General features: G+C 47.5%; 54 protein-coding genes (1 of these 54 running past the window's edge). 20 read left to right on the forward strand and 34 right to left on the reverse strand.

Features of this window, described 5'->3' with window-relative positions; genetic code table 11:
• The first annotated feature begins 425 nt into the window (after window positions 1-425).
• Window positions 426-689, forward strand: a complete 264-nt coding sequence (locus ABIE50_RS24260) for a hypothetical protein (protein WP_209858791.1) — start codon at window positions 426-428, stop codon at window positions 687-689.
• A 192-nt stretch (window positions 690-881) separates the two neighbouring features.
• On the opposite strand, the gene ABIE50_RS24265 is transcribed toward ABIE50_RS24260, so the two are convergent.
• The 3 genes from ABIE50_RS24265 to lgt are packed head-to-tail and all read right to left on the reverse strand — an operon-like array spanning window position 882 to window position 3104.
• Window positions 882-1316: a DUF4846 domain-containing protein gene (locus ABIE50_RS24265; protein ID WP_209858790.1), complete on the reverse strand. Its 435-nt coding sequence runs from the start codon at window positions 1314-1316 to the stop codon at window positions 882-884.
• Between the two features lie 47 nt (window positions 1317-1363).
• Complete coding sequence (locus tag ABIE50_RS24270) at window positions 1364-2305, reverse strand: CobW family GTP-binding protein (protein WP_209858788.1); 942 nt, start codon at window positions 2303-2305, stop codon at window positions 1364-1366.
• Window positions 2292-3104 carry a prolipoprotein diacylglyceryl transferase gene (gene lgt / locus ABIE50_RS24275; protein ID WP_209858786.1) on the reverse strand — a complete coding sequence of 271 codons (813 nt, stop codon included), beginning with the start codon at window positions 3102-3104 and terminating at the stop codon, window positions 2292-2294. Before lgt ends, ABIE50_RS24270 begins: the two co-directional genes overlap by 14 nt.
• Window positions 3105-3214: 110 nt before the next feature.
• On the opposite strand from lgt, the gene ABIE50_RS24280 reads away from it, so the two are divergent.
• The 4 genes from ABIE50_RS24280 to ABIE50_RS24295 all read left to right on the forward strand — a co-directional run bounded on the left by ABIE50_RS24280 (window position 3215) and on the right by ABIE50_RS24295 (window position 6071).
• Window positions 3215-4015, forward strand: a complete 801-nt coding sequence (locus tag ABIE50_RS24280; protein WP_209859962.1) for an MBL fold metallo-hydrolase — start codon at window positions 3215-3217, stop codon at window positions 4013-4015.
• Between the two features lie 121 nt (window positions 4016-4136).
• Window positions 4137-4598, forward strand: coding sequence for a PA2169 family four-helix-bundle protein (locus tag ABIE50_RS24285; RefSeq protein ID WP_209858784.1), 462 nt, complete (start codon window positions 4137-4139; stop codon window positions 4596-4598).
• Window positions 4599-4711: 113 nt separating this feature from the next.
• A complete protein-coding gene (locus ABIE50_RS24290; RefSeq protein ID WP_209858782.1) occupies window positions 4712-5320 on the forward strand; it encodes a Crp/Fnr family transcriptional regulator in 609 nt (202 codons plus the stop codon).
• Window positions 5321-5381: 61 nt separating this feature from the next.
• Window positions 5382-6071: an alpha/beta fold hydrolase gene (locus tag ABIE50_RS24295; RefSeq protein WP_354028160.1), complete on the forward strand. Its 690-nt coding sequence runs from the start codon at window positions 5382-5384 to the stop codon at window positions 6069-6071.
• Here the strand turns inward: ABIE50_RS24295 and ABIE50_RS24300 are convergent.
• Window positions 6068-6934 carry a DUF4349 domain-containing protein gene (locus ABIE50_RS24300; RefSeq protein WP_209858778.1) on the reverse strand — a complete coding sequence of 289 codons (867 nt, stop codon included), beginning with the start codon at window positions 6932-6934 and terminating at the stop codon, window positions 6068-6070. The genes ABIE50_RS24295 and ABIE50_RS24300 overlap by 4 nt on opposite strands.
• A gap of 123 nt (window positions 6935-7057) precedes the next feature.
• Here ABIE50_RS24300 and ABIE50_RS24305 point away from each other — a divergent pair, with 123 nt between their 5' ends.
• Window positions 7058-7468 carry a helix-turn-helix domain-containing protein gene (locus ABIE50_RS24305; protein ID WP_209858775.1) on the forward strand — a complete coding sequence of 137 codons (411 nt, stop codon included), beginning with the start codon at window positions 7058-7060 and terminating at the stop codon, window positions 7466-7468.
• Here ABIE50_RS24305 and ABIE50_RS24310 read toward each other — a convergent pair.
• From ABIE50_RS24310 to ABIE50_RS24325, 4 genes are all read right to left on the reverse strand, one after another.
• Window positions 7436-7924: a hypothetical protein gene (locus ABIE50_RS24310; protein WP_209858773.1), complete on the reverse strand. Its 489-nt coding sequence runs from the start codon at window positions 7922-7924 to the stop codon at window positions 7436-7438. The genes ABIE50_RS24305 and ABIE50_RS24310 overlap by 33 nt on opposite strands.
• 319 nt (window positions 7925-8243) lie before the next feature.
• Window positions 8244-9299: a Gfo/Idh/MocA family protein gene (locus ABIE50_RS24315; protein WP_354028161.1), complete on the reverse strand. Its 1056-nt coding sequence runs from the start codon at window positions 9297-9299 to the stop codon at window positions 8244-8246.
• A 95-nt stretch (window positions 9300-9394) separates the two neighbouring features.
• A complete protein-coding gene (locus tag ABIE50_RS24320) occupies window positions 9395-9853 on the reverse strand; it encodes a NanQ anomerase/TabA/YiaL family protein (RefSeq protein ID WP_209858770.1) in 459 nt (152 codons plus the stop codon).
• A gap of 60 nt (window positions 9854-9913) precedes the next feature.
• Entirely contained in the window at window positions 9914-10591 is a 678-nt protein-coding gene (locus ABIE50_RS24325) for a GDSL-type esterase/lipase family protein (RefSeq protein WP_209858768.1), read from the reverse strand.
• A gap of 61 nt (window positions 10592-10652) precedes the next feature.
• On the opposite strand from ABIE50_RS24325, the gene ABIE50_RS24330 reads away from it, so the two are divergent.
• Window positions 10653-11060, forward strand: coding sequence for a YrdB family protein (locus ABIE50_RS24330; protein WP_209858766.1), 408 nt, complete (start codon window positions 10653-10655; stop codon window positions 11058-11060).
• Here ABIE50_RS24330 and ABIE50_RS24335 read toward each other — a convergent pair.
• From ABIE50_RS24335 to ABIE50_RS24355, 5 genes are all read right to left on the reverse strand, one after another.
• Entirely contained in the window at window positions 11057-12040 is a 984-nt protein-coding gene (locus tag ABIE50_RS24335; protein WP_209858764.1) for an ABC transporter ATP-binding protein, read from the reverse strand. The two genes, ABIE50_RS24330 and ABIE50_RS24335, sit on opposite strands and share 4 nt — an antisense overlap.
• A gap of 163 nt (window positions 12041-12203) precedes the next feature.
• Window positions 12204-13277, reverse strand: a complete 1074-nt coding sequence (locus ABIE50_RS24340) for a dipeptidase (protein ID WP_209858762.1) — start codon at window positions 13275-13277, stop codon at window positions 12204-12206.
• 23 nt (window positions 13278-13300) lie between these two features.
• Window positions 13301-13771 carry a RidA family protein gene (locus tag ABIE50_RS24345; RefSeq protein WP_209858760.1) on the reverse strand — a complete coding sequence of 157 codons (471 nt, stop codon included), beginning with the start codon at window positions 13769-13771 and terminating at the stop codon, window positions 13301-13303.
• A 157-nt stretch (window positions 13772-13928) separates the two neighbouring features.
• Window positions 13929-14141: a hypothetical protein gene (locus tag ABIE50_RS24350; RefSeq protein ID WP_209858758.1), complete on the reverse strand. Its 213-nt coding sequence runs from the start codon at window positions 14139-14141 to the stop codon at window positions 13929-13931.
• A gap of 14 nt (window positions 14142-14155) precedes the next feature.
• Window positions 14156-14644, reverse strand: coding sequence for a DinB family protein (locus tag ABIE50_RS24355; protein WP_209858756.1), 489 nt, complete (start codon window positions 14642-14644; stop codon window positions 14156-14158).
• Between the two features lie 143 nt (window positions 14645-14787).
• Between ABIE50_RS24355 and ABIE50_RS24360 the strand changes: the two genes are divergently transcribed.
• Window positions 14788-15762 carry a GlxA family transcriptional regulator gene (locus tag ABIE50_RS24360; RefSeq protein WP_209858754.1) on the forward strand — a complete coding sequence of 325 codons (975 nt, stop codon included), beginning with the start codon at window positions 14788-14790 and terminating at the stop codon, window positions 15760-15762.
• On the opposite strand, the gene ABIE50_RS24365 is transcribed toward ABIE50_RS24360, so the two are convergent.
• From ABIE50_RS24365 to ABIE50_RS24400, 8 genes are all read right to left on the reverse strand, one after another.
• Window positions 15763-16290: a DinB family protein gene (locus tag ABIE50_RS24365; RefSeq protein WP_209858752.1), complete on the reverse strand. Its 528-nt coding sequence runs from the start codon at window positions 16288-16290 to the stop codon at window positions 15763-15765.
• Between the two features lie 126 nt (window positions 16291-16416).
• Window positions 16417-17820: a glucuronate isomerase gene (gene uxaC, locus ABIE50_RS24370; protein ID WP_209858750.1), complete on the reverse strand. Its 1404-nt coding sequence runs from the start codon at window positions 17818-17820 to the stop codon at window positions 16417-16419.
• 17 nt (window positions 17821-17837) lie between these two features.
• Window positions 17838-19493, reverse strand: a complete 1656-nt coding sequence (locus ABIE50_RS24375) for a UxaA family hydrolase (protein ID WP_209858740.1) — start codon at window positions 19491-19493, stop codon at window positions 17838-17840.
• A gap of 17 nt (window positions 19494-19510) precedes the next feature.
• The gene (locus ABIE50_RS24380) at window positions 19511-20974 is read right to left on the reverse strand and encodes a tagaturonate reductase (protein ID WP_209858738.1); all 1464 of its coding nucleotides are present in this window, start codon (window positions 20972-20974) and stop codon (window positions 19511-19513) included.
• Between the two features lie 7 nt (window positions 20975-20981).
• Entirely contained in the window at window positions 20982-22154 is a 1173-nt protein-coding gene (locus ABIE50_RS24385; RefSeq protein ID WP_209858736.1) for a glycoside hydrolase family 88/105 protein, read from the reverse strand.
• A complete protein-coding gene (locus ABIE50_RS24390) occupies window positions 22144-24375 on the reverse strand; it encodes a glycosyl hydrolase family 28 protein (RefSeq protein WP_209858734.1) in 2232 nt (743 codons plus the stop codon). The genes ABIE50_RS24385 and ABIE50_RS24390 overlap by 11 nt, the downstream gene beginning before the upstream one ends.
• Complete coding sequence (locus ABIE50_RS24395; protein ID WP_209858732.1) at window positions 24375-26015, reverse strand: RagB/SusD family nutrient uptake outer membrane protein; 1641 nt, start codon at window positions 26013-26015, stop codon at window positions 24375-24377. The genes ABIE50_RS24390 and ABIE50_RS24395 overlap by 1 nt, the downstream gene beginning before the upstream one ends.
• Window positions 26016-26032: 17 nt before the next feature.
• Window positions 26033-28990, reverse strand: a complete 2958-nt coding sequence (locus ABIE50_RS24400) for a SusC/RagA family TonB-linked outer membrane protein (protein WP_209858730.1) — start codon at window positions 28988-28990, stop codon at window positions 26033-26035.
• Window positions 28991-29207: 217 nt separating this feature from the next.
• Here ABIE50_RS24400 and ABIE50_RS24405 point away from each other — a divergent pair, with 217 nt between their 5' ends.
• Window positions 29208-30242, forward strand: coding sequence for a LacI family DNA-binding transcriptional regulator (locus tag ABIE50_RS24405; RefSeq protein ID WP_209858728.1), 1035 nt, complete (start codon window positions 29208-29210; stop codon window positions 30240-30242).
• Between the two features lie 6 nt (window positions 30243-30248).
• Here the strand turns inward: ABIE50_RS24405 and ABIE50_RS24410 are convergent, their stop codons facing one another.
• Entirely contained in the window at window positions 30249-31859 is a 1611-nt protein-coding gene (locus ABIE50_RS24410) for a glycoside hydrolase family 43 protein (RefSeq protein ID WP_209858726.1), read from the reverse strand.
• Window positions 31860-32100: 241 nt separating this feature from the next.
• Between ABIE50_RS24410 and ABIE50_RS24415 the strand changes: the two genes are divergently transcribed.
• Together ABIE50_RS24415 and ABIE50_RS24420 are read left to right on the forward strand one after the other, a co-directional pair.
• On the forward strand, window positions 32101-32562 hold the full coding sequence (locus ABIE50_RS24415; RefSeq protein ID WP_209858724.1) for a GNAT family N-acetyltransferase: 462 nt from the start codon (window positions 32101-32103) through the stop codon (window positions 32560-32562).
• A gap of 64 nt (window positions 32563-32626) precedes the next feature.
• Window positions 32627-33091, forward strand: coding sequence for a YMGG-like glycine zipper-containing protein (locus ABIE50_RS24420; RefSeq protein WP_209858722.1), 465 nt, complete (start codon window positions 32627-32629; stop codon window positions 33089-33091).
• A 179-nt stretch (window positions 33092-33270) separates the two neighbouring features.
• Here ABIE50_RS24420 and ABIE50_RS24425 read toward each other — a convergent pair whose 3' ends face one another.
• Window positions 33271-33636 carry a winged helix-turn-helix transcriptional regulator gene (locus tag ABIE50_RS24425; RefSeq protein ID WP_209858720.1) on the reverse strand — a complete coding sequence of 122 codons (366 nt, stop codon included), beginning with the start codon at window positions 33634-33636 and terminating at the stop codon, window positions 33271-33273.
• A 96-nt stretch (window positions 33637-33732) separates the two neighbouring features.
• Between ABIE50_RS24425 and ABIE50_RS24430 the strand changes: the two genes are divergently transcribed.
• The 3 genes from ABIE50_RS24430 to ABIE50_RS24440 all read left to right on the forward strand — a co-directional run bounded on the left by ABIE50_RS24430 (window position 33733) and on the right by ABIE50_RS24440 (window position 35918).
• Window positions 33733-34401 (forward strand): NAD(P)H-dependent oxidoreductase, encoded by a 669-nt coding sequence (locus tag ABIE50_RS24430; protein WP_209858718.1) that lies wholly within the window; start codon window positions 33733-33735, stop codon window positions 34399-34401.
• A 1-nt stretch (window position 34402) separates the two neighbouring features.
• Complete coding sequence (locus ABIE50_RS24435; protein ID WP_209858716.1) at window positions 34403-34738, forward strand: Rossmann-fold NAD(P)-binding domain-containing protein; 336 nt, start codon at window positions 34403-34405, stop codon at window positions 34736-34738.
• Window positions 34739-34829: 91 nt separating this feature from the next.
• Complete coding sequence (locus ABIE50_RS24440; protein ID WP_209858714.1) at window positions 34830-35918, forward strand: mechanosensitive ion channel family protein; 1089 nt, start codon at window positions 34830-34832, stop codon at window positions 35916-35918.
• Here the strand turns inward: ABIE50_RS24440 and ABIE50_RS24445 are convergent.
• From ABIE50_RS24445 to ABIE50_RS24460, 4 genes are all read right to left on the reverse strand, one after another.
• Window positions 35910-36383, reverse strand: a complete 474-nt coding sequence (locus ABIE50_RS24445) for a GNAT family N-acetyltransferase (protein ID WP_209858706.1) — start codon at window positions 36381-36383, stop codon at window positions 35910-35912. The two genes, ABIE50_RS24440 and ABIE50_RS24445, sit on opposite strands and share 9 nt — an antisense overlap.
• A 159-nt stretch (window positions 36384-36542) precedes the next feature.
• Window positions 36543-39167, reverse strand: coding sequence for a glycoside hydrolase family 2 protein (locus tag ABIE50_RS24450; protein ID WP_209858704.1), 2625 nt, complete (start codon window positions 39165-39167; stop codon window positions 36543-36545).
• Between the two features lie 114 nt (window positions 39168-39281).
• Window positions 39282-39722 (reverse strand): SRPBCC family protein, encoded by a 441-nt coding sequence (locus ABIE50_RS24455; protein ID WP_209858702.1) that lies wholly within the window; start codon window positions 39720-39722, stop codon window positions 39282-39284.
• Window positions 39723-39727: 5 nt separating this feature from the next.
• A complete protein-coding gene (locus ABIE50_RS24460; RefSeq protein WP_209858693.1) occupies window positions 39728-40717 on the reverse strand; it encodes a GlxA family transcriptional regulator in 990 nt (329 codons plus the stop codon).
• Between the two features lie 124 nt (window positions 40718-40841).
• Here ABIE50_RS24460 and ABIE50_RS24465 point away from each other — a divergent pair, with 124 nt between their 5' ends.
• Window positions 40842-41261, forward strand: a complete 420-nt coding sequence (locus tag ABIE50_RS24465) for a VOC family protein (protein ID WP_142688007.1) — start codon at window positions 40842-40844, stop codon at window positions 41259-41261.
• A gap of 5 nt (window positions 41262-41266) precedes the next feature.
• On the opposite strand, the gene ABIE50_RS24470 is transcribed toward ABIE50_RS24465, so the two are convergent.
• Window positions 41267-41743: a VOC family protein gene (locus ABIE50_RS24470; protein ID WP_209858691.1), complete on the reverse strand. Its 477-nt coding sequence runs from the start codon at window positions 41741-41743 to the stop codon at window positions 41267-41269.
• A 353-nt stretch (window positions 41744-42096) separates the two neighbouring features.
• Between ABIE50_RS24470 and ABIE50_RS24475 the strand changes: the two genes are divergently transcribed.
• Entirely contained in the window at window positions 42097-42933 is an 837-nt protein-coding gene (locus tag ABIE50_RS24475; protein ID WP_209858689.1) for a ThuA domain-containing protein, read from the forward strand.
• A gap of 45 nt (window positions 42934-42978) precedes the next feature.
• On the opposite strand, the gene ABIE50_RS24480 is transcribed toward ABIE50_RS24475, so the two are convergent.
• Window positions 42979-44145, reverse strand: coding sequence for a hypothetical protein (locus tag ABIE50_RS24480; protein ID WP_209858687.1), 1167 nt, complete (start codon window positions 44143-44145; stop codon window positions 42979-42981).
• Window positions 44146-44524: 379 nt separating this feature from the next.
• Window positions 44525-46909 (reverse strand): glycoside hydrolase family 2 protein, encoded by a 2385-nt coding sequence (locus ABIE50_RS24485; protein ID WP_209858685.1) that lies wholly within the window; start codon window positions 46907-46909, stop codon window positions 44525-44527.
• A 307-nt stretch (window positions 46910-47216) separates the two neighbouring features.
• Here ABIE50_RS24485 and ABIE50_RS24490 point away from each other — a divergent pair, with 307 nt between their 5' ends.
• The 4 genes from ABIE50_RS24490 to ABIE50_RS24505 all read left to right on the forward strand — a co-directional run bounded on the left by ABIE50_RS24490 (window position 47217) and on the right by ABIE50_RS24505 (window position 52025).
• Window positions 47217-48665, forward strand: coding sequence for a circularly permuted type 2 ATP-grasp protein (locus ABIE50_RS24490; protein WP_142688003.1), 1449 nt, complete (start codon window positions 47217-47219; stop codon window positions 48663-48665).
• Between the two features lie 16 nt (window positions 48666-48681).
• A complete protein-coding gene (locus ABIE50_RS24495; RefSeq protein WP_209858684.1) occupies window positions 48682-49617 on the forward strand; it encodes an alpha-E domain-containing protein in 936 nt (311 codons plus the stop codon).
• 12 nt (window positions 49618-49629) lie between these two features.
• Window positions 49630-50607, forward strand: coding sequence for a transglutaminase family protein (locus ABIE50_RS24500; protein WP_209858682.1), 978 nt, complete (start codon window positions 49630-49632; stop codon window positions 50605-50607).
• A gap of 197 nt (window positions 50608-50804) precedes the next feature.
• A complete protein-coding gene (locus tag ABIE50_RS24505; protein WP_209858680.1) occupies window positions 50805-52025 on the forward strand; it encodes a glycosyltransferase family 87 protein in 1221 nt (406 codons plus the stop codon).
• A gap of 50 nt (window positions 52026-52075) precedes the next feature.
• Here the strand turns inward: ABIE50_RS24505 and ABIE50_RS24510 are convergent, their stop codons facing one another.
• From ABIE50_RS24510 to ABIE50_RS24525, 4 genes are all read right to left on the reverse strand, one after another.
• Window positions 52076-52660, reverse strand: coding sequence for a PhnA domain-containing protein (locus ABIE50_RS24510; protein WP_209858678.1), 585 nt, complete (start codon window positions 52658-52660; stop codon window positions 52076-52078).
• A gap of 113 nt (window positions 52661-52773) precedes the next feature.
• Complete coding sequence (locus ABIE50_RS24515; RefSeq protein ID WP_209858671.1) at window positions 52774-53883, reverse strand: calcium:cation antiporter; 1110 nt, start codon at window positions 53881-53883, stop codon at window positions 52774-52776.
• A 152-nt stretch (window positions 53884-54035) separates the two neighbouring features.
• A complete protein-coding gene (locus ABIE50_RS24520; RefSeq protein WP_209858665.1) occupies window positions 54036-54398 on the reverse strand; it encodes a response regulator in 363 nt (120 codons plus the stop codon).
• Between the two features lie 126 nt (window positions 54399-54524).
• Window positions 54525-57671, reverse strand: partial view of a CheR family methyltransferase gene (locus tag ABIE50_RS24525; protein ID WP_209858662.1) — the 3' portion only. 1365 nt of this gene lie beyond the right edge of the window; only the last 3147 of its 4512 coding nucleotides appear in the window; its start codon lies off the right edge, out of view — the gene reads right to left on this strand; the stop codon is at window positions 54525-54527.

Here is a 57671-nt window from a genome sequence, read left to right on the forward strand (position 1 = left end):
TCAGAACACACGTAAAGTTAGGCATTTAATCAGCATTTTCATTAAACTAGTTTAATAAATCAGAATGTTATTAAATGAATTTTTGAGCACTGATAAAACGGTATTTACAGTAACCGGTCATTTTTGTACAAGGTATATGCATAATGAGAAAATATTATAATTCGATTGCGCCAGATAGATTTAGAGCACGAGCATAACTATGCTATCATTTATATGATTGGTTCTGCAACAAACAGAGGTCACTATAAATTAGGCTCGTATTTCTGTTTGCTTTCAATGAACTATTTGTTCAGCCCCTGCAATATAGTTTCGAGGGTTCAACCAAGTCAACGAGATATGTTTTTGATAGAGAAATGATAGATCTTCAAATGTTAGTGCTTTGGTAAATTTTTCTGCGGCATGATCAATTATAATTTTCCGAGAAAATGAAGTTAGCGCGTTGGGCCAGTTTGCCCGGCAAGGAGAATATTCCTTTCTCCATGCGCAGTATCAAAACCTGGTTCTATAACAAGCATCTGACCGAAACTATTTTTTCAAACTTAGAACTGGAGCTGAACATTCTTTCACCGGCGGCATTCTCTGCCACATTCATTACAATCACCGCATGCCCCGGAGCGCCGCCTTCCGGACTTTCTTTATGTATGGATACTTCCGGTTTCCGCCGTATTTCCCCCATATATACGCCATAGTTCCGCCGTATATACCCTATACTTATATAGATACGGCATAATCACAGGTTAATTTTGTTCTACTTTCCGGTGAAATATAGATATAACAGGAAGACTCCTACAGTATGCCTTACACCTGTGTTAGTTGTAGCTTATTCCTCAAACGGTTTTGTTTCAGTACAAACCGGTCTCCTTTCATCCAGCCGGTATAATCTATTGGGGTGCCATGGCATGAAAAGCGATCTTATCAAACTGTTTACTGTTATACAGGTATGCTGCATACAGGCGGATCACTGCATCCGCGCATTGCCGGAAATCCTTGTTGCCCGTGGAAATATCCAGTACGGCATATTGCGCCTCCTGGTTGTTTTTTAACTGCCCGTTATAAAGATATACCCTGTTATCCCTTTTCAGCGGCATAGCCCGCAGCCAGGCGCCAAAACTGCCCGCGGGCTGGGGAACGCGTGTAAATCCCCCTGGCAGAGGAAGGGCGCCTACTACTGCAGGCGGATACGTCCCGATAAAAAACGGCCGCTCATTTTCCGGGGCAGCCATGGCTGATGCTCCATACTGCCATACATATACGAAATAACCTGAAAAAGTAAGGACAGCTACCAATAGTATAGTTAATTTCCGGGCGTTGATCATAGCAACAGGTTTTCGGGTAGATGCTTTTCCCGGAATTTTCCATAAAATTATTTTTTCAGCGCCGGTGCAAGTATCCGCTGGATAGTGGCTGTTTTTAATTCCCTCCCGATAAATACCAGTGCAGAAGCCGGTGTGACGCTCCCCCACTCTCCCGCCGGTTGTATGTGCAGGTATTTCCCGGTTGACTGTACCAGCATTCTTTCCTGGCTGTCTTTCACGCGGATATATCCCTTGATGCGGTACAGCTGGTCGGGGTACACATTGAAATGAAAGTCCAGCACAAACACCAGCATGTTCAGGTCAAACGCCTCAGGCGATTCAAATAACACCGTATTCACTTTATGCGGATGCTTCACCGGGGCTACTGCTGCAACAGCGGCGGCTATTGGTTTTTCAGGGAATTGTATTGTTTTCAGTGATACAGTGCCGTCCTCCGAGGTGGTAATGAAGGCCAGCGGGTTCATCTGCTCCAGCTGTTGGGAAAGATAGATCAGTTGCGGTATATCCAGGTGTTTTATTTTATTGATGATGATCACATCGGCACAGGAAAGCTGTTTACCTGCCTCAGGCACCTGTTGCAATCTCTCAAAAATATTTTCCGCATCTACAATGCAAATGGTGCTCACCAGGGTATAATGCCGCTGCACCTCCGGCATCAGCAGCATACCGATAATATTGCCCACATCCGCTATCCCGGTGGTTTCGATAAACACATGTTCCGGGTGATCCTCCTTTTGCAGGATAGTGCCCAATACCTCCAGCAGGTCGTTATCCAGCGAACAACAGATACAGCCGCTGGTAAGTTCATATAACCGGTCTATTTTTTCTGTGATCAGGCTGGCGTCGATATTCACTTTCCCAAACTCATTTTCAATAACGATATTATTGTGCCCTGCAAACTGCTGCAGCAGGCTGTTTAGCACAGTGGTTTTACCTGCGCCCAGGAATCCCGTTAAAATATATACTTTAACCCGTTCATCTCTCTCCATACTTTCTCTTATTAAAATTTAAAAAATAAATACCCAGTATGATCATCGGGATACTGAGCACCTGTCCCATGTTCAGCAGGTGCCCGTTTTCAAAAGCCACCTGGTTTTCCTTTACAAATTCAAGCAGGAAGCGGGCGCTGAATACGCCCGTGAGCAGCCAGCCAAGTAATTTGCCCGGCGCCGGATGCTTTTTGTACAGGCGCCACAGCAATATGAATATGATAAGGTAGCACAACGCCTCGTACAACTGCGCCGGGTGGCGTGGCAGCATATCCACCCGTGTAAATAGCACGGCCCAGGGCAGGCTGGTTGGCAGGCCAATGATTTCAGAATTAAAGAAGTTACCCGTCCGAATCAGTGCACCTGCCAGCGGTACCACCAGCGCCAGGCGATCCAGCAACCACATTAGCGGTACGCGGTAACGGTAACTGAAAAGTGCGGCAGCCAGCACAATGCCTATGGCCCCGCCATGACTTGCCAGTCCCTGGTAGCCCGTGAAAATGATCCGGCCATCAGGAAAGGCAAATGGCAGGATCATCTCCCAAAAATGCTGTTTATAATAAGCCCAGTCGTAAAACAAACAATGCCCCAGGCGCGCACCGGTCAGGGTGCCGGCTATGATATACACCAGCAGGCGGTCCAGCATTTCCCGGGGCCGCCCTTCCTGCCGGAATACCTGCAACAATACCATGTACGAGGCCCCAAAGGCCAGCATAAAGCCCAAACTATAGTATCGCAGTGCAAAACCGCCAATACGGAATATTTCCGGGGAAATGCCCCAATGCAAAAAGAGTATCACTGCCAGTTTGTTAAACTATACAAACATAATAAAAAAAACAATCTGCAACATAGTTGCATTTATAAATACCTGCGGATACAAATCTCAACATGAAATTTTACCTTTGCCGCATGTCGCTATTTATCACATCATTGAATTCGGGAAGCAACGGGAATTGTTATTACATAGGCAACGACAGCGAAGCTGTGCTGGTGGATGCGGGCATCTCCTGCAGGGAAACGGAAAAGCGGATGGCCCGCCTGGGGCTTTCCATGAATAAGGTAAAAGCGATATTCATTTCACACGAACATATAGATCATATCAGGGGCGTACCCGTACTGGCAAAAAAATACCGCCTGCCGGTGTATATTACCAATACTACCATGGTACATGGCGGTCTTACACTGGAGCAGCAACTGGTAATGTCGTTTAACCCATATGAACCGGTACAGATTGGTACTTTGTCTGTAACTGCCTTTCCCAAACATCACGATGCTTCCGAGCCACATAGTTTTATTGTAGCCGGTAACGCCGTTACCATCGGGGTGTTCACCGACATCGGCGCGCCCTGTGAACATGTGATCCGTCATTTTCAGCAATGCCACGCCGCATTCCTGGAAGCCAATTACGATGAGGAAATGCTCGATAAAGGCCGGTACCCCTACTACCTGAAAAAACGCATCCGCGGGGGGAAAGGGCATTTATCCAATAAACAGGCGCTTGAAATATTTACCACCCACCGACCGCCGTTTATGAGCCATCTCCTCCTCTCTCATCTTTCCCGCGATAATAACAGCCCTGCACTGGTACAGGAGCTTTTTGACCAGCACGCCAATGGCACGCACATCGTGGTAGCCTCCCGCTTTGCGGAAACAGCCGTTTACCACATTTCCGTTCAGCATACCCGCGAAGTTCTGCCACAGAATGATTAGCCGCTTCCACACCTGTTAAACACTTTATACAGCATTTCCCCTGTCAATGATACAATTACGTAGCGGCATCGTTACTGGCATGTTTTATGGCCGGTACATGGTACATCTAAAAAAAATTACCATGGAAAATATAACAGCAAGTGCTACCAATGAAGTATTAAATGATCTCATCGCGATCAATAATGACCGTATTGCAGGTTATGAAAAAGCATTAAAGGAATTGGAGGCAGACAGCAGTGATCTGAGGCCGCTCTTTACCGATATGATTGCAGAAAGCCACCAGCTTAGAAATATCCTCGGTAATGAAGTGCAGGCCAACGGCGGAACAATGGAACCCGGTACTACCGCCAGCGGTAAAGTGTATCGCGCCTGGATGGATGTAAAAGCCGTTTTTACCGGGCATGACCGCAAAACAGTGCTTTCCAATTGCGAAGCAGGAGAAGACGCGGCACAAAGGGCTTATAAAGATGCTATAGAACACGAGGCCCTGCCGGCTTACATCAGGGAATTACTGACCCAGCAAAAAGCGGAACTGAAACGCTCACACGATAAAATAAAAGCATTACGGGACCAGGCTAAGTAAGCAGATAATATATATATCATCATTGGAAGCAGCAGGAAGGTTCCTGCTGCTTCTTTTGCTGGTGGTTTGGAAATAAATACGATTCATTATCTTGCAGGCAAACAATTGCCGACATGGATCAAGTATTGCCCGCATGGTATGATCGTCTCATGAAAAAATACCCGGTAGTAACCCAGGCAGAATGGCAGTTACTGGATAGTATTGCCACCGTAAAGCACATTAAAAAAGGAGATGCCTTCCTCAGGTACGGTAAAGTTGCCCGGTATTCCGCTTTTGTGATCTCGGGCATGTTTAAATTTTCTATACTTGATGAGGATGGAAATGAAAAAATAGTGAAGTTCGGCTTCGCCGATGATTTTCTTGCCAACTGTGAAAGCTATAACAGGAAAGCACCTTCCGCTATCAGCATTATTGCCGTGGAAGACGCGGTGGTGCTGAGAATAAATATCAAAAAGCTGCAACCCCTGTACGATCTGCATATGAACCTGCTGCATGTAAACCTGCAGCTGTATCAGGAACTGCTGGAGCAGCAATCTGAGCACCAGTATATCCTTTCCCTGAAAACACCGCTGCAACGTTACCGGTTCCTGCTGGAAAGACGCCCCGCCATCATACAGAAAATATCGCTGACCAATATTGCACGCTACCTGTATACCAGCCGGGAAGCCTTGAGCAGGGCGCGGTTATACCTCCTGGACCAGCGCCGCAACTTTTGTGACTGAGATCACAGCCGCGCAATTTTCCCCGCAATAGTTTTGTATCAAAAAAGATATGAAGCAAAGCATGATCCTATTGCACGGGCTTTTTGGCGGACTTAGTAACTGGGAAGGCGTTGTAGCACATTTTCAACCGCATTATGATATTCATATTCCATCTCTGCCCATCTACGAAGCGCATTCCGGCGACCGGCTCGAATACCTTACCAACTTCCTTGATCAATACATCCGCAACGCAGGGCTGCAACAGGTGATCCTTGTGGGTAACTCACTGGGCGGGCATGTGGCCATCCTCTATACCCACCGCTATCCATCGCAGGTAGCCAGGCTAATCCTTACCGGCAGTTCCGGTCTTTATGAAAATACCAGTATGGGTAGTTATCCCAGGCGTGGCAATTATGCTTATATACGCGAGCGGGTAGCCTATACTTTTTATGATCCTGTTATAGCTACAGATGCGTTGGTAGCTGAAGTGTTCCAAACAACCACAGATGCCCGGAAATGCTATGCTATTGTGAAGATGGCAAAATCTGCCAACCGCAATTATGTAGCGGCACTGCTACCGGAAATACGGGTAAGAACATTGTTGATCTGGGGCACGGAAGACAAAATTACTCCGCCGGATGTAGCCCGGGAATTCAGGCGCTATTTACCGCATGCTACACTGGTGATGATAGATAAATGCGGCCATGCACCTATGATGGAACGCCCGGCGGAGTTTAACCAATTACTGGAAACGTTTCTCAGCGAAGCTTAACTTTTACGCCATAATAATTTGCGATAAGCCAGCCAGGCGAGTACGCCTGCCAACACAAATGGCCACAGCCGGATAAAGAAAAGCAGGATGTTGCGGAAAATTTCTGCGCCGCCACGCAGCGCTACCTGCAGCTCTGTGCCAAAGCCTGCACGGGTGATCCTCTCGGGGTTAACGATCACCTGCTCATCGGTAACCTGTGGCTGAAACAATTGCACCGTGAAAGTAGAATAAGCCACATCATCCAGTATCGCGAGGTTATTCATCTGCCGGTCTATGGCTGCATCCACTTTCTGGTCTTTGTATTCCACCACATCAAGGGTAGTTCCATTCTTTGCAGGCGCTACTTTGCCCAATTGTGCTTCCTGCTGTTCCTGGCGTTCGTTCTTCAGCGCATTGGCCAGGTATTTCATGGTCATGTCCTGGTCTTTTACTACGCGGTGATCAATAAATTCAGCATTGGCAGTGAGATCATATACCACGGAATCAAGATGCGCCACCGGTACTTTCAGGGTGAGATTGGCAACGGGTGTGTAAAGCTGTATGTCCTTTACAGAATCTGCTGAATAAGGCACATTGAAATGCTGCACTTCTTCATTCTGTAAATTACTTTCCACTACAATACCGCCCAGGCGCGTAACCAGCTGCTCCATATGTGAAGCGGCTGCAAACACATTACTGACGCGGCATCGCACGTCGGCTGATTTTACTCTTTTGCGGGAAGCGGAATTAAGATCGGTGATGTCGTTGGAGAAGGAAGTGGAGTCTGCAGTGGCAGCATAGTCCCTCATTTCCTTGTTCATATTTCCCTGGCAGGCACACAGCGCCAGCAGGGGGATACCCAGGTAATAGAGTGAAAGACGCATAACAGGAGAATTTAACCTTTATACAGGCAACATGAAAAAGGTAACCTTTAAAAAATGTTAAAGTCGTTTTCACCTTTTACATGATAACATCATTTAGTATCTTTAGGTGAGATATAAAACAGCATGCCCGTTCTTCCAAAAAAATACCAGACAAGGAAAGCAGAAATTACCGCAGACTTTATTACCGCGGTGAATGAACATATAGACCAGGTAATGGGTGGCCGCATAGACAAGATGTATCATATCCAGGACTTTGCCCGCCTGTTATTCATTCACCCGGTACACCTGAGCAATACCATTAAGTTGCATACCGGTCATGCGCCCTGTTATTTTTTTGAGATGAGATTAATGGAAGAAGCCAGGAAAATGCTGCTTGACCAAACACTTACCATTACGGATATTGCGGCAAAGCTAACATTCGACAATTCTAATTTCACCAAATTTTTCAAACGCTTTGAAGGAGTTACCCCTTCCCAATACAGGCTGCAGCATGCAGCTTCTTCAGAGGTAGCGCTGCAGGTAAATGGGCTTTAAGAAATAATAATTATTAAGGGGCTTGTTATCGAACAGATCGCCGTCGTCAAAATAAAATCCATTGGTGAACTCTGTTTTTGAGTTGAGCTGTATTTTACCGGTGCTATGCTCCACTATAAAATACACGGGGATGATCACATAATACTTCCCGCTTTTCCCGGTAAATTTATTCCATTTAATATCCAGTTCTTCCAGCCTGAAGATGCGTGGTTTCAGGTTACCTGCCACATTGGTGGAGCAATCCAGTTTAGTGATAGCGCCGTGATCTATTTCTGCTTTTACGGAGAAAGCAAGACTGGTAGTGCCGCTCTTCATAGGCGCAAGCGCGGAGTCCATAAACCGGCTTAGTTGCTGATATGTATCGCTGAAAGTAGGGGCCTGCTGGGCTTTGGAGCTGATACCGGAATAAAGGATGCCTATGTTGAGGAAAATGATATAGAAACAGTTAAATCTCATAATACCAGTTTTTCATCAGAAATAACGTTCACGCCTATCCTGTTTTAACTATATAGTTAAGTTACGATTTCTTCCGTCTAAAAAGATCGCAGGGCTATAAAAAACTCAAGGTAATTGAAAGGCATAGGGTTGCATATAGCGGGGAAATATTATTTAAACGGGAAAGCGGATCTGGTCTTTCTTTGGGGATAAAGCGGCCGCTAACAACGGATTTCATGGCGGTTAATTTAAGTGCGCAATATAGTAGAAAACCTGTTTATAGCAAAAGGGTGTAGCAGTACCTGTTACACCCTTTTGCTTATTAATACAGTTTAATTTATCAGAATTTAACGGCCTTGCCGGTACGTACAGATTCGCGGGCTGCAGCCAGGATCTTCACTACAATTACATTATTGGCCGGCGCATACAACCCGTATGCAGGCATGTTTACTTTTCCGTTCAGCACATCTATCAGGTACCGGAACGGATCTTCATATACCGGTATATCCGTTGCCGTTATACGGCGTGTTACAGCCGGCATCCGTTCATTGTTACGTTGAACCAGGGTATTTTTATCGGCGGCAATGAGGTAACCTTTATCGCCGTATACTTCCATATCCTTACGACTGAAGCTCCAGTTCCACGAGGCCTGTATGGTACATTGCACATCGCCGTAATCAACCAGGATAGTGGCATCATCTTCTGCTTTAGGATATACCTGCGGCTTAAAATGACGGGCTACCGCAGTAACGGATACGGGCAAACGGTTTTTCATAAGCGCCGTCATAAGATTGGCGCCATAACAGCCAAAATCCATGAGTGCGCCGCCCCCGTTTAATACCGGGTCGGTGAGCCAGTTCAGGAATTCCGGTCCGCAGCCAATTTCCTTAGGCCCCTGGTGACCATCATTCACCGTTACCTTTCTTATTTTCCCGGCGTAGCTGCTGTCTTCCAGCAGCTGGAAGGTTTTTGCCACGGAAGGATACCAGCTGGTTTCATAGTCTGTAAGCAGTTGTACCTTATGCCTGCGGGCCAGCGACTCCATGTATTCCGCATCGGCAACTGTGGTGGCCAGCGGCTTCTCCACCATAATATGGATACCACGCGGCGCAGCGGCTTCCACCACTTCGCGGTGGGCTTTAATGGAGCCAAATGCCAGTACTGCAGCAGGCTTTACTGCATCCAGCATTTTATCCAGGTCAGTATAAAAGATATTCTGTGGAAGATGATATTGCCGGGATCTTAACCTAGCCACGGCCGTATCAGGCTCGTAGATGCCCACAATCTGTATGTCCCCTTTATCAGGGCGACCAAGAATAAAAGCCGCATGCCCGTGCGATACACCGGCAACGGCTACACGCAGTGGCTGGGCCATGATGCAGCCAAAAATGTGCATCAGCAGAAAAGTAAAAAAAACAGAACGCATCCCTAAAACTAGGAAATATGTACTGTTTTTTATAACGAAATGATGAACGGTAATTTCCGGGAATACTATAAGCTCACCGCTATTTTAATCACTACTTTCTTTACGGGCATTGGCGTGCTCACCCTGATATTAGGCATATGCAGGTCGGTAGGAAAAAAAATGGCGAACATGCCTTTTTCCAACCGGGAGAAGAACACAGGATGCTCTGCAAACAGCTGGTAGTCGGCCGTTTCATCGTATGCTCTGGAAGGCACCTGCTCGCCCAGGAAATCGTGACCTATCAGTTCTGAACCGGACACCATATACTGGATATCGATGTACTTCTTATGCGCTTCCATTTGTTCGGTGGAGGCATCTACTGTATCGTATTCGTTAACGATAGCGAAGATATTGCTCCCGTCTATTTCATATTTTCCTTTCTCCAGGTTCACCAGGTCTGTTTGTGCCAGGTATTCAAAAGCCTTGATAAATTTAACGCCGAGGCGGTAGTAGAGATGGGCGTTCTGCAGTGTATCCAGTATCATGTGCTGTAAAAGGTATTAATCAGGCGGCAAGATACTTTTTTTCTATATATGCCGTTACGTTTACTTTCCCGTCTGTCTCTTTAACAAAAGCGGCTGAACAGCTTTTTCCCAGATGGCATATCCCGCCTTATTCATATGCAGCATATCTTCCACAAAAAGCTCCCGGCGCGGTTTTCCTGCTTTATCAAGCATCAGGGAGAAAATATCAACGTATCGTATATTTTTTTCTCTGGAGATATAATCTTTGATGAGTGCATTCGACTGCTTCGCCTTTTGGAAGAACTTTTCCCGGGAAGGACTTGGTTTCATGGAAATATATACAACCGGCACTTCCGGGAGTTTACTCCTGATGGTGGTGTACAGTATTTTAAATCTCTGCAATAAAGTATCTGCGGTGGCCGCCTCATTTGTCAAATCGTTCTCTCCCACATAGATCACGATCTGCCGGGGCTGATACGGGAAAATAATATCCCCGGCAAAATAGGTAATGTCGTTGGTCTCCGCGCCCCCTATTCCCCTGTTCAATACCACGTACCGGCTGAAATTGCGCTCCAGGTCGTCCCACTTCCTGATGGATGAGCTGCCCACGAACAGTATGGGATGCTCGGGGGCTGCATACATCCTGTCAAATTCCCTGATGGTATTAACATCCTTAGCGAATCGCAGCGGCGATTGGGCAAAGAGGGAACCGGTTATATTCAGCAGCGCCACACACACAACAACGAAGTATTTTTTCATAACAGTTAATTTTTCAGCGGCTTAAGATAAAAGAAATATTTATTTTGGGACAAACAATTACATGAACACTCATCCTTTAAACCTGATTATCCGCTTTCTGCTGGAGATATTGATGCTGGTAATACTGGGATACCGGGGATGGCACTTTGGCGAAGGATGGCTTTCTTATGTACTGGCGGTGGCATTTCCACTCACCGCCGCAGTGCTGTGGGGTGTATTCCGTATCCCCAACGACCCGAAGCCTGCACCGGTAGCTATTCCGGGGGTAGCACGACTATTATTGGAACTTCTTTTATTTGGCGCAGCGGTGTGGTCGTTATTGTCGCTGGGCTACCCGCGTGAAAGCATTGTGCTGGCAGTGGTGGTGATAATACATTACGCCGTGTCCTGGGACAGAACATGGGTGATGCTGCAAAACAAACCCTACAACGGGTTTGCAGGAAAAAAGATCCTGGGAGTGAAACCCTAAAAATACCAGATGGTTTCCGGCGCCACGCTTACATTCACGGCAGCGCCTTTTTTGAGGTGGGTATCTGTGGTTCTGATGGTAACTATCTCCTCTCCCAACGCTACTTCCGCTTCAAGAAAACTTCCGTAATAGGCAATATCACGGACCTTCCCGGGTATTGCATCTTTTTTGGTGCGTACGATCCTGAAATCTTCCGGTCTTATAAAAACTGGCCTGCCGTTCAGCTCAATACCCGGCAGTCCTTCCAGTATAGCGGCTTTTCCGGGAGCGAGCAAATTATATTTCCCAAACAGCCCCGCCACATATTCATTGACCGGCTGGTTATAGATCTGCTGCGGCGATCCCTGTTGTACTATCTCCCCGTCTTTCATCACCAGTATTTCATCTGCCCAGGGCAGTATATCCACGGGGTCATGGGAGATCAGCATCACCGTAATACCCAGCTTCCCGCCTATATCGCTGATCACATTTTTCAGGATGCTCTTATGGATCATATCCAGGTTGGAGTAGGGCTCATCCAGTAAAAACAGCCTGGGAGAGGATATCAGCAGCCGGGCCATGGCAATGCGCTGTTTTTCACCACCCGAGAGCTGGTCTGTTTTTCTTTTCAGGAGATGGGAAATGCGGCAGATACCATAGATCTGCGCCGCGTCTTCATCGGTGAGCTTATTGGCATAGGACAGAATTTCTTCTACCCGGTAATTATTTCTCAGTTCAAAATGCTGGGACAGATAGGCTGTGCCCGGATGCCCTGGTATCAATACTTCCAGCGAGCCCTTTACACGCTTGCCCTCAAACATTACGGTGCCGCTGTCGGCCTGGGCCATGCCGCCCACAATTTTCATCAGCGTGCTTTTACCGGAACCGGTTTCGCCCGCTATTACTATTTTCTGAAAGGCCTGTTGTGTAAAGCTGACATTCTTTAAAATATAAGCGCCGTGCAGTTCCTTGCTGATGTTTGATACTTCGAGAAAATTCATTCGTGCAAATTAATAAAAAGGGAGATAAAAGCACACCCGCTTATATCTCTCAACAACTTTTAAAATCATTTTTAAAATCCCAAAATAAAAACTCAGGGAAATCATTATAATCAGCGTAATCAGTGTTCCAAGACAAAATCCGCGTGGCGCCGAAGGCGCCACCTCACCCGCGCCAGGCGTTCCGCAGGAAGCGGAGCCAGTTGCCATGCATTACGTTATCGATGTCGGCTGCGCTGTAGCCTCTTTTGCCGAGGAGGGCGGGCAGTTGCTGCATATCGGCAATTGTTTCCAGGTCGTAAGGGCACTGCTCTTTGCCAAAGGCGCCATCCAGGTCGGTGCCAATGCCCACATGGAGGGAGTTGCCGGCGATCTGGCAGATATGATCCATGTGATCGATCATTTTTTCCAGGTTACAGCCCATACTACGGGGATCAGACTGCCCACGCACCCAATCGGGTACCATCATCCAGGCATCGAGGGCGCCACCGATAACAGCGCCTTTCTGAACGAGGACTTTAATCATATCATCACTGAACTGGCGGTTGTGGTTTACCAGGGCACGGCAGTTATTGTGACTGGCCCATACGGCGCCGTTAAACAGGTCCATCGCATCCCAGAAGGCATCGTCGCAAAGATGGGTGGCATCAAGGATCATATGAAGCCGCTCTATTTCCCTGATGAGCTGTTTACCCTGTTCGTTCAGGTGACCGGTGGCATCGGTACCGTTGGCATAGCGGCCAGGCCCGTAATGCGCAGGCCCTATAGCCCTCAACCCGTTGTTATAGGCACGTTCCAGGTATTCCAGGTTCACGATGGAATCGGCCCCTTCCAGGCTGAGAATATAACCAATAGGCTTTTTATCGTTCGGAGTACCGTTATTCCATAGCTGCAGGTGTTGCTCCAGGCCTTGCAGGTCTTTGATCATCACCATTTCACCGGCATCTTCCATCGCTTTATACCAGGCCAGCTGGCCCTGTGTCTGCGCCCATGCCTGTTCCGGTGAATGCCATCCCGGCAAAGGATTATCCGGCGCCACATAGCGGCCGATTTGCGTGGCTACCACCAGCCCGATATTTCCTTTCCGCAATTCCGGGAACGCCACTACGCCTTTGGCGCGGTCTGGTTTATCATTCATGCCGGCTTCTCTTGCGCGGATGGCGGTTACCGGCTGTTGCAGGTCCCTGTTCCATTCCAGCGCATTCATGCTCAGATCAAGATGTGCATCTATTATAAACATAATTCTATCCTTAGGTGGGCTGATCAGTAGAGTTCAAACAAGGCTTCTATTTCCACAGGTATGTTGTCGGGCAGGGAACCAAAGCCCACAGCACTTCTCACGCCTATCCCGTTCTCTTCTCCCCATATTGCAGCAAACAGTTCGCTGCAGCCGTTTATAACATAGGGATGCCGTTCAAAGTCGGGCGTACAGTTTACCATTCCAAGTACCTTGATCACCCTTTTCACTTTATCCAGGCTGCCTACGCGTGTTTTGATGGTAGACAACATCGTTAATCCTACTTGCCGCGCTGCCAGCTTTCCCTGCTCAATGTCCAGTGCATCACCTATCCTGCCGATGATCAGAGATTTATCATTCTGCACAGGACCATGACCGGAGAGATACAGGTATTTGCCATCAATAAGGCAAGGCTTGTAAACACCCAATGGCGATGGAGCCGGTGGCAGTTCCAGTCCCAGAGCAGCTAATTTCTCTTCTGCATGATTGTTTTCCATAGTTACTGTTTTAATACGCCTATAAAGATATCACTTCCTCCTTTGAAAAAAAGTGCAGGTAAGATAGTTAATCTCAGCAGAAAAACAGGCAGTAAGGAGTTTGAGATTTTCAGGGGATGAGGGGTTTACAGAACAGCCGTCTGTATAAGACGGCTGCTTAATCTTCCATGATCTGGCATTGGAATCCATTTTCATTTACCAGCATCATTATTTTTCCGGGATGGAAATTTTCTCCTTCCACTCTTAATACTTTATCACAATCTTCGAGATCGAAATTAATTTTACTATCCGGGAAGTTACGAAGCAGCAGCGCTACTATTTCTTTCGCCGCTGCCACTCTTTTTACATTTGTTACAAATACTTCTACCATTGCAATTAATTTAATTACATATATTTCATCGGCTCGTAATTCAAAAGCCGCCTCCATAAGGCAATCTGTCCTATACAATTAGCCTCCCTGTAAATATTAAACGTAAGCAGATCCCAAAGCGGCATTTTCATACCGGGGAATTCCAATATCTGATCCAGTTGTTCATCGGTTACATTTACCAGTGCTGTTCTTAGCAGCGGGGAAATTCTCTGCCAGTCTTTCTTAAAAATTTCGAGAGATGGATATTGCTGTCCGTTTTTTATTCCCTGGAAGTCTTTAAAAAGATCATTGGCAGAAGATGTTGCCTCCACCTTCAGCAGACCAGCCAGGTCGAACCGTTGCTGTACAAGGCTGCCTGTGAGCCAGGCAACATGATTGGCGGGAGTATCCAGTCTTTTATGTGCATCTTCATCTGAAATTCCATCCAGCACTTTTGAAAAAAATGTGGTATGCAGATCAAACAGTGGAAGGATGCCCTGCATCCGTGTGCTTACAGTTTCCATATAATTTCAATTTTTTGGTTCTCAAACTAACCGTAAGATACCTCATAATTAAAGTCCGCATGGATGCTGATAGAGTCAATATTAGGGGGTATTTGCGACAAATTCGTTATGTTTGAGTAGTTAACTAAAAAATTCACCACCATATGTTACAAATTGGGATCCTGCTTATACGCCACTACAAGCTTTTAAGCCTGGCTGCCATAACAGATGTACTCGACACCGTCAACAAGATTTACCATAAGAACGGTCAGCCTGCGCCATTCAAGATAACCCTGGTACATACCTCAGAAATGGAACACCTTGCGGGAGCTTTCCCGGCTTACGCATCACAACGCATAGATGCGGCAGGTAATTTCAACCTGGTGCTGGTGCCTTCTTTCACCACGGATGATATCCGCCAGTCTATTGCAGAAAACAGGTGTTATCTTCCCTGGTTGCAACAGCAATATAAAAATGGCGCTGAAATTGCCAGCTTTTGCACCGGCGCATTTTTGCTGGGCGCATCCGGCCTGCTGGATGGTAAAATAGCCACCACCCATGTGGATGCCTGCAAGGAGTTTTCCTCCGCTTTCCCTGCTGTGAACCTGTTGTCGGATAAAACCGTTACACATGATTCCGGCATTTACACAAGTGGTGGCGCCACTTCTACCTTCCACCTGCTGCTTCATCTGCTGGAAGTACATTGTGGCATTGAAATAGCAATCAGGACCGCCAAAATTTTCGCTGTGGATATGGGCCGTGATAAACAGTCTTATTTCAGCACCTTCCAGCCTGCCCGTAATCATCACGACGACCTGGTGGCATCTGCCCAGCAACGGATTGAAACCTGTTACCAGGATGTTGGCACCATTGAGGAAATGATCAGGGACATCCCTTCCAGCAGGAGAAATATTGTGAGAAGGTTTAAACAGGTAACTGGTGTAACCCCTATCGAATACCTGCAATTCACACGTATTGAAGCGGCCAAGAAACTACTGGAGGAAACCGGGCAGCAGATGGCGGAAGTGATCTACAATTCCGGCTATAACGATCCCAAAGCATTCAGAAAGGTATTCCGCAAAACAGTGGGAATGACCCCTTCTGAATACCGGGAAAAGTTTAATGCAGCCAGGTCATAATCATGATTGCCACTCCCTGTCCCAGAAAGCTGGCGGCTCTATACCGAGGGCGCGGAGGTACACATATCCCTGCCCGCGGTGATGGATCTCATTGTCAAAAATGTAGAACAGGATGCTCACCGACTTACCTTCATATTGTCCGAAAGCGGTAATTTCCTTTTGAAAAGCTTCCACCGGGATCTTGGGCCACCACTCATCGAGCTTATCGGTGATAACATCCCAAAGCTGTAATAACTCCGCTTTATTGGTGGGGGCAATTACGGCGCCGGTATCTTTCAGGAGCACATCAATACCCAGCCATTCATCGGTAACAACTCCATATACAGATGGGAAGGCCATTCCGCAGAATTCCATTACCAAAGCGGAAAATGGACGCATACCGCCAATGCTGAAAGTAAAAAGCTGGTCTTCCGGAAAGGCTTCAATCATCCTGCGGGTAAGTCCGCGGTGGCCCTGCCAGTGTTTCAGTAACTGATCAGGCGTGATCACAGTGGTAGTAGTTGCGGCAGATAAGGTGTTGTTTTCCATAAGTCTGTATTTTTTGTTTTATGATACAAAGAAAACAACGGGTTGTGACAGCCCTATGTCAGTAGTCCTAAAAAAAACTTACCTGCTATAAAAAAAGCAGGGATAATACCCCGCTTTTCCGGGTGCTTACCAGCCGAAATATGATTTGGCGTTGCCGTAACAGATATCCTGCACCATCTTTCCAACGGCCTCCATATCGTCCGGGATTTCGCCCCGCTCGATCTCCTCTCCGAAAAGATCGCAGAGCAGGCGCCGGAAATATTCATGGCGCGGGTAGGAAAGAAAGCTGCGGGAATCTGTAAGCATGCCTACAAAACGTGAAATAAGCCCCATATTCGATAATGCGTTCATTTGCCGGGTCATGCCCTCTTTCTGATCCAGGAACCACCAGGCGGCGCCGAATTGGATTTTGCCAGGCACAGAACCATCGTTGAAATTACCGGTCATGGTGGCCATCAATTCATTATCAGCAGGGTTCAGGTTATAAATAATGGTCTTGGCCAGTTTATCCTGGCTATCCAGTTTATCAAGGAACCTCGCCAGTGCGCGGGCCTGGGAAAAATCGCCGATGGAATCCCAGCCGGTATCCGGTCCCAGCTGCCGCATCATGCGGGAGTTATTGTTCCGCAGGGCCCCAAGGTGGTATTGCTGTACCCATCCCGATTTCCAGTCCATAAGCGCCAGTTCATACAGGAGCGCCGATTTGAACTGCCGGGCCTCGGTAAGGGTGAGCGATTGCCCACCGCGGATCTTTAAAAAGATCTGCCGGATATCTTTCTCCAGGAAATCATCTGCATATATTTCCTCAATGCCGTGGTCGGATACTTTACAGCCATGTGCCGCAAAAACATCGTGCCGGTCTTTCAGCACCTGGAGCAGGTCGTCGTACGTACGGATATTGACGTTAGCCGTTTCCTCCAGTTTCCCCAGATACCGGTTATATACTTCCGGCGAGTCTACATTCATGGCCTGATCCGGGCGGAAGGCGGGTATTACGGGTATTTCAAAGCCATCCTGTTTTAGCTGGCGGTGATATTGCAGGTTGTCTGCCGGATCATCGGTAGTGCATATCAGCGACACATTCCTGCTGCGTAACAGGTTCTGCACGCTGTATGCCGGTGTTTGCAGCAGCGCGTTGCAGGTATCATAGATCTGCTTTGCAGATGCGGGGCTCAGGATATCGGTTATATTGAAATAACGCTGCAGTTCCAGATGCGTCCAGTGATGCAGTGGATTGCGCAAGGTGTATGGTACCGTAGCAGCCCATTTTTCAAACTTTTCCCAGTCGGTATTGTTGCCGGTACAGTAACTTTCCGGTACGCCATTGGTGCGCATAGCGCGCCATTTATAATGATCGCCGTACAGCCATGCCTGCGTAATATTTTCGAACATGGTATCCGCCGCTATCTGCACGGGTGGCAGGTGACAATGATAATCGATGATGGGCATATCCTTTGCATAATCGTGATAGAGCCGTTCTGCCGCATCGCTATTCAGGAGGAAATTTTCATCCATGAATTTTTTTCTCATCAGTAAATTTTTAAGCATTACAATGACACCCCTCTTTTCCAGGGAATAAAATCATCCTGACCATTAAGGACGGATTTTGCGGTAATGGCGCCGCTGGCTACCTGTATAACGTATTCGAGTATACGTTCTCCCGCTGCGGTGATGGTTTCTTCACCGTCTATAATAGTACCGGTATTAATATCGATGATATCATGCATGCGCTGGTACAGCTTCGTGTTGCTCGACAGCTTGATCACCGGCGCAATGGGGTTACCGGTGGGCGTTCCAAGGCCAGTGGTAAACAGCACCACATTCGCGCCGCTGCCTACTTCTGCAGTGGTGGACTCCACATCATTACCCGGTGTACACAACAGGTTGAGCCCCGGTTGCTGTACCTTTTCAGGGTAATCCAATACGGCAGCTACAGGTGAGGTACCTCCTTTTTTGGCTGCACCGGCAGATTTGATGGCATCGGTGATCAGCCCGTCTTTTATATTTCCCGGAGATGGATTCATATCAAATCCGGAGCCTGCTTCCTCGGCACGCTGCTGGTAGGTACGCATCAACCCGATGAACCTGGTAGCGTCTTCCACGTTGCGGCAACGGTCGCTCATTTCCTGTTCCACTCCGCATAATTCAGGAAATTCAGCCAGGATCACGGAGCCTCCCAACGCGGTGAGCAGGTCGGACGTATAACCGATGGCGGGGTTAGCGGAAATACCGGAGAAGCCGTCGGACCCCCCGCATTCCAGGCCTATACATAATTTGCTCAGCGGCGCCGGCTGCCGGGTGTTCTGGTTTGCTATCATCAGCCCTGCAAAAGTTTGGCGGATCGCATCGGCGATCAGCTGGCTTTCCGTACCGGTTTGCTGCTGGTCCAGTATATAAAGGGGTTTTGAAAACCCCGGATCGCGCTTACTGATCTCTTCCTTCAGCATGCTTATCTGTGCATTCTGGCAGCCAAGGCTCAGCACCGTGGCACCTGCAACATTGGCATGGGTAATATACCCTGCCAGCAGGCCGCACAGTGTTTGCGCATCCTGCCGGATGCCTCCGCAGCCACCATCGTGCGTAAGGAATTTTATGCCATCCACATTTTCAAAAATGCGGCTTCCCTGCGCCCCGGAAGTCTCTTCCGTGTATATGCTTTCAAGGATCTGTGCCGGGTCAGCGCCGGCCTGCTGCCTGGCTACGAGCGAACGGGTAAAGGCCGCATACTTAGCCGGACGGCTATATCCCAGTTCCGGCAGCAATGCTTCTTTCAGCACTTCCACATTCCTGTTTTCACAAAACACCAAAGGTATAACCAGCCAGTAATTGGCAGTACCAACACTGCCGTCTGCGCGGTGATAGCCCATAAAGGTCCGCTGCTGCCAGCGGGAAACATCCGGCGCCTGCCAGGCCGTTTTCCGCTCAGCTGCCAGCTCATAAGCATTGGCAGCATGCCGTACATTCTCTACGGCTATCCTGCTGCCGGCGCTGATGTGATGCTGTGCACGCCCTACCAGTACGCCATACATGAAAATGGCATCGCCTTCTTTCATGGGTGCTGTTGCAAACTTGTGTTTCGCAGGGATCTTTTCCTGCATCGTGTATACGGCGCCGTTATATTCCACCGTTTCATCCTTTTCCAGGTCCTGTAGCGCTACCAGCACATTATCATGCGGATGCACCTTTAATACTTTCTGCTTCATTATCTGTCCTTAAAATTTTACGATACCGTTATTTCCGCTGCTACCTTCTCCAGGTAGGCAGCTACTCCCTGCTCCATTAACGCCTTTAACATGGTAGTTACCAGCTGTGCAAACCCGGGAATAGTGTTGAGATCCAGTCCCCAGATAGCCTGGTTGCCAAAAGCTGTTTTTATCAATACTTCCGGCGAACGCAGCTTCCATTGTTCCGCATACCAGCCGGCATGTTCATCTGTAATAGTATACCCGTTGCCGCCGCGCATAAATAAAGCATGCGCAGCGAATCCCAATGCCATCAATGCCGGTACCTGCCCGGTACGCTGCTGGTATTGCAACAGCGCCGGCAGTACCCGCATTTTGAGCTTAGCCGTATACTGGGCGCAAATGCTTAACCACCGGTGCTCAATAGCGGGGTTACGGAAGCGGTCAAGCACAGCCCCTGCAAAACGGATAGCGGCATCATTACGTATATGTATATTCGTTATAGCCGGGATGATCTCATGCATCATCAATCCTTCCATGTAAGCAGCCATCGCCTCATTATTCATGGTGGCCTTCACGGTTTCATGACCAGCCAGGAAGGCCAGTCCGCAGCTAAGGGTATGGGTGCCGTTGAGCAGCCGGAGCTTCAGCTCACGGAACACATTAATATCGGGCGACAACACCACTCCTGCATCTGTTTCACTAAAGGATAAAACTTTTCTTACCTGTTCACTGCTGGTTTCAATAGCCCATAAACGGTATACTTCAGTCATGATCAGCAGCCCGTCTTCATAACCGGTATCCAGGTCTGCCGCACCGGGCACAATACAATCCACCAGTGAATTACAACAGTAGTTATGATGAGTAAGCCAATCTGTAAAACCTTCTTCCAGCCGGTTAAAGCTACTCAGCTGCAACAGGATCTCACGGAGCCTGCTGCCATTATCCGGTATCAGCTCTGCAGGAACGATCACCATTCCTTTAGTGGCATCTCCTTTAAAGTGAAGATAGCGGTGATACAGGAATGCCAGCAGCTTGCCGGGAAAAGATACCGGCGGCTTTGCATGAATGCTTTCTTCTGTATACACAATACCTACTTCGGTGGTATTTGATATCACTACCTGCATATCCGGATTTTCAGCACAGGCAAGCACCTCCTCCCATTGGGAAGTGGCAGTAAGCACCCTGCTGATGGACGCATTAATAATGTTTTCAGAAACGGGTTTCCCCCCATCAATTCCTCTTATACATTGCGTATAAAGGTTATCCTGTTCATCAAAAGCTTTGGTGCTGCCCTTATCCGTCGATTTCACCACTACCACCCTGCCATTGAATACGCCCTGTTTATTGGCTTTGTCTATAAAAAAACAGGGGAGCCCTCTCAGCAATACCCCTGTGCCGAACTGCAGTACTTTTTCCGGCAGGGCAAAGTATTCCTCACCAGGGATCTGCCATTCATCCTTTTCACGCAGCCGTTTCAGTAACTCTTTTGAAAGTTTCATATCCTCATTATTTAGTCATTGTTTCCATTTCATTGGCAGCTAACAGGTACGCCCCTACGCCTTTGGCGTCATTATCGATCACTTTCTCGCTGAGATAATAGGCATAGCTGCCATCGCGGTAGGGTTCTCCACCTAGTCCGGCTACGCTTACGGTTCCTCCCAGGGTTATATCCCCTTCCGGATTCTTACGGATAAACTGTTTAAGAATACCATTGTAACCTTTCTGAGCTACCGAGCGGTAAGTTTTTGGCAGATAGCCAAGACGCATGCCTTTCGCCAACGCATATACGAACATGCAGGAAGCGGAGGCTTCCACATAATTTCCTTTGCTGCCGGCTTTATCCAGCACCTGGTACCAGCAGCCGGTTTTATCGTCCTGGTATTTCCTGATCGCTGCGGCGGTACGGTTTAAAATGGCAATAAGGCTGTCGCGGCCGGGGTTTACAGAGGGGTAGTATTCCAGCGCGTCTACCAGCGCCATGGCATACCAGCCCATGGCACGGCCCCAGAAGTTCGGCGACTGTCCCGTGGTTTTATTGGCCCACCGCTGTTCCTTTGATTCATCCCAGGCATGATACAGCAACCCTGTGCGTGGATCACGGGCATGTTCTTCCATCAGTACAAACTGCCGCGTAATGTCGCGAAAGGCGCTGTCTTCCCCGAAAAGCGCTGCATATTCCGCATAAAACGGCTCACCCATATAAAGCCCGTCCAGCCACATCTGGTAGGGGTAACGCTTCTTATGCCAGAAGCCGCCGTCGTTTGTACGGGGCTGCTGCCGCAGCTGTTCACGGAGCAGATCAGCAGCCAGTTTGTATTTATTATCTTTAGTAGCTTTATAAAGCGTTAATATAACGCGGCCGTTTTTAATGTTATCGATGTTATAGTCCTTCAACTGGTACGTACGGATATTACCGTTAGTATCTATAAAATGATCCATACTCCGTTGTATGTACCGGAAATACCGCTGATCACCTGTTCTTTTCCATAAGCCGGTGAATCCCTCCAGTACCACGCCCTGGTCGTACGACCATCTTACCGGCCTGCCTGGCTGTACTTCCAGCGAATCGCTCCAAATACGCATTACTGTGGCGGCCATCCCGGCTGCGCCGGTTTGAGCCTGTGCAAGTGAAACTGATAACAGCAATGCAGTAGATAATAATGATGTTTTAAAACGCATGATCTTCTGTTGATTGGGTTTTAGTATCGCGGTAACTGCAACTATCGAATGTAATATGCTTTGTATTGCGTGTTTGCACCGGTTTCTGGCCGGAAGAGGTAAGCAGATACACTTTATTGAAGTGTACGTCTTCCGCCTCCAGGCACTGAATGCCTTCCTCTGCCTTTATCACCAGGTCCCGCAGGTGGATATTGCGTACAGGCATTTCCGGTAGTCCGCGTATGAACACGGCTTTTTTTGCGCCGCTGCATACAATGTTATTCATATAAAAATTGCGGAACACCGGGGTGGCATCCGTTACCGGCAATGTTTCCACACGTGGGGCGGTCCTCTTCTCCCCTGCCAGCGGCACGGGGTCTTTAGCTGCATAATACATATCAAACAGGATGGCTTCACCGGGAATATCTTTCATGTTGATATTAGCGGCATAAATATCCTCCACTATGCCGCCACGGCCCCTGGCAGTTTTGAAGCGCAGCCCGATGTCGGTACCCAGGAAAGAGCAATCCGATACATAAATATTACGGGCGCCGCCGGACATTTCGCTGCCTATCACAAAGCCACCATGGGCATGATACACGATGCAGTGCTGCACTATCACATTTTCGGTAGGCTTGCCCCGTTTACGCCCCTGTTCGTCCCTGCCGGATTTAATACAGATTCCATCATCGCCCACATCAAAGGTGCAGTCTACGATCTGCGCCTGGCGGCACGATTCAAGGTCCACACCATCCCCGTTCTGTGCATACCAGGGGTTTTTAGCATAAATACCACGCAGGGTGATATTTTCGCAAAGCAGGGGATGCAGGCACCACGCAGGTGAATTCTGGAAGGTGACCCCTTCCAGCAATACATTCTTACAGGAGGCTATGCTCACCATATTTGGCCGCAGGAAGTCTTTTATACCAGCGTAGTCTGCTACTTTGCTACCTGGCTTGATAACACCTGGCTGATTGGTATTGGCGCCGCGATAAGACGATTGTGTAGGATACCAGTTAGCGCCGTCCGGGCCTACCAGGCCACCGGATGCCACCAGCTTCTCCCATTGGGTTTCAGTGAGCTTTGCCTTCTTAACAATACGCCACGCATCACCGCCACCGTCAAGGATGCCACTACCGGTAACGGCTATATTTTCCTGGTTGATGGCAGAAACAGGCGCCTGGCAACGCACCGCTTCCAGCCCTTCGTAGGTGGTGTTGATCAGCGGGTACTGGTCGAAGTCGGTTGTAAACTGCAACACGGCATTCTTTTCCAGGTGAAGGTTCACATTGCTTTTCAGTACGATGGGGCCGGTGAGCCACATGCCGGAGGGCACCAGCACCACGCCGCCGCCCTTATTGTTACAGGCACTGATGGCCTCGTTGATAGCTTTGCTGTTTAGTGTAATACCATCTGCTTTTGCACCAAACGAGGTAATTATAAAAGTATCTTTCCTGAAATGCGGTTCATAGATCTGTGGTAGTTCGTAGGCATATTTGCCTTCAAAAGGAGTTTGTTGCAGGTAATCTGCCAATGGCAATTTCTTCTCCCTTATTTCACGCGCCACCAGCGCGGCTATAGTAGCAGCGCCATAAGCGGAAAAATGTGTATTGTCTGTAATACCCTGTGGCAAAGAGTTATAATGCCCCGGAGGCGTAGTACGAAACATTTTCACGGTAGCTGCTTCTCCTTCCTTGCTCAACAGTGCTGAACTGCTTTGCTGCAAGTCGATCAGCGGCGTTTGCGTAGCCTTTGCCACGGCTCTTACCACTACGGGATAAGCGCCGTGGGTATCTTCCAAAACTCCTTTGGTAAATTTACGGCGTGCCACCGGCGTAATAAGCACGGGATGGGCGCCCCTGGCACGGGCCTCTTTTACAAAACGTTCCAGGTTAGTTTTATAAGCTCCTTCCGGTGCGGCATAGCGGGTGGAATCACTGATCTTCCCATCGTTATGGCCAAACTGGATCATCACCCAATCTCCCGGCTTCAGTTGCGCCAACACACTATCCCATCTATGTTCATCGATAAAGCTCTTGGTGCTTCTCCCGTTTACTGCATAGTTCCTGATGATAATATCTTTTTCAAAAAATTGCGGGAACAATTGCCCCCATCCCCGTTCTGGATTATCTTCCAGCGGTTTGTCTGCCATCGTGGAATCGCCGATCATGAATATAACCGGTTTGGGACCGGCCGGCGCCAGTCCCAATAATGATAATAAAAGTATCTGGAGAATTTTCATTAGTTATATTTATCGTTCTGCTTAAATTCATCTTTATTTGTTACGGCGTCGATCTGGTCCTGCGGAATGGGCCGCAGTGTGTGGTACGACTGAAAATATGCATTGGCGTCGGGATTATGCAGGGCAATCCGTTCTCCGAGTTTACCGGTACGTTTCAGATCAAACCAGCGAAGCTGTTCACCAGCCAGCTCTCTCGCCCGTTCATCAAGAATAAAATCAAGATCGATGTCTGCGGCTTTAACCACCATCTCTGCTTCATGCCCTGTAATAGCGGCCCGTTTACGGATCACATTAATATACTCTGCAGCTTTGGAAGAATTGCCCAGCTTAAACTGTGCTTCCGCCGCAATAAGGTACATTTCGGCAAGCCTGATAATAAATGCATCCCTGGCGCTTTGTTCTTCGTTCATAGATGCCCGTGTGGGGTCATCAAATTTGTTGAGCGACACATAACGGGTGCGGTCCTTTCCTCCACCATTTTCTGTATACACGGCATTCCTGTCGTAAATCCGGTATTTGGTGGAAGCAGGCAGCACATACTTACTGCAGTAGATAGCAGTATCGCCCAGCTTCATGCCTGCAGGTGCAGTTTTAAGGTTATTACAATACCATACCTGTTTGAAAGATCCCTCATAACGTGCATCGGCATTTTCATTAAAGAGGTTTAACAGGAAAAGCGTAGGCATATACCTGTTAAATGGCCGCTGGTTGAGGATATCCCGCTGCATACCGGGCAAATCATCATACTTCATGGCAAACAGCATATGCGCGTTGTTGGCGCCGCGGGAGTGCCCGTTAGGAAACAGCGTAGCGTCTGTCCGGTCGTCAAACACAAGATTCTTCATGTAATTTACCGCCCAGATCACTTCCTTGTTCTGCAGGTTGTCCATACGCCAGAGATCCGCGTACTTCGGCTGCAGCGTATAGCCATAACTGTTAATTACTTTATCTGCCAGGTCGGCGGCCTGCTGGTTCATGCCACGGGTGAGATACATTCTTGCCAGGAAAGCTTCTGCAGCTGGTTTTGTAACACGGCCATAGTCGGATGTAGTAGTGGGCAGGTTATTCACCGCTTCGCCCAGGTCACGGAAGATCTGCGCATAAAATGTATCTACCGGCGTACGGGTAGCCGTAGTAACCACCCCCGAAGTTTCGGTGAGCGTGAAATGAACACCGCCCCAGGTTTCCACGATATGCCAGTAGTAAAAAGCACGAAGAAAATGCAGCTCTGCAGCGCGTATCCTCTTACGGTCTTCCGGCAGCCCTGCGTTATCGATCCGGTTAATCCCCGCATTGCACAGGTTGATAGCCGCATACAGCTGTTTCCATAAAACACTCATCACGGAATTACTGGCCTGCAGGTTATTATAGTTGGTCATGTCCGGGTATTTATCACCGGTGCCGCTGGTCCATATATCGGTCCCCATTTCGGAGATGCTATATCCTTCTTCCTTCCCATACCACCAGCGGTTGTAGGTATACGCGGCATTTACCAGCGTTTCAAAACCTTCCGGTGTGGAATAAACGGCATCAGTGGTAGTGCCACCGGGATTGTATTCTTCCAGTTGCTTATTACAGCCGGCAAGACTTCCCGCCGCGATGCACAATATGATGAGGTATTTATTTATACTGGGTGTCATTGTTACGTTTTTAAAGATTAGAACTCAACATTTATTCCTGCTACATACATCTTCGTGAGCGGATTACTCAAATCACCTCCTCTTTCCGGGTCATAATCCTTCACTTTACTGAAAGTAAAAAGGTTCTTACCGGTAACGTATAAACGAAGACTGCTCAGGTGCAGCGACTTCAGCGCTTCAGCGGAAAACGTATAGCCGAGGGAGAGATTGCGGATCTTCACGAAAGAACCGTCTTTATATCCCAGTGTTTTGATGAAAGGTGTACCGTCTTTGGAAAGACTGGCATTGGGCCGCGGGTAATCGTTGGATGGATTTTCGGGAGTCCAGTAGTTAACCGGTGCACTGTTCTCCAATCCCTGCGGATCATACTTCGCTGCATACTCTGAATTGATCCATTGGCCAATGCGGGCAAATACGTAAATATTGAGATCAAAGTTTTTATACCGCAGATCGTTATTGAAACCACCGCTCCATTTGGGCACCTGTGCGCCCAGTATCACACGGTCGGATGTATTGATAGTGCCTTTACCGTCCTGGTCTTTCACTTTGATATCACCTGGTTTGTAACCATATTTTGCAGCTTCGGCCGCTTCTGATGTTTGCCAGATACCTGTTTTCTCGTAGTCATAATACACTTTAACAGGAGAACCAATAAACCATCCGTTAGCTACGTCATTGGTACTGCCATCTGCCAGCGCAACAATTTCTTCCTTGTTACGGGAGTACACGATGTTGGAAGTCCACCGGAAATCACCTGTTGATATATTTGTTGTATTAATACCTATTTCAATGCCCCTGTTACGGGTTTTGCCAATGTTCTGCACTACGCTGCTTACGCCGGAAGAAGTTGGCAATGTGCGTTGCAGCAACAGGTCTTTTGTTTGTGTATCATAGTAGTCGATGCTACCGGAAATCCTGTTGGCAACAATACCGAAATCGAGCCCTATATTCTTTGTGGCAGACAATTCCCATTTAAGCCCCTTGTTACCGGCCTGGTCGCCAATAGCATAGGCAGTAGCAGCATTGGTATCATCCCAGGAGAAAGGTATTTTGGTGAGATAGCTCATGGTAGAATAAGGATCCACCGCATCATTACCAGCTATGCCATAGCTCACTCTCAGCTTCAGATCGCTGAAAAAGGTCTGCGACTTCATGAACGTTTCGTCGCTGATACGCCAGGCCGCGGCTACTGAAGGGAAGAAAGCCCATTTGTTGCCCGGAGATAATTTGGAGGATCCGTCGGACCTGCCGGTGAGCGACAACAGGTATTTTCCTTTGTAGGCATAATTCAGCCTGCCGGTAAAGGAGATCAGTTTGCTCGACTGGTACATACTTCTTACTGCGATGCCGCTTACGTTGTTTTGTAAAGCATAGTACAGCTGTGAGGGTAACAGTTGCCCTTCTCCCTGCATCATTGAGGAATCACGCTGGTCCGATAATACGCTGGCTACGCCAGTAAAACCAAAGGAATGATCACCGATTGTTTTTGTATAGGTAGCCACGTTTTCCCAGCTAAGGAAGCGGCGGGTACTGCCGTTCGATTGAGACCGGGAAGTAGAGGAAGTAGAACGGTCAATAGAGTTTTTCGATGCAAATACACCCTGTTTGGCATTTTCCAATGTTACCCCAAAATTCGAACGGAACAGGAAACCGCTGAAAGGAGTCAGTTCCAGGTAGGCATTGAGAAAAGTGCGGGTAGTACGGGTGTTATTCTGGTAAGCGTTCGGTTGCTCATCTGCCAGAGGATTGATAGCCGAGCCACTGTTAGGGAACAGCACAAAGTTTCCGGCAGAATCATAAGGGATAGCCAGGGGAATATACTTGTTCGCCTGGTTAAGCGGATCGCGGCGGGCACTCTGATCGTAGTAAGTGATCTGGCTTTGCGCACCTACCTTGATCGCATCGTTAATAGTCTGGTCAATATTCAAACGGGTAGAATAACGTTTGAGATCATCCAGCTTCAGCAATCCTTTTTCATTGAAATAGTCGAAGGAAAAATAAACTTTTGTTTTTTCTGATCCTCCGGAGATGCCTGCCTGGTAATCTTGTTGTAAACCGTTATGCAACAGCAGATCAGCATAATCAGCCCAGAGATTGTTCTTAATTTCATTCAGCTCAAATGCGTTGAATATTTTGGGATCATCGGCTTCGCTGGCCCATCTGCCTGTGGTACGGTTGGCTTCTCTTTTCAATGCCGTATATTCCTGCCCGTTACTCATGCGCGGGTAACCGTTTACTTCAGAGGAACCAACATAGGAGCTCACATTAACTTTTGGCTTACCGGAGGAACCGCGTTTGGTGGTGACCATAATTACACCGTTAGCACCACGGGAGCCATAAATGGCGGTGGAAGACGCATCTTTCAATACTTCCATCGACTGGATATCGTTAGGATTGATATCCTGTATATTTTCATACTGCACACCGTCAACAATATACAGCGGACCATTGCTGGCCCTGATAGACCTGTTACCTCTCACCGTTACATTTACTTTTGCACCCGCTGCGCCGCTACTGCGGGTAATATCCACACCGGGCAGTCTTCCCTGCACTGATTCCATCACATTGGTAGAGGGTACTTTTTTAAGCTCCTCTCCTTTCACCGACACCACAGCACCCGTGAGATCCCTTTTTTTCACAAGGCCATAACCTACCACTACAATTTCATCCAGTTTCTTATTGTTAGGCTCCATTTTTATTGTCATGTTAACATTATCCGCTGCCAGTGTAACTGCTGTGTACCCTATGTAGCTGAATAACAGGTCTGTTTTTTTTCCTTCCGGCACCTGTAAGGCGAAGTTTCCGTGTGCATCTGTTTGAGTGCCCGTGGTAGTGCCTTTCACCTGGACGCTTACAAGCGGCAAGGGATCGCCGGTGGCGGCATCTGTGACCTTCCCTTTTACAGTACGGGTCTGTGCAATCGCCCAGCTGCCGAACCCCAGCAGCAATAAGCAAATGAGATAAATTCTTTTCATAACGTTTGGCGTGAATTTTAAATGGCAAATAAAGATTCTGCGATAATCAGCGTGGTGATTTAATTGGTTGAAACAGGAGCTCTTTCTTCCATGTTGTGCTGTTACAAGTCTACTGAACAATTTGCTAACGGTGAAGTTTATTTACGCAATCGTTCCCGGAAAAATCGTTACTTTCACCACTAATAAGAATGCCGGAAAACATAGTCCGGAAGACGTTATGAAGTACAGAGCAGCAACCATCAAAGACATCGCGCAGGCGCTCCGCCTGTCCACCTCTACTGTGTCGCGCGCATTGCGCGACAGCCATGAAATCAGTGCGGCTACAAAGCAGCTGGTACTGGAACATGCAGCGCGGTTGAACTATCATCCCAATCCCATCGCGCTGAGTTTAAAAGAGAAAAAGAGCAGGTCTATCGGCGTGATCGTATCTGAAATTGCCAACAGTTTTTTTTCACAAACGATCAATGGTATCGAATCTGTAGCTAACGAGAAAGGCTATACGGTAATTATCTCCCAGAGCCATGAATCATTTGAGAAAGAAGTGAGAACATTACAATACCTGGCTTCACGGTCGATAGATGGGTTGCTCATTTCCGTGTCCAGCGCCACAAAAGATCTTACGCATCTCAAAGCGCTGCACCAGTACGGGTTTCCGATTGTATTTTTTGACAGGATCATTGAAGACATTGCTACGCATAAGGTGATGGTAGATAATTTCCAGGGCGCCTATAATGCTACTATGCACCTGCTTCAGCAGGGTTACCGGCGCATTGCATGCATTACCAATTCCGCTCATCTTTCCATTACACGGGAGCGTGTAGCCGGCTATGTGGCTGCATTGGAAAAACAAGGCATCCAGGCGCAGCCGGCGCTGATCAAGTATTGTTTTCATGGCGGCATGCTGCTTCCTGAAGTAACAGATGCGGTGAACCAACTGCTTAAATTAAAACAGAAACCAGATGCTATTTTTACCACGTCGGATAAACTGACCACCGGTTGTATGCGGGCGCTTAAAAAGGCCAGGGTAGCTATTCCCGATGAAATAGCCCTTACCGGGTTTTCCAATTCGGACCTGATTGAGCTGCTGCATGCGCCCATCACGGTTGTACGGCAACCTGCTTTTGAAATGGGACAAGTAGCCACCGAGCTGTTGTTGCAACTGATAGAAAGCAAACGACCGGTGAAAGAATTTGAAACAAGGGTATTACATTCAGAATTGCTTATACAACCGGCGGCAAAGAAGAAAAAATAACCGGTCCTATTCCACCCTCCACCAATCCACATCGGCCCAGCCGGCATCATTTGTTTTTACATCCCGGCTGCAGCATAATCCCATCTTCGCACCTATCCACCTGCCGGGAACGGCGGTAAAGGGCTCTCCTGTATCAGTAAAGGTTTTTCCATCTGTACTGTAGCTGAAACGGCAAATGCCGCCTGCAGTTACCTTTACGCGGAAAAATATATCCGTTGCCGTTATATCTGCTATTTCTGTAACGGTTTCAGCATTGCCTTTATCTGCCTGTTTACAGGTGAAGTACGACAAATAAACACCGTTTGCCCTTTTGATCAGCGACAAGCCCGCATAATCTGTTCCCATCACAAGAAAGCTGATACGGTCGCCGGTTTGCCGCGGTTTGAAGCTAAGCTTTGTGGTAGCCTGGAATACCGGCGCCGGGAATTTCTGCAGGAGCACATTGGGCACTTCCCAGAGGTTACGGGCGCTGTCCGGCACCTGTGCACCAAATAATCGCAGGCTGCCTTTGGCCACGGAAGGAAATGCCCATCCGGCAGCCGGATTGGCCTGCCATTGCCACTGCAGCCCTAATGCCGATGTGTTAAACTCATCAGACTCCTGTGGCGTGGCAACCGGTTGAGGGACTGCTCCATTGGGTTTACGAAATGTCAGCACCGGCTCGCCTTTCCCATCGTTGTCGTGATCCACTCCTATCACGGGCCAGTTGTTCACCCATTTCATCGGCTGGAGGTGTATTACCCTCCCGTAGGCATCCAGGTCCTGGAAATGCAGGAACCAGTCCTCCCCTTTTTGCGTTTGCACCCAGGCGCCCTGGTGTGGCCCATTTACGGGCGACTTTCCCTGGTCCATCACAATTCTGCTTTCGTAGGGCCCGTATACCTGCTTAGAGCGCATAACAAGCTGCCAGCCGGTGGCAACGCCGCCTGCGGGCGCGAAGATGTAATAATAGCCGTTACGTTTGTAAAACTTAGGCCCTTCCAGCGTGGGATGATCATCATGCCCGTCAAATACCATTACACCTTCATCCATAGCTTTAGTGCCGCTGGCATCCAGCTGCTTTACCACTATGATGCTTTTGATACCTGCACGGCTGCCGGCATAGGCATGCACCATATATACGTTCCCGTTATCATCCCATAAGGGACAGGGATCAATCAGCCCTTTGCCTGCCACTACCAGCTGTGGAACGCTCCAGGGGCCTGTGATCTGTTTTGCTTTCACCACGTATATCCCAAAGTCCGGATCAGGATAGTAGATATAAAATTCGTTGTTGTGATAACGTATAGCAGGCGCCCAAACACCATTGCCGTGCCGGGGCGCAGCAAAATGATCATAAGGAGGCTGCCTTAGCAAAGCATGCCCTATGATACGCCAGTTCACAAGATCCCTGGAATGCAAGATGGGCAATCCGGGAACCGCATTGAAGCTGGAGGCCGTGAGGTAGTAATCATTTCCTACGCGGATTGCGTCGGGATCGGAATAATCTGCATACAGCACAGGGTTCTTATAAGTACCGTTGCCTTTGTCTGATACCCATACCCTGGAAATATCTTCGTTTGATTGTGCAATTGCGGTGGTGGCGAGCAGGCATAATGCACAGGTAATTATCTTCATAAAAAAATTAATTGTCGCTTATTCTCCAGGCATATACCTTACAGAGACGCTTGTTTCATAACATGACTGATATTGCGACGGTCAAAATAGTAAACGGCTTGCAAACGCAGCGTATTATTTATGCAATCGTTCCCGGCAAAAGGAGTACCTGATGCATTACCGGTTACAGGGCATGAACAATTTACAGAACGGACAACGGAATAATAACTGATATTTGTAACATCAGTTTATTTAGAAAACCATGCAAGAAATTATTATCCGTAAAGCCACCCAGGCCGATTTACCTGTATTACTGGATTTTGAGCAAGGCGTCATCGCCGCTGAACGTCCTTTTGATCCTACTTTAAAAGAAGGCGTTATACATTACTACGATATAGCTGCCATGATCACCGCACCACATATTGAGCTATTGGTAGCCGAAGCAGAAGGCCGCTTAATTGGCTCGGGCTATGCGCGTATTGAAAATGCCAAGCCTTATCTGATATTTACCCGGTACGCCTACCTGGGATTTATGTATGTGGTTCCCGCCTGGCGTGGGAAAGGGGTAAACAGGCTGATCATAAACGGTTTGAAAATATGGGCACAATCACAGGGCATTGCTGAAATGCGCCTGGAGGTGTATGCCACTAATGAGCCCGCTGTAAAAGCCTATGAAAAGGTAGGTTTCCGGCAACTCCTGGTAGAAATGCGTCTGCCCATCTGAATTTCAGCGGCTTTGCAGAAAAATGGCACAATTTTCGACAGGTGCGGAGTAAAGAATTAGAACCATGAAACAGATACTCGTAGCCTTAGCAGCAGCAGTCGTTTTATTCTCGTGCAAAAGCAATGCTGATAATGCCGCCGCTATTGAAAGTGCAAAGAAAGCCACCATCGATTCTATGAACAATGTAAATGCCATTAAACAACAGGTGGTAGATTCCATGAATGCGTTAAAAAGCAACCGCTCTCACAGCCGTGAAAACGTTGCCGGTACCCAATATAACAATGAAGCCGCGCCCGTGGTAGCTAATACAGAAGCTCCCGCTCCCGCCCCTGTAAAGAAAAAGGGCTGGAAATCCTGGAGCCATACAGCAAAAGGTGCCGTAGTTGGCGCTGGCGCTGGTGCAGTAACCGGTGCTATCGTTAACAAAGACCGCCTGAAAGGCGCTGCCATAGGCACCCTGATCGGCGCCGGTGTTGGTGCTGGTACAGGCGCCATTGTAGACCATAAAAAGAAACAATCAGCCCAGTAATAACAGGCAATCATAAAGAAACGGCGTATCCTCACGGGTACGCCGTTTTTTTATGATGCAGTTTACGGCACCGGAAGATGATAATAGATTGCTGATATTCGTAAAAGAAGGATGGAACCGGCTTTCCTACGATAGCCCCTGCTGCCATTACTTTAGAGAATAACGGTAACGCTGCTACGTTATCGTTGTAGCCGGCTGTTGCGGTGCTGATGCCCCCACTCATTCAACTGGTCCCATACAGGGATGAGCTGCGCTGCTATTTCGGTGAGACTGTACTCTACCCTGGGCGGCACTTCAGCATAAACGGTCCGGCTAACAAGCCCCTCTGCCTCCAGTTCCTGCAGGTGAAGCGTGAGCATACGGTCGGTAATATTGGGAATATGTTCTTTCAGCTCGCTGAAACGCAACGTTCTGTTCACCAGCTTATACAGGATAAATAATTTCCACCTGCCGGCCAGGATATCAATGGCATGGGCCACTCCGCACACGCCTGAGATCTTCTCGCGGTTTATGTGATTGGTAGACGTTTCCTTACGCTTTGCCATTACTTACAATTTTGTGTGTTGCATACAATAGGCTGCAAAAATACAAATGTAATGTTCGTGAAATAATTTTGTCCGCAGTTATTAAAAAAACAATTTATGAAGATACTGATAGTATATGCGCATCCTGAGCCAAAGAGTATGAACGGTGCTATGTTTCAGACAGCAATTACCACATTGCAGGAAGCAGGCCATGAGGTGAAAACATCCGATCTCTATGCCATGCGCTTTAACCCCGTTTCCGACAGGACTAATTTCACCAGTGTATACGATGATACTTTTTTCAAACAACAACTGGAAGAAAAACATGCCTCCCGTATACATGGCTTTGCAGCCGATATCGCAGCTGAACAGGAAAAAATAGCCTGGTGTGATGTAATGATCTGGCAATTTCCCCTCTGGTGGTTCAGTGTTCCGGCCATTCTCAAAGGCTGGGTAGACCGGGTGTTTGCCATGGGCACGTCGTATGGCGACGGGCACATTTATGAAACCGGTATTTATACCGGGAAAAAAGCCATGCTTTCCCTCACTACCGGCGGACCGGAAAATGCGTACCTTCCCGGCGGCTTACACGGCGACCTGGATGTGCTGCTGAAACCTATTCACAGGGGCATATTTCAATTCACAGGTTTCTCCGTGCTGGAACCACAGGTGATCTACGGCCCGGTGCGGCTAACACCGGAAGAACGCGCCGAAGCCCTGGAGCAATGGGCATTAAGACTCACCCATATTGCAGAAGAAGCCACTATTGAAGTAACAGCATACTAAGTTGATCTGCTATGAAAATACTTATCATAGGCACCACCGGCGCCATGGTTCCTTCACGCTTACCTCCGGCATACTGGCCGATGAGCCAGCCAGGGACGCGGCCGCGGGCTCGCTGGTAAGCGGGGCCATCAACAGCTTTACAATAGCAGCGGCCACTGAATTAAAAAGAGATCTCCGCATCAACACCGTAAGCCCCGGACTGGCAGCCGATTCTGCAGGCGCTATTGCACATTTGTTCCCTGGCTTTAACCCGGTGCCCATGCAGAAGCTGGTGAATGCTTACCTGAAAAGCGTGGAAGGAGTAGTTAATGGTCAGATCATACGGGTACACGAATAAACACAAAATGCAAGCTGGTAACAGCTGTTTTTCTAATGGTAAATTAATGACTGAAGGATCATAACGGCATCATGTTTGAGGCAAGGCGCGCATGTGGAATCAACTTATAGAAAATGCGGACCACCTGCCTGATTTCTTATGGAACCTTATACTGGCGGGCATTGCAGTCGTTACAGGATGGCTGATCAAATATCTGTTATCGATCTTCTTACGGCAATCAGTACGAACACATCAGGACTTTTCACTGATACACAGTATCCTTTTCCGTTTAGGAAAAGCTTTCAATTATTTCCTGCCCTTACTGTTGCTCAACATGGCCATCCCGTTGATGCGGGTGCCTCCCAAATATGTACCGGTGCTGAGCAAAGTAGCAGAAATAGCGCTTACACTTTCTTTCGCGGCATTAGTGATAGGCGCCATTAAAGTGCTGGAAGATTACGTATACCATACCTATGATCTGAAAAAAGCCAATAACCTGAAAGAGCGGAAAATACGCACCCAGCTGCAGTTTATCAGGAAGGTATCTATTGCGGTGATCCTGGTGCTCACTGCCTGCGTGATCCTGCTCAGCTTCGACAGCATGCGTAAACTGGGTGCAGGGCTTCTTACCGGTGTGGGCGTTGGCGGTATCATCATTGGCTTTGCCGCGCAGAAATCACTAGGAAACCTGCTGGCGGGCTTCCAGCTGGCATTTACACAACCCATACGTATAGATGATGTGCTGGTAGTGGAAGGCGAATGGGGACGTGTGGAAGAAATTACGCTTACCTACGTGGTGCTTAGTATATGGGACCAGCGCAGGCTGATTTTGCCGATCAATTATTTTATAGAGAAACCTTTCCAGAACTGGACCCGTAACAGTTCTGAAATACTGGGCACGGCTTTCTTTTACCTTGATTATACCGTACCGGTAGACCAGGTAAGGGCTGAATTTGAAAGATTACTTGAGGCGTCCTCACTGTGGGACAGGCGCGCAAAGGCCCTGCAGGTAACGAATACCAGCGAGCGCACTATTGAAGTAAGGGCGCTGATGAGCTCCTCCAATTCAGGGAATGCGTTTGACCTGCGGTGTTATATCCGCGAAAACCTGGTAAAATTTATAAGGGAAAATTACCCCGGCAGCCTGCCCAAAACCAGGGCCATTATGGAAGACATGGATGGCCGGTCATTATCAGCCTAACCATTTTTCCAGCACGATCATGTGCCTGCATTGAATACCGTTTTCATAAATAGGCTCAGAGTAATGCGTGGTAAAATAATTTTTCCGGATAGCAGAAATTTCAAATCCCTGTCGCTGGTACAGGTACAACTGCGCAATGCTGGAGTTGCCCGTGCCAATGCAAATCTTTTTGAAACCGTCTGCCCTGGCGCGCTGCGCGGCATCCTGCAATAACATCTTTCCCAGGCCTTTTCCCTGGTGCGCCGGGTTCACCGCGATGTTCCTGATTTCCATTGCATCATTGTCTTTCAAAAGTACATATGCAGCAATTACCTGTTTCTTTTGTTCAAGCACATATACATCGCTGAAAGGAAGGTAACTGTTGATCATTGTTACCGATGGATCGGCCAGCAGCAAAAGGTCGTAGGGCATCTTCTCATTTGAGGCTAATTTCCGGATAGTCGTTTCTTCCTGGAGGGTGGTCATCACTGAATAATTTTGTCGGTATAAATTGGAATAATAGGTACTTACTTACAAACCGGGTCCCCGGGCAACAGCTACAACAGGTTTCAGGGAACAGATTAACAAAATGAATATACAAAAAAAACAGGCATCTGTATAAACAGATGCCTGTAATAAAATGCCTTATTGAATAGCGATATATTGCCGTTTTACATTATTACCATAAATTTCCACCTCTGCATCCTTGCTGGTGGCGGTGGCGCCGCCACTGATGCTGACAGATCTCTCTTCACCGGGTAAAACAGAAATATAATTATCGCTGTAAAATACCGGTAAGATCCTTTTCTTGTTCTGTGCGTTCACCAGCGATATACGGTTAAAGAACGCCACAGGACCACCTGCTGGATTGCTGATGGTAACAAGGATACTGTCGGCGCCGGCTTTCACCGCGGTTACTTTTACTGCTGCTGCCGGCATTTGTGCCAGCCCGGAATAGTTTCCCCTGGCATCGGGCAGCCAGTAAAGATTTTCATCTACCACCTGCTGTGAGGCATTCAGTAAACGCAGCGAAAAGAAGATGCCTTGTTTCTCCCTGAGCTTGTCAAGCAGGGGTTTCATGTTCATGAATTTCTGCACGGTGGTGGGGCCAACTTCTACAAACACCTGTGTGAGCAGGCTGTCGCGGCCCTGCATATCATAAGCTTTCAGCTCCAGCATCAGGTCGCGCGCATACCGGAAGGTATTGTTCACGGCCATCACCATGCCTCCATCGGGATCGTACATTACATGCAGGGGTGTGGCTCCTTTACGGGTGCCGTACAAACAGGCGTTGGGATCCAGGTAATAATCATACATCTGTCCGCGCAGGGCCGTCCATGGATTTTGTGTTTTCCAGATGATCACGCCGGTATACCAGTCCCACATATGTGAGCTGAACCCTTCCATGAGGCCGCGGTACTGGTCGTAGTTCACCAGCTGGGCCTTGTTGGCCCAGTCCCGCAGATCGTTTGTTTTTCCATACGGGTCCACGGCTTTGTTATAGGAAATATATTTGTGATAATCCCATACGGCATCGGTTTTACCGGTTTGCTGATCGGGTGGTACCAGGTTTTCAGCGGGCAGGAATCTCTCCAGCGATTCATAGTCGCCGGTACCTACGGAGCCTACTTCAGAGTTAAACGGAAAGGTGCGGGTGCTCCAGAAGGTAGACAGGGGTTGGATACCATAGGGTCCGTCGCCGTTGCCGCCAATAGTATTGTACGACATACTGTCTGAGTTGGAGTAATCGAAGAAATAGCGGGTGCCATCCAGTGTTGGAATAATGGAATCCTTCATAGCGGCAAACAGATCTGCCGGAGGCGTAATTTCATTACCTCCGCACCAGAAAGCGAGAGACGCATGGTTCCGTAACATTTTCACCTGGTCGGCCACGCTTTCCAGGAACAGGGAATGATCATCGGGATATTTCCGGCGGGTCCACTGGTCCTCTTTCTTCATCGGATCCTGCCATCTGCCGTTACAATCACCGGATATCCAGAAGTCCTGGAACACCAGCAGGCCGTATTTATCGCAGGCTTCGTAGAATTCAGGTCTTTCCGTCAGGCTTCCACCCCAGATGCGGATCAGGTTCAGGTTCATATCGCGGTGGAAGCGTACTTCCGCATCATATCTTTCTTTGGTAAAGCGGAACAGGGCATCGGAAGTGATCCAGTTGCCACCTTTAATAAATATTTTCTGCCCGTTCACTGCAACTTCGCGGCTGCCCGTATGCGTGTTCCAATACGTCTGGATTTCACGGACGCCAAATTCCACGTCTTCTTTATCATCTGTTTTTCCATTGTTTACAAACTGCAGCTGCAGCTGATACAATGATTGGGGGCCATAGCCGGCCGGCCACCACAACTTCGGCTGTTTCAGCAGCAGTTCCGGCAGCTGCACGGTGGTAGTGGCATGCGGGGGCAGGGTTACTTTTCTGGTAATGCGGTTGCCTGCCAGGGTATATTGTAAAGTGCCGGAGATGCTTTTGGCAGTGGCGTTTTCCAGGTCCGCTCCCACCATCAGGGTAACGGGCGCCTGCGGTCCTTCTGTTTTACGGACACCGGGCACACGGGTAATAATATGTGGATCCCTGATCCGTACAGCGCCTGTTTTTTCGATGGTCACCTTATCCCATATCCCGGTATTGCGGTCGCGCATGGGCTGGATCCAGTCCCACCCTGCCGTATACTGCGGCCCGTTGTTTTTGGCAATAGTACCATCGCCACCCTGGCCTCCGTTTGGATTGCCGGGGAACTGCGGTGGATATACAATAACAGCGAGGCGGTTTTTCCCGTTCTTTGCCAGGAAAGAGGTAATGTTATAGGACTGGCGGAGATAGGCGCCGTAATGAGTGGTTTTATTAAGGCGATGACCATTCAGGTAAATATCGCAGCCATCATTTACTCCCCTGAAATGCAGCCATACCTGGGCGTCGCCGGTGGCTGGCTGTTCTGCAAAGTCCTTTACAAACCAGTAGGTATAATGATCGCGGCCGGTGTGGTAAATATCCGGGATCTTTTCATTGTTCATGCCATACATCGGATCCGGTACCAGTTTATTATCCAGGAGGGTGGTGAGCACCGTTCCCGGCACGGTTGCCGGCGTCCAACCGGAGAGGGCATACTCCGGGTCTGAGAGTTGCTGACCGGTAACTTTTACGCCGGCAACATTACTGCATTGCCATCCGCTGTTGAGCTCATATTTTTCCTGTGCTGATAATCTCAAAAAAGATAGGAACAGCAGGCAGGAGATTGTTGATTTCCGAAACATAGTGCTTTATTTTACGGCCAGTAGTTGTTCACTGCCGCAAAGATAGCACAACCGGATCAAAACATGTATTTCCCGTTGAGAGGCGGGAAATGCCCATTCATACAATAAGCCGGATTACTTTTTTTCGGACAGTTCCTTTACCTTGTCCAGTGCCAGTGGCCAGGTTTTAACAAAATAATCTTTGTAGTCATCATTGAGGTCCATGTCTACTACTAACTCCGTTTTGCCGTTAACGTTAGTAAGCGTATAATTTTCATAAGCGCCTGCCCAGGCTTTCACTTTATCGCTGGTAAGATCTTCCACTCCATTGTTTATTTCACCAAGGTGCTGAAACGACATATACTCATTCGGTACTTTCTCTTCGATACGGGCTACCATACCCTGGTTGTTGTTGTCAAGGAACAGTACCTTGCTTCCTTTTTCCCAGTTGGTTTCCACTTTGGAACCGTCTGAAAAAACGGCGGTCCACTGCTGGTAGGAAGGATCTCCCCAAAGCACTTCCCATACTTTTTCACGTGGGGCATCGATTGTAATTTTAAATGTTGATTTTTCCATGATCATTAATTTATAGGGTTCATGATTTGTTTATTGTATTTATTCCGGTACTCCAAAGGAGTGAGTCCCGTTACTTTTTTAAACATAGTGCGGAATGTTTTGGTGTCAACATATCCCACGTCGTAAATCACTTCGTTTACATTCTTTGTGCTGGTTTCAAAATCGCGCTTCGCCGCTTCTATTTTTATCCGCTGAATATATTCCACCACCGTGTTGCCGGTTGATTTTTTGAATCTTCTCTCAAAGGTCCTTCTTCCTATGGCCGACATATCAGACAGTTGTTCCACTGTAATTTTATCCTGGTAGCTGGATTCAATAAACTGCTGGGCTTTGAGGATAGGTTCGTCGTTATGGGCTTTTTGCCCTTCAAAAATAATGAAGGGCGATTGGCTCTGACGATCTATATCAATGGCATATGCTTTAGCGGTGAGGATGGCAATATCCCTGCCTGCATATTTCTCTACCAGGTAAAGAATAAGGTTAAGATAGGAATAGGCGCCGCCACTGGTATAAATGCGATCGTCTTCCGTGATGATCCTGTCGTCCATCAGTTGTACATCGGGAAACATGGTCCTGAACTCCTTTGCCATTTTCCAGTGGGTAGCACACTGTTTTCCTTTGAGCAATCCTGTGGAGGCCAGAAAAAAGGCTCCCAGGCACAGGCTGGCAACAGAAGCGCCCTGCTGGTATTGCTCCCGGATCCAGGGAATAAAGTCCTTATTAAGCTCCGCAGCCTTAGCCTGATCCCCGTGTAGGGAAGGAATAATGACCAGGTCTGTTTTCTTGACCCCGTTTATCAACACTTCCGGTGATATGGTGAATAAGCGGTTACGCTGGCTTACTTCGGTCTTCAGCCCTACCAGCTGCACCTGGAACATTGGTTCCCGGTCTTTTTCAGCGAGGAAATTATTGATATCTGCCAGGATCTGGTAGCTGCCTTCGATGTTAACTAAACTGGTATGCCCGAGGGGAACCAGGATGGAAATATGTATCATACGCTGCTATTATAATAATTTATGCCGCAATTAGCCTGAGAATTGTCGCTATACACCCCTGTTATTTATCCGAACCATTACGATTTTTGTATTATGATTCTAACTAAAAAAATCCGGTTTTAAAATGACCTTCATCCATACCTACCTTACTTTTAACGGCAACTGCCGGGAGGCTATGACTTTCTACAGGGAATGTCTTGGCGGAGAGTTAAGGCTCCAGACCATTGGCGATTCGCCCGTTTCGGCGGAGATACCTTCATTTATGAAGCCTTTCATCCTGCATTCGAGTCTTACCAAAGGCAACCTGGTACTTACCGCTTCCGATATGGTGCCCGAATCGGGGCTTACTGCGGGCAATACCGTTTCTTTACTACTGGACTGTAACAGTGAAGAGGAAGCCCGTACTTTTTATGCCCGTCTTTCTGCGGATGGTATTGCCACCCATCCGCTGGAAAGTACTTTCTGGGGGGCTTTATTTGGTGGCCTCACTGATAAGTTTGGTCTCCATTGGCTCATTAACTTTGAAGGAAACAGCCGGCAATAAAGATACTATTTACCATTAAATGCTTTCTCGAGCGCTGCAATATCCAGCTTTACCATTTTCATCATGGCCTGCATGGCTCTGCCTGCCTTTTCTTTATCCGGATCGCTCAGCAGTTTAGACATGATAGTAGGCGTGATCTGCCAGGACAAGCCATATTTATCTTTCAGCCAGCCGCATTGCACTTCCTTTCCACCATCGGCAGTGAGCCTGGACCAATAATAATCTACCTCCTCCTGGGTTTCACAGTATACCGTAAAGGAAACAGCTTCTGTGAACGGGAATTGTGGCCCTGCATTGATAGCCAGGAATTCCTGTCCCTCCAGGGAAAAGGTAGCGGCCAGCAAAGTACCTGCAGGCACAGACCCTCCTTCTCCATAATATGATTTGTTCTTTACTTCTGCACTTTTAAAGATAGATGAGTAGAAGCTGATAGCCTCTTCCGCATTGAAGTTAAACCATAATGACGGCGTGATCTTTTGCATAACGATAGATTAAATTTTTAAGAGGTTCATTTCGTTACAAAGATAGCAGCCCTCTTTTTCTCATTTACGGTGCAAAAGCGACATTCTTTAGGGGCGCTTGCGACAATGCGGATTTTGTCGCGAAGGTTGTCTGACTCAGGATTATGATGATTTTGCTGATTACGCTGATTTTATTTTTAGAATTTTGTCAATGATTAAGAAAGATTGGGGAAGATAAAAGCGGTTATTCGTTTCCATCTTCCAAAATCCTTTAAAATCCCAATGATCAAATCAGCGTAATCAGCAAAATCATCATAATCCTGAGTCAGACAAAATTCGCTTAAATGGTTTATTTTGTAGTTCATTTACTACTTATGAAGCTAAAATTCCACACAAGTATCCTTTGGCTTATTTTAAGCCTGTTTGGCAGTATTGCAGGCCATGCCCAACAAACCACTTCCCCGCAATTCCGTGTTATCGCTTTTTACACTGCTAAAAATGATCAGGCGCATATCAGTTTTGTGCATGAAGCCAATAGATGGTTTCCGGAAATGGCAGCGAAATATAATTTCAGTTACGATTCCACCAACAACTGGCAAAATCTCAATGCTGCATTTTTGTCAAAATACCAGGTAGTGATTTTCCTGGATACAAGGCCGGAAGATCCCGCGCAACGCGCCGCCTTCCGGGAGTACATGGAGCATGGCGGCGGATGGATAGGCTTTCACTTTGCTGCATTTGCGCTTACGCCATCTGCCTTTCCGCAAAACTGGGACTGGTACCACAATACCTTCCTGGGCTCAGGATCGTATGGCAGCAATACCTGGCGGCCTACACCGGCTGTATTGCGGGTAGAAAACCGTTCCCACCCAGTTACCCAAAACCTGCCGGATACTTTCTCCACCGCTCCCAATGAGTGGTATCGCTGGAGCAACGACCTGCGTAAAAACCCGGACATCAGTATACTGCTGTCTGTTGATTCCAGCAGCTTCCCGCTGGGCACCGGCCCTAAACAACACGAGATCTGGCACAGCGGTTATTATCCTGTGGTATGGACCAATAAAAAGTATAAGATGCTATATGTGAATATGGGGCATAATGATATCGACTACGAGCATCATACCAACAAGGAATTATCTTTCACCTTTGCGAACGAAATACAGAACAGGATGATACTGGATGCATTACAATGGATGGGACAGAAAAAGTAACAATAAATAAATGCGCACAGGATCTACCCTGTGCGCATTTATTTATCACTTTGCCTGCAAGGTGGCAATGGTTTGCTGTTGCGCTGCCACCTGTTTATTCAGGCGCTCCACGTTTTTATTCAATTGAATAATATACAGGGTAAGCTCTTCTACTTTCTTTAGTAGCTGCTGGTCAAAATCGCCCAGGTCCAGCCCTTTTTCAAGTACCTCCTTTTCCGAAGGAATACCTTGCAGGTGCTTTTCTGTAGTGACAAAGTTTTCTACCTCCTGCAGGGATGGCAGCTGGTAATCAGGATGAAATACATAATCGGCCCAGGAGCCTTGCTGTACTTTAACACGGCGTGCACCAATGGCGCCGTCTACCGTGAGTTTGTAATTGGCTACCGGAACAGAGCCGCCAATGCTGATATTCCCGGTATTGCCATCTGCAATCATAAAATAATTGGCGCCGCCGGTGCCGTCTGAATTAACATTTGAAAAATACAGGTTAGCGCCGGAAGCGCCAAGACCAAATGACCTTGATGCACCTGCAAACTCAATGGCGGCGCCATTATATAGTTTCATTGATTTTTGCCAGTTGTTAGTGGTCCAGGCTGGGCCGCCTAATACATCTAACCTGGCCGAAGACGACTGAGTTCCAAGACTGAGGCTTCCCTGTATACCTATAGCATCGGTTGGAGCGAAAGGCAGCACATTTGTTACATTATCATCTTTTACTAAAATCAGGGACTCTCCACTTGCATACCCTGTAAACGAAAAATAGTTCAACGATGCACTGTTAACGATTTCTGCAGCGAGATAGGTTTTATTATTATAAACAAGCGTCACTAATCTTGACGGTTCATTATAACAAATAAGCGATCCCTTGGTTGCGTTATATGCGGTGGAAGTATTAACCTCTATTGTCCATTTTCTGTTAAAGGCCGAAGTGGCTCCTCTGATTCCTGTTATTTTTCCCATTACATGCATATCTGGTAACAACGTGCCTGTATATAATTCGTGCAGTAGTATATAATTAGGCCCCTGCGAGTCCTCAGATATCCCCGCAATAGGCCGGTTCACAAAATAATTCCGGTTATTATCCACCACCTGTAATTTACTTACAGGATTAAGTGTTCCTATTCCTACATTGCCGGTGTTGCCAATCACATTTGTTTGGGCGTTTACAGCTGTAAAAGCAAGTACAAAAAGTACAGGGAGTAATTTTTTCATGAGATTTTATTTATCAGGAATAATATCAGGGCAGAACAGAAAACATTGCAGGATTATACTGTAACGTCAGGTATGTTAAGGGTAACGGGTTAACCATTCTGAACATTTTCCATCCGGGAACAAAGAAAAGGAGAAAGAACAAAAGTATGGGTCACACTTTTGTGTTAATCCATGCGGATTTTGTCTGACTCAGGATTAAACTGATTACACTGATTACGCTGATTTGATTAATTTGGATTAAAAATGATTTGGGGAGATTTAAGCGGATACCTTCGCATAAATCTCCCTGGATCTTTTTTAATCATTATAGAATCAAAAAATAAAATCAGCGTAATCAGTGTAATCAGTTTAATCCTGAGTCAGACAAAATCCGCATGCACTAATTCATAAACGCCTCTATCTTTTTCTTTTCATCCAGCTTTACGAACTGTCCATACTTATCGAGGTATTCCTTAGCCACTGGTTTAAATGCGGTTTTATCCTGTTTATTGAGAAGATAAATAGTTCTTGCCCGCAGGTATATTTCCTCTCCCGGCGCGCCATAGGGCCTTACAGTGGTGTAAATGGCGTCCCAGTCGGGATTGGCGCCATTTTCAGGCAGAGAGGGAGCGATAAGATCCTGGTAAATAAGATTCATCATTTTTACGGTGGCTTGTCTTGCGCCCATCGCTTTGTCGATGGCCTCCATGTTATTGCGGATAATAAAGAAGCCGGTATCACGGGTACTGCCGGTTACCTGCATCACATAACGAAGATCATCTTCTGAATAGGGTTGTTTCATTACAGCGAAGTAGTCGGCGCCGGCCAGGGCTGCGCCGTCTTTATCGCCCGACTGCACCGCCAGCATGGCCAGCTTTCTCAGGAACGCCGGTTCCCTTTTACCGTCAATATACTCCTGCAACATGGCGCTGTAGATGGCGGCGGGTTCTGTAAGATCAGCATCCTGTGCAGCCACTTCCGGTATGGTGCCCATGTCTTTATTTAGTGGCGCATGTATCTTCCTTATTTCCGCAAACGGAATTTTCACTACTTCACGGTCGTAGGTAAGCAATCCGTTCTGCTCTCCTTCCACATCAAAAGGCTGGGTATAGATGCTGGCGGACAGGCCCTGCCGCTCCAATAGCTGCAGATGCTGGTTCATAATGGCATACTTCGATTTCAGTGCAGCGGGCTTTTCCTGAATGTATCCCCAGGCAGTGTTGGTGTTCCACTGGTGATCGGGAATGAATACGCCAATACCACCGAACTCGCCCAGTACCTGGGCTTTTCCCGGCATTTTTATGGCATTCATGGGATTGGGGTAGCTGTGCACATCGGTAAGGTCTGCGCTGATGTATGCATTCGGGCTGGGACTGCGGAGCTTTTCATTTACATACAGGTATTCCCCTGAGTGACCATTCACGAGCCGCGACGGATCGCTGCGTTTGATCCATTCTGTTAAGCGCTGCTGATCAAATTGTCCCCATTTTTCATTGAACAACACCCAGGTAGTAACGCATGGATAATTATGCAGCTGCGCCAGCGTTTCTTTACATTGCTGCTCAAAAGCCGCTTTGGCGCCTTCGGGCAGGCTGTGGTTGGGGCTCACCATATCCTGCCACACCAGCATGCCCAGTTTATCTGCCCAATAGTACCAGCGGTCGGGTTCCACTTTGATATGTTTGCGGATGGTATTAAAACCCATTGCCTTGATGGCTTTAATATCGAATGCCAGCGCCTCATCGGTTGGCGCGGTATAGAGGCCATCGGGCCAGAAGCCCTGGTCCAGTGTGCCAAGGTTAAAGTAAGGCTTGTTGTTAAGGAAGATACGGTCTACTCCTTTTTCATCTTTTGCAATGGATATTTTACGCATGCCGAAATAGCTTTTCACTTCATCGGCTACCCTGCCTCCTTTCAGGAGTTTCACGGAGAGATCGTACAGGAAAGGATTTCCGGGCGACCATAAAACCGGATGATCCACCTTTAACTGCAAAGGAACACCGCTCCTGCCTTTTACTGTGCCTGCAGTTTTACCATTGGCGGAAGCCACCGCCTCCACTGTATACCCTGCGGGCGCATTTACAGTAAGATTGAGTATTTGTTTATCAATATCGGGTGTGAAATCCAGACCGGAGATATACTCGGCAGGCACCTTTTCCAGCCATACGGTTTGCCAGATACCGGAACTGGGCGTGTAATAGATATTGGCGGGATTCAGTACCTGCTTACCGGAAGGGCCTATCCCCCTGTCCGACGGATCATAGATCTTCAGTACAAGAATGTTCTCCCCGTTCTTTACTGCATTGGTAATATCAATAGTAAACGACGTATAGCCGCCGGTGTGACCTCCCACCTCTTTCCCGTTGAGATATACTTTACTTTGCCAGTCCACCGCCCCGAAGTGCAGGAGCGTTCTCTCTCCCGCCACCTGGTTAATATCAAGTTTACGGCGGTACCAGAGCCGCTGTTCCGGCAACAGGGTTTTCTTTGCGCCGGATAATGCGGATTCCAATGGATAGGGCACAAGTATCTGCCCATCGAAATTATAGGGCGCAGGTTCGTCTGCTGCGGTGATGGCATATTCCCAGAGCCCATTGAGGTTTTGCCAGTTCTTCCGTTCCAGCTGGGGCCGTGGATAAGCGGTAAGCGCATTTTGCGGATTCACCTGCTTCGCCCACCGGGATTGAATGGCAACAGGTTTCATTTTATAACCGGTTTGTGCCTGTAATGGGGCAAGGCTGCATAAAAGCAAGGCAGTGGCCAGTAATAGTGGTGTTCTCATCATGGAGTTACTTATTTCTTTGTGGTTAAATTGAGTGGCTTACAGGGTTGTGATCTTTCAGTTCATCTTAATGGCTAAAACAGGTACGGTAGCAAAATATACATAATTCCCCATGAATAAACAGGCTTAACTTTTAAGGTTTGTTAATCTGTATATTTTTCGATTTCATTAATATTAACATATTATATAATGTAATAAAATTAAGCATGAAATAAAAAATAAAACAACTTAACTATGATATAATTAGCATTTTTTTCATAAATTAAACAACAATAGCCATCGTATATGCCAGAATATAAATATTATTAAAATGAATACTATTAACCTCAACCGCTATGATCATATCTCCAATACCTGGGATGAAATGTACATTGCTGATAACCATCTCCGGGAACAATACCACCGGATCATCAGCTACCTGGAGAACGAATCTGCCAACGATCTCAATAAGAAAGAAGAACTGGCCAAACGCCTGTTTATGAGCCAGGGAATTACCTTTACGGTGTACGACAACGGGGAAGGGATTGAAAAGATCTTTCCCTTTGATATCATTCCCCGTATTATTACCTGCTCGGAATGGACTTTTATTGAAGAAGGCATTAAACAGCGGCTGAAAGCACTTAACCTTTTTCTGAAAGATGTTTATAACAACCAGTTTATTATCCGCGATGGTGTGATTCCCGCTTCCCTCATCTATTCCTGCCCTCATTTCCTGCGGGAAATGCACCAGCTGAATGTTCCCTACGATATCTATATCCATATTGCGGGCATCGACCTGATAAGGGATTATGACGGCACCTTTTACGTACTGGAAGATAATCTCCGTACACCTTCAGGGGTAAGCTATATGCTGGAAAACCGCGAGATCACCAAACGGCTCTTTCCCGACCTCCTGCCACAGTGCAAAGTGCGCAGCGTAACAGAGTACCCTTCTATTCTTTATAAGAACCTGTTGTCACTCTCACCCCGTGCGGTAGCCAACCCTACTATAGTGCTGCTGAGCCCGGGCATGTACAATTCCGCCTATTATGAACACACTACACTGGCCCGCCTGATGGGCGTGGAGCTGGTGGAAGGCAGGGACCTCGTGGTACGCGATCAGAAAGTATATATGAAAACCACCACCGGTTTGCAACAGGTAGATGTGATCTACCGCCGGGTAGACGATGAATATATAGATCCGCTTGTATTCAATCCCAAAAGCGTGCTCGGTGTTGCCGGCCTGATGAGCGCCTATCGCAAAGGCAATGTAGCTATCATTAACGCCACCGGCAACGGCGTTGCAGACGATAAAGCCGTATACAGCTATGTACCGGACATGATCAAATATTATCTGAATGAAACACCCCTGCTGAAAAATGTACCCACCTACAGTTTAGGCGACCCGGAACACAAAGAATATGTTTTCCGTAACATCCATAAAATGGTGATCAAAAAAACCAATGAAAGCGGTGGCTATGGCATGCTGATGGGGCATGCCGCTTCCGAATCCGACATAGAAAATTACAAGAAGGAAATACTGAAAGACCCCAGGAACTTCATCGCCCAGCCAACCATCAGCCTGTCTACCGCCCCGTGTTATCTCGACGGCATGCTGCAACCACGCCGGGTAGACCTCCGGCCATACGCCCTTACAGGCCCCGATGGCATCTCTATCGTTCCCGGCGGATTAACCCGGGTAGCCCTGAAAGAAGGCTCCCTCGTAGTAAACAGCTCACAGGGAGGCGGCAGTAAAGACACCTGGGTACTGGCATCATAAACAAAAACAAACGCCTATGTTAAGCAGAGTAGCCTCCAGTTTATATTGGTTGAGCAGGTATGTAGAAAGAAGCGACGGTATCCTGAGAATGCTGAAAATAAACTACGCCTCTTCACAAGATACTATCCAGGAATTTACATGGACACCGGTGATCCGCATTTCCTCCGGCGGCGATGAAGCCGAAATTTCATCTATCAAAAACGACAGCCGTTCGGTGATCGAGTACCTGCTCTTTAACCGCGACAATCCCAACTCCGTCATTAACATGATCACACTGGCCCGTGAAAATGCCAGGAGCGTACAGGAGCACATCGCAAAAGACCTGTGGCAATGCCTCAATGAATACTATCATACCGTGAAAGACCCAAAGCTGTTATGGTATGTACAAAAAGACGACCCCGTAACAGCCCTGGATATTCTTATTAAACAGGTAATGCTATATTATGGCACTGCAGGCAGTATCATGGAAAGGGGTGAAAGCAGGAGCTTTATGAGCATCGGCAAATACCTCGAAAGAAGTATACAGTCGATCGATATCCTCGATATCAAATTTATCTCCATCTCCAACAATCCCGATCTGCTTACAGACACCTCTTACTGGCAACACCTGCTACTATCGCTGGGTGGTTATGAGCTTTACCTGAAAACCTACAGGAAAGGCTTTGAGGCAGAAAATGTGCTGGAACTGGTGATGCTTAACAACGATTTTCCAAGATCCGCAAAATATTCCGTGAACAATATTCACCGGTATTTTGAACGGCTTAAAAGCGATAAGAATATAGAACACTATAATAAGCTGTCGTTTAATATCGGGCGATTGAACAGCACCATCACCTATAGCTCTGTAAACAGCATGAAAGCGGAAGGGCTTCATTCCTATCTTGTTAAAATCAGGAGCGAGCTATACGGCATCGGTAACCTGCTGAATGAATACTATTTCGCAAATGCTTAACCATTATATTATATGCCTGTTTTCAAAATAAAACATACCACGCGTTACACCTACGAAACACCAGTGCGTGACAGTGCCAACCAGATCATCCTCTACCCGGTAAAAGATGAATACCAGAAAGTGATCAAACATGACCTGACTATTTCTCATCACCCGGAAGTTGAAGTATTCAAAGATTATTATGGAAATGAAGTAGGAATTTTTACGCAAACTGAACCGCATCATGAATTGAAGATCGTTTCTTCCACCTGTGTGGAAACCCTCCCCCGGCCCCTGCCGGCTGATAACCTGCCTCCATTGGTCCAATGGCAGCTACTGGAGGACATCCGCTATGAGGTGGCTTTTATCGACTATCTTAAACAGGAGAATTTTGAAAACGCAGCTTCCCTGCGGCAAATTTCACTGAGCCTGAAAGAAGATACCGATACACCTTTCAAAACAGCTGTACGCTTCTCCGATTATGTATATACACACTTCGATTATATCAAAGGAGTAACCACGGTAAACAGCACTCTCGATGAAATATTACTTCTGCAGGCCGGTGTATGCCAGGATTTCGCGCACCTGCTAACCGCCATGCTGCGTTTCTCACAAATTCCGGCAAGATATGTAAGCGGGTATATTTGTCCCAATAAAAACGGCATGCGCGGGGAAGGCGCCACCCACGCCTGGGCGGAAGTGTATATTCCTGAATATGGCTGGCTGGGACTTGACCCCACCAACAACTGCATTGCCGGCGAAAATCATGTAAAACTGGCAGTAGGACGCAATTTCAGTGACTGCTCCCCGGTGAAAGGCGTATATAGCGGCGGTGCAGGACATACACTGGATGTGACCGTATCAGTAGGTTATGATGATCACGAGCATGTTGATCAGGAACAGTTCCTTCAGCCCGCCACCAGTAATACCGTTTCACCGGCGCCTGCAAAAAATAGTTACCAGCGCCACCTGGAAGAAATAATGATGCAACAACAGCAGCAACAACAATGAATGCACAAATTACACCGGCGAATGACGGGATCCCCTCTGCGGAGCCCGTCACGCTGATCCTCCCCCGCTTAATAACATCTCTTATTTATTCTCCTAAAACAATTTGATAATTCACAAATAAGGAAAATTTATATAGTTTTGCCAGGAACCGTAATGGGCGAACTATAAACTACAACTGTCACATTTAAAAGAGTACAATGCAACGCTTTGCCATAAAAAGGCGCTGGGATGCTTTCTGCCATACGATCGGTAGTATCCCGCCAAAATACCTGTATACCCTTTTTCTGTTAATGGCGGTGGGCATCTCTTTTCATTCCTGGTTTTCTTCACAGGACATGGAAAGATGGACCCGTTACAATAACTTCCTGATCTTTAAACAGGCATTTTCACACCTGGTACATAACCAGGACCTCTACGTGCTATACGAATCAGAGTATTACGACCTGTATAAGTACAGTCCTTCCTTTGCTTTGTGGATGGGCGTTTTCGCCTGGATGCCGGATGTACCCGCATTGATTTGCTGGAATATCATGAACGTAGTAGTATTTATTATTGCCATCAGAACTTTGCCGGTAAAGAAAGAAAAACAATCCATCCTGCTGTTGTTTTTAGCTATAGAGATGATGATTGCGCTTACCAGCTCACAGATCAACGTATTTATCGCGGGCTTTTTTATTCTTGCATGGCATTGCATGGAAAACAAAAAGATCTGGCTGGCAGCATTGCTGTTGGTGGTAACAGTGTATATCAAACTATTTGGCGTGGTGGCCATGTCATTGTTCCTGTTATACCCTGAACGCTGGAAAGCCGCGTTGTACACCGTTTTCTGGACAGCCGTGATTGCAGTGATGCCTTTGATGGTGATTTCATGGGAGCAGCTGCTGTTCCTTTACAAGAGCTGGGGCCACCTGCTGGCGAACGACTACTCCGCTTCCTATGGTGTTTCCGTGATGGGATGGTGGCATACCTGGTTTAACATGGATATCTCCAAACAGATTTTTATGCTGGCAGCAGCAGCCCTGTTTATGGCGCCGTTTTTACCCATCCTCTATAACCGGGAATCCAGGTATAACCTGAGTATGCTGGCCTCCGTGCTGATATGGGTAGTGATCTTTAACCATAAAGGAGAATCGCCTACTTATATTATTGCGCTCACCGGTGTGGCCATCTGGTATTTCACGCAGGAACGGCCATCAACGTTAAATACCGTACTGGTAGTGCTGACGCTGGTATTCACTTCCTTTTCCTCTACAGACCTGATAACGCCATACTGGATTGCCCGAACTTACGTAGAGCCCTATGCAGTGAAAGCGGTGTTCTGCTCAATTGTGTGGCTGAAAATAATAATGGAGCCTTTCTTCGTGGCATCTGCCGTCCCGGCAAGAATAACGGCCGACAAGCTGCAACGGGCAGCCTAAAAAATAATGAAAAAGGGGTGTCTCAAAACTCAGGAGACACCCCTTTTTTGTTATGCATTTTGCTTCCTTAAATATTTGGTGAGGATCACAATCAGCTGTCCTTCTATCTTTCCTTCTATTTGTTCTGTATTATCCGGCACCAGGCGTATATTCTTTACCACAGTGCCCATTCTTGCGTTTAAAGTAGACCCTTTTACATCAAGGGACCTGGTAAGAATAACAGTGTCGCCGTTTTGCAGAACAGCTCCATTGCTATCCCTGTGCAACTCTACCGCAGCCTCATTTTCATGATCGCCGGTAGCTTTAGCCCAGGCCAGTGCTTCATCATTCAGGTAAATCATGTCCAGGTTATCTGCCGCCCAGCTTTCCTGCTTTAAGCGGTTCAGCAGGCGCCAGGAAACAATCTGCACGCCCGGAACCTCACTCCACATCGATTCGTTCAGGCACTGCCAGTGACTACTGTCCAGCTCCGCTTTTTTCTCTACCTGTAACTGGCACTTTTCACAGATAAGGATACAATTATCCTGATCACTGTAAGTCTGGGGAGGCACTTCGTACATGTTCAACTGCTCTTCTGATTTGCATAGCTCGCACTTGTTTTCACTCCTTGTTAGCAATAGTTCGTTCAGCTTCATATATATCCTTGATAAAAAAATGTGCACGAAGGTAATATTTTTTTACCCCGGACCATAACCGCTTCAATTTTTACCGGCAGTTTGAACTGCAGAAGCGGGGAAGCTGGTTCACTTTATGGTACCACGGTAATAAAAAGATAGGTAGCCAATATCACCAGCAACACGATCCCCTGCAGGATATTGGTTTTTCCTGCATTAAAGGAAATACTGATAGTAAAGAGAGAAAGGATCAGTAACAACGTAGACTTCGCATCTATACCGAGCGTTATCTTAAACCCCATTGTGTAAGCAACTATAGCCACTGCGGGAATAGTGAGCCCTATACTCGCCAGTGCTGAGCCAAGCGCCAGGTTCAGGCTTGTTTGTAACCGGTTTTGCGAGGCGGCCCTGATGGCGGCCAATCCCTCCGGCAAAAGGATCACCGCCGCTATGATAACCCCTACAAGGCTTTTAGGCGCCCCCAGGTTTACCACAATGGTTTCAATTACAGGAGATAATTTCTTCGACAGTAGCACCACCACTGCCAGGGCTATTAACAGGAATACCAGGCTCACAACAGTAGTTAACCCCGACGGCGGTGCGGCATGTGTGTCTTCATCGCCGGGCGCCGCATCCTTCGGCAGGAAATAATCGCGGTGCCTCACGGCTTGCACCGCTACAAAACCGCCATACAGCACCAGTGAAATAATGGCTACAAATATCAGCTGGCTGCTGGAATAAACAGGGCCTGCTTCGGTAGTGGTATAATTTGGTAAGACGAGGGTTAAAATGGAGATCGCCGTTAAAGCAACCAGCGCGGCACTTACACCGGCTTTTATAAAGGCCTGTTCTTTAAAGCGGTAACCTCCAATGAACAAAGACATCCCTATAATGCCCGACAGGATCAGCATAATAGCGGCAAACACCGTATCTCTTGCCAGCGTTGCACCCTGATCTGCCTTGTTCAGCATAATAGATACAATCAGCGATACTTCAATCACCGTAATAGCAAGCGCCAGAATAAGGGTGCCATACGGTTCTCCTACCTTATGCGCTACCACCTCTGCATGATGCACGGCCGACAGCACCACACTGATCAACACTAAACCCATCACAGCTGATAATATCCCGCTTTGCTGTTCTCCTGCAAATCCCAGTAATGCCAACCCGGTAAGAGGACTGATAAGACACCATAGCGGAAGCGTAATTTTCCATTTCCTGTAAAGAAAGTGATTGAATACCATGTGCTTAATTTACATAAAAATCAGCACATGCCCCCCATCCGCCTGCGCAATGAAGCGCCTGCCGGTGTAAAATGCTCCTCCCAGCAGGCATCAGCATTCATGCTATCCGGTTGTATGGAAGAAGGAACCCCTGATGAGGAAATATTTATTTATCAGGCGGAGGGTAATAAATTGCTGACCACATTATAAAGCTCATCGATGCGGAAAGGTTTTGCAATCATGCTATCCGCCTTACAGAAACGAATGGATTCTTCTGAATAATTCCTGGCAGAGAACAGGATCACAGGTAATTTGGATTCCTCCGGCGAGGTTTTAATTTCCCGGCATAAGCGCCGGCCATCATAGCTACCCATGGCAATATCCATCAGCAGTACATCCGGCTCAAACCGGGCTATATAGTCATGAAGCGCTGCGGGGTCTTCCAGGGTAATTACCTCCATTTTCCTTCTTGAAAGCACCAGGGAAACAGCTTCAAGAATAGAAGGATTGTCGTCCACTACAAGTATTTTCCACATGGGATAATTTTTTATACCAGAACATGCACATTGAAAAACGTCGGCCGGGATGCTCGCTCAAAACAGACATCAAATGTAGAACTGTTTTCCTGTTAAAATATTGGCACAGCACGCCTTCCGCAAAAATTATTTTTGCGGAAGACCATCATAAGGCAACAGGAAAGAGAACACCGTACCTTTTCCTTTGTTACTCCGGGCCTCGATAGAACCGCCGTGGCAGCGGATAATACCGGCAGAGATATAAAGGCCCAGTCCCATCCCCGGGAAGTTTTGTATTTGCGGATGCTGCACCCTGAAAAGGCGGTCGAACACATGTGCGATCTGGTCCTTCGGAATACCAATTCCCTGGTCACTCACATGCACACGCACTCCTTCGGCAGTATGCGTAGTGCTAACGGTGATCTCCCCTCCTTCCGGGGAATATTTAACCGCATTGGAAATCAGGTTCACCAATACTTCTGTGATACGCCCTTTGTCGGCCAGCACAGGCTTTACCTGCATATCCGGTTTGAACACCATCCGGTGCTTCCTGGTAAGGCGTTGCATATCTTCTATTTCTTCCCTGATGAGCATGTTAATATCAAACCAGCTGGTGTCCAGCGTCAATAAATCCTCGGATACCTTGGCTGCATCCAGCATATGATGAATGAGGTCCGTAAGCCGGTCTATCTGCAGATCCATTTTTTCCACCAGGCTGGCACTCTCTTTATCGTTGGTTTCCCTGAATTTCTCCTGCAGCACTTCTGCATATGCTTTAATACTGGTAACCGGTGTTTTCAGCTCATGACTGGCCACTCCTATAAATTCATCCTTTTGTTTCTCCAGTGCTTTCCGGTCGGTAATATTCATAATAAAAACAGCCACGCGCTGCTGCCTGGGCTTGCCCACCCTTTGCATATAGATGTCGTACCATCCTTTTATCGGCTCCTCCTTTATCTCCATTTCAAACCGCACCGGCTGCCCGTTGGCTACAACCTTTGAATGAATTGACAGCCAGGTTTCCGGTATATCGGGTAAAATTTCGCGGAAGGTTTTACCGGGAATTCCGTGCAAACCCGTATTCTTATAAAGTGCAGGATTTACCTGGAGAAATTTAAAATCATAGATGCGTTCCTTTTCATCGAACAAAGGTTCCACTATATAAAACCCTTCATCCATCGAAGTGAGCAGTGTACGGTAATTCTCCTCAGACAACCTTATGACTTCATCATTCTGAACACGTTGCAGGCACAGGTAAATACGGGGAGCCAGTTCCTCCAGCAAACCGGTTTCATCCGGGCGCCAGTTATAGGAGCTGTCTTTTTGCATGATAATAATAAAGTTGAGCTGTCCTTCTGTAACATATGGCGCTATTAACTGGGCGCCCACGCCATTTGCGAGAAACATGCCTTTGTGGGCAATATGCGAATTGGTAGCAATATCATTGATCACCACCAGGCTCCCTTTCTTCAGTATACGGAGTAAATCCCCGCTGATGAAAGCAGACAAGGTTTGTTCACCGGGAAATCCTGTCAAACCGTTCTCCTTCTTTTCGTATATAATAGTGATGCTGTCTGTCTGTTCGTTGGCATAAGCAAATACCAGCCTGGATAATCCAAAATGCCGGTAGATCTTCTCTCCCGCCGATTGCATAATGTCTTCCGCCTTATTGACAGCAACAATATCCTTGGATATTGCAGCCAGCAACACGCTGTTAAGCTCGCGGTATTTACGTTCTGTAATATCGTCGTACACCACAGCAATCGATTGGCTTTGCTGGCTTCCGCCGATCCGGGATGCGTAGATGCTGTACCAGCGGCCGGTAGCCGGCATCTGCCCTTCAAAGCGGATGCTGTTACCGGTCATGGCTACATTTCCAAAATACTGCAGCCATTCCCGGCTAACCTCAAGGTGCAGCTCAGTAGCTGTTTTCCCTATAGCGTTATCCAGTTTATTCTGTCGTTTGAATTCAGCATTTACTTCAAGGATCCTGTAATCAACAGGAGTATTATTTTCGTCAAAGATCATTTCACTGATACAGAACCCTTCATCAATGGATTCAAATAAGTTCCTGAATTTTTCTTCCGATGCAATCAGTTCCTGTTCGGCAAATTTTCTTGAAGTAATATCTACAAAAGTAACCACCACCCCATTGATGCGGTCTTCCGCCGTACGGTATGGAAGTACCCGCATAATAAACACTTTCCCCGAGCTTGCCTTTACTTCCCGTTCAATTACGCTGAGCTTTTCAAGTACCTGCTCCGCATCATTTAAAAGCTGCTGGTATTCCAGGTGATGGGTGATATCAGACAATGGCCGGCCAAGATCCGCCGGTATGAGATTGAATAATTCCCTGATGGCCGGTGTAAATAAGGCAATACGAAAGCTCCGGTCGAGAAAGATAGTGCCGATATTGGCAGAATTGATGAGATTTTGCAGGTTGTTGCCGGCAAGACTTGTTTCCTCGATCTTTACTTTCAGCTCCTGGTTTACTGTCCGCAGCTCTTCGTTAATAGACTGCAGTTCTTCCTTACTGGTTTCCAGCTCTTCCGCTGCGGATCGCAGCTCTTCGTTCATGGCCTGCAGCTCTTCATTAGAGGCTTTTAATTCTTCCGCATTAAATTCATGCTGCTCGTTGGAAGCCCTGAGCTGGGCTTTCAGGTTCACCAGTTCAGCTTCCAGTTGCCTTGCCACCGGTTCTTCAGAACTGAGGACCACCTCTTTCCCCCTGTTTTCTTCCGTTTCCTTCTCAAACAATACCAGGATATATCCGCGTATTACTTCTGCACTTTGTAGTACCGGTCTTACATGAATATTAATCGTTTCAATCTTATCATTAATCGTTACTTTCAGCCCTTTTGCCTCTACCGCAACCTGGCGCTGCAATGCCTGGTACAGGGCCGACCGAAGCTCCAGGCGCAGCTCCTGCCGGATAAGCTTCAGCAGATTCTGTGAAGGTTCTCCACCTGCTATCTGCAGGTAACGCCCTGCCTTATCGGAGATATGTATGATATCGTATTCTTCATTGATCAGCAAAGATGGTGGCGCATACTCTTCCAGCAGGCGCTGATGCAGCTCTCCGAATGAAAGGCGCTCCATAGATCTTTCCTTGTCAATAGAAGCCGGTGAAAGACGGGGGGGCTCCACTTTCAGGGCAGGAACTGATTCCGGCACCGGGAAAGGGCGGAGCAGTTTCTTGCGGCTCTGGAAAATATGGTACTCACGGTTAAATGGCTTAAACAAATCGCTCCAGCTGTCGGCCGACTCTGATGATCCCAGGAAAAGAAACCCGCC

The sequence above is a fragment of the Chitinophaga sp. OAE865 genome (assembly GCF_040546735.1).
Taxonomy (GTDB): Bacteria; Bacteroidota; Bacteroidia; order Chitinophagales; family Chitinophagaceae; genus Chitinophaga; species Chitinophaga polysaccharea_A.

Bases quoted from the DNA above. Each gene is read 5' to 3' on its own strand.
- ABIE50_RS24260 (WP_209858791.1), top strand. From the start codon at position 426: ATGAAGTTAGCGCGTTGGGCCAGTTTGCCCGGCAAGGAGAATATTCCT.
- ABIE50_RS24265 (WP_209858790.1), bottom strand. From the start codon at position 1,316: ATGATCAACGCCCGGAAATTAACTATACTATTGGTAGCTGTCCTTACT.
- ABIE50_RS24270 (WP_209858788.1), bottom strand. From the start codon at position 2,305: ATGGAGAGAGATGAACGGGTTAAAGTATATATTTTAACGGGATTCCTG.
- ABIE50_RS24280 (WP_209859962.1), top strand. From the start codon at position 3,215: ATGTCGCTATTTATCACATCATTGAATTCGGGAAGCAACGGGAATTGT.
- ABIE50_RS24285 (WP_209858784.1), top strand. From the start codon at position 4,137: ATGGAAAATATAACAGCAAGTGCTACCAATGAAGTATTAAATGATCTC.
- ABIE50_RS24290 (WP_209858782.1), top strand. From the start codon at position 4,712: ATGGATCAAGTATTGCCCGCATGGTATGATCGTCTCATGAAAAAATAC.
- ABIE50_RS24295 (WP_354028160.1), top strand. From the start codon at position 5,382: ATGATCCTATTGCACGGGCTTTTTGGCGGACTTAGTAACTGGGAAGGC.
- ABIE50_RS24300 (WP_209858778.1), bottom strand. From the start codon at position 6,934: ATGCGTCTTTCACTCTATTACCTGGGTATCCCCCTGCTGGCGCTGTGT.
- ABIE50_RS24305 (WP_209858775.1), top strand. From the start codon at position 7,058: ATGCCCGTTCTTCCAAAAAAATACCAGACAAGGAAAGCAGAAATTACC.
- ABIE50_RS24310 (WP_209858773.1), bottom strand. From the start codon at position 7,924: ATGAGATTTAACTGTTTCTATATCATTTTCCTCAACATAGGCATCCTT.
- ABIE50_RS24315 (WP_354028161.1), bottom strand. From the start codon at position 9,299: ATGCACATTTTTGGCTGCATCATGGCCCAGCCACTGCGTGTAGCCGTT.
- ABIE50_RS24320 (WP_209858770.1), bottom strand. From the start codon at position 9,853: ATGATACTGGATACACTGCAGAACGCCCATCTCTACTACCGCCTCGGC.
- ABIE50_RS24325 (WP_209858768.1), bottom strand. From the start codon at position 10,591: ATGAAAAAATACTTCGTTGTTGTGTGTGTGGCGCTGCTGAATATAACC.
- ABIE50_RS24330 (WP_209858766.1), top strand. From the start codon at position 10,653: ATGAACACTCATCCTTTAAACCTGATTATCCGCTTTCTGCTGGAGATA.
- ABIE50_RS24335 (WP_209858764.1), bottom strand. From the start codon at position 12,040: ATGAATTTTCTCGAAGTATCAAACATCAGCAAGGAACTGCACGGCGCT.
- ABIE50_RS24340 (WP_209858762.1), bottom strand. From the start codon at position 13,277: ATGTTTATAATAGATGCACATCTTGATCTGAGCATGAATGCGCTGGAA.
- ABIE50_RS24345 (WP_209858760.1), bottom strand. From the start codon at position 13,771: ATGGAAAACAATCATGCAGAAGAGAAATTAGCTGCTCTGGGACTGGAA.
- ABIE50_RS24350 (WP_209858758.1), bottom strand. From the start codon at position 14,141: ATGGTAGAAGTATTTGTAACAAATGTAAAAAGAGTGGCAGCGGCGAAA.
- ABIE50_RS24355 (WP_209858756.1), bottom strand. From the start codon at position 14,644: ATGGAAACTGTAAGCACACGGATGCAGGGCATCCTTCCACTGTTTGAT.
- ABIE50_RS24360 (WP_209858754.1), top strand. From the start codon at position 14,788: ATGTTACAAATTGGGATCCTGCTTATACGCCACTACAAGCTTTTAAGC.
- ABIE50_RS24365 (WP_209858752.1), bottom strand. From the start codon at position 16,290: ATGGAAAACAACACCTTATCTGCCGCAACTACTACCACTGTGATCACG.
- uxaC (WP_209858750.1), bottom strand. From the start codon at position 17,820: ATGAGAAAAAAATTCATGGATGAAAATTTCCTCCTGAATAGCGATGCG.
- ABIE50_RS24375 (WP_209858740.1), bottom strand. From the start codon at position 19,493: ATGAAGCAGAAAGTATTAAAGGTGCATCCGCATGATAATGTGCTGGTA.
- ABIE50_RS24380 (WP_209858738.1), bottom strand. From the start codon at position 20,974: ATGAAACTTTCAAAAGAGTTACTGAAACGGCTGCGTGAAAAGGATGAA.
- ABIE50_RS24385 (WP_209858736.1), bottom strand. From the start codon at position 22,154: ATGCGTTTTAAAACATCATTATTATCTACTGCATTGCTGTTATCAGTT.
- ABIE50_RS24390 (WP_209858734.1), bottom strand. From the start codon at position 24,375: ATGAAAATTCTCCAGATACTTTTATTATCATTATTGGGACTGGCGCCG.
- ABIE50_RS24395 (WP_209858732.1), bottom strand. From the start codon at position 26,015: ATGACACCCAGTATAAATAAATACCTCATCATATTGTGCATCGCGGCG.
- ABIE50_RS24400 (WP_209858730.1), bottom strand. From the start codon at position 28,990: ATGAAAAGAATTTATCTCATTTGCTTATTGCTGCTGGGGTTCGGCAGC.
- ABIE50_RS24405 (WP_209858728.1), top strand. From the start codon at position 29,208: ATGAAGTACAGAGCAGCAACCATCAAAGACATCGCGCAGGCGCTCCGC.
- ABIE50_RS24410 (WP_209858726.1), bottom strand. From the start codon at position 31,859: ATGAAGATAATTACCTGTGCATTATGCCTGCTCGCCACCACCGCAATT.
- ABIE50_RS24415 (WP_209858724.1), top strand. From the start codon at position 32,101: ATGCAAGAAATTATTATCCGTAAAGCCACCCAGGCCGATTTACCTGTA.
- ABIE50_RS24420 (WP_209858722.1), top strand. From the start codon at position 32,627: ATGAAACAGATACTCGTAGCCTTAGCAGCAGCAGTCGTTTTATTCTCG.
- ABIE50_RS24425 (WP_209858720.1), bottom strand. From the start codon at position 33,636: ATGGCAAAGCGTAAGGAAACGTCTACCAATCACATAAACCGCGAGAAG.
- ABIE50_RS24430 (WP_209858718.1), top strand. From the start codon at position 33,733: ATGAAGATACTGATAGTATATGCGCATCCTGAGCCAAAGAGTATGAAC.
- ABIE50_RS24440 (WP_209858714.1), top strand. From the start codon at position 34,830: ATGTGGAATCAACTTATAGAAAATGCGGACCACCTGCCTGATTTCTTA.
- ABIE50_RS24445 (WP_209858706.1), bottom strand. From the start codon at position 36,383: ATGACCACCCTCCAGGAAGAAACGACTATCCGGAAATTAGCCTCAAAT.
- ABIE50_RS24450 (WP_209858704.1), bottom strand. From the start codon at position 39,167: ATGTTTCGGAAATCAACAATCTCCTGCCTGCTGTTCCTATCTTTTTTG.
- ABIE50_RS24455 (WP_209858702.1), bottom strand. From the start codon at position 39,722: ATGGAAAAATCAACATTTAAAATTACAATCGATGCCCCACGTGAAAAA.
- ABIE50_RS24460 (WP_209858693.1), bottom strand. From the start codon at position 40,717: ATGATACATATTTCCATCCTGGTTCCCCTCGGGCATACCAGTTTAGTT.
- ABIE50_RS24465 (WP_142688007.1), top strand. From the start codon at position 40,842: ATGACCTTCATCCATACCTACCTTACTTTTAACGGCAACTGCCGGGAG.
- ABIE50_RS24470 (WP_209858691.1), bottom strand. From the start codon at position 41,743: ATGCAAAAGATCACGCCGTCATTATGGTTTAACTTCAATGCGGAAGAG.
- ABIE50_RS24475 (WP_209858689.1), top strand. From the start codon at position 42,097: ATGAAGCTAAAATTCCACACAAGTATCCTTTGGCTTATTTTAAGCCTG.
- ABIE50_RS24480 (WP_209858687.1), bottom strand. From the start codon at position 44,145: ATGAAAAAATTACTCCCTGTACTTTTTGTACTTGCTTTTACAGCTGTA.
- ABIE50_RS24485 (WP_209858685.1), bottom strand. From the start codon at position 46,909: ATGATGAGAACACCACTATTACTGGCCACTGCCTTGCTTTTATGCAGC.
- ABIE50_RS24490 (WP_142688003.1), top strand. From the start codon at position 47,217: ATGAATACTATTAACCTCAACCGCTATGATCATATCTCCAATACCTGG.
- ABIE50_RS24495 (WP_209858684.1), top strand. From the start codon at position 48,682: ATGTTAAGCAGAGTAGCCTCCAGTTTATATTGGTTGAGCAGGTATGTA.
- ABIE50_RS24500 (WP_209858682.1), top strand. From the start codon at position 49,630: ATGCCTGTTTTCAAAATAAAACATACCACGCGTTACACCTACGAAACA.
- ABIE50_RS24505 (WP_209858680.1), top strand. From the start codon at position 50,805: ATGCAACGCTTTGCCATAAAAAGGCGCTGGGATGCTTTCTGCCATACG.
- ABIE50_RS24510 (WP_209858678.1), bottom strand. From the start codon at position 52,660: ATGAAGCTGAACGAACTATTGCTAACAAGGAGTGAAAACAAGTGCGAG.
- ABIE50_RS24515 (WP_209858671.1), bottom strand. From the start codon at position 53,883: ATGGTATTCAATCACTTTCTTTACAGGAAATGGAAAATTACGCTTCCG.
- ABIE50_RS24520 (WP_209858665.1), bottom strand. From the start codon at position 54,398: ATGTGGAAAATACTTGTAGTGGACGACAATCCTTCTATTCTTGAAGCT.